Source organism: Pseudophaeobacter sp. 1A09344, assembly GCF_041008745.1.
Classification (GTDB): domain Bacteria; phylum Pseudomonadota; class Alphaproteobacteria; order Rhodobacterales; family Rhodobacteraceae; genus Phycobacter; species Phycobacter gallaeciensis_A.
The window spans coordinates 1-57141 of sequence record NZ_JAXGFS010000017.1; the positions used below are offsets into that span (position 1 = coordinate 1).

Consider the following 57141-nt stretch of genomic DNA (forward strand, 5'->3'; position numbering starts at 1 on the left):
GACTCTCCCCACGAGAGCCCTTCTACTTCACGACACTAAGGCCATAAAGTCATATGGAGTCAATACGACATATTGCAGATAAACACATATTGCGCGATAGTCTGCGCAACTTTTGCGGGAGAGCGACATGAAGCGACAGATGATGGCAGCTGCAATGGGAGTGATGGCGGTGTTCGGAGCCCCGGAGAAAGCGCGGGCCTATGACGTCGACTGCGCCATCATGCTCTGCATGGCGGGAGGCTTCCCCCCGAGCGCGGTCTGCGCGCGCGCCTATCGCACCATGATCCGCCGCATCACACCCTGGCCGAGCCTGCCGCCCTTCGGGGTCTGCACCTTTGCCCATGTGCCGGCCGAACTGGGCGGACCCGGCGGCGAGGGCGAGCTCGACACCAACTTGCCTGAATACGAATGGCTGAACCGGACCCATGTGATCTGGTTCACCGGTCAAGCCTATAGAGAAAGGGGAGGTGATCGGTATTGGGACTGGTCGCTTCGTTCCTGCGACCGAGAGAACCGCACCTGCCGGTACATCCAGCGGGTCTACCGATCCCACACGCCCTGGCCCGTGACATTCATCTCGGAAAGCGGGCAGGAGATTGCCTTTCCGAGCGGCGGAAGTTCCTCGTACTTCTATTTGCGCAGCATCATGGTCGAATACGGAGACTACGAGGGCACGGTGGGTCACTCGGAGTGGTTCTCCTACTGATCCTGGCTGCTTGGCAGCTTTAGTGAAATCGGCCGTACTGTGATACGCGTGTGGTCGTAACTGTTTGGATCCACAAACTGGCGGCGGCTCACGCTTCCATCATTCCAGCGGTAGTCGGTAAACACATGGGTTTCCGCCGTTCCGTTGATGATAAACCCTTCCTGAAAGGGCCAGGCTGTCTTTTTCTTAATCAATTGAATGCCCAGAAAATAATTCAATCCAAGAGAGTATTTACGCGAATAATTAGTGATCTAATATAGCAGATAGTGAGCGTATGGCGGTAATTTGCTTGCTAGTGGAGGGTCCAATATTTCACTTGAATGTTGGTAGCTTGGAAGGCATTAGTCACCCCAGCCGATGCGCTAGCGATCAGCGGCACCCGGTGGGGGGTGCCTGACAGGGCAGCTAACCTGCGTGCCGCCCGGCGAAAACCTTTCATACGCGCAACGATTTCACTTGGCAGGCGATGGGGTTCATTGGTTGAATATATTAGTAATCTAAGTAATCAAGGGCAATCGCGGGAGGAAACGTCATATGCGCATGGTGAATATGGATGCAAACCATGCTCTCTCTGGTAAGGAGCAGCTGTATTGTGGGGGCGCATGGGTTCCGCCAAGCGCAGGAAATTACGAGGAGACTTTTAACCCGGGCACAGGTCAGCTGATCGGATTAGTGGCTGCGGCGACCCGGGCCGAGGTGGACGTAGCGCCTGCGTGTTTGAAGGAATGGCGTGATGTTGCTCCTCTTGAGCGTGCCAGTATTCTGCAGGAAATCGCGGCTCTCTTGCACAAGCGCGGAGATGAGCTTGCGATGATGGACGCGGCCAATTGCGGCAACCCATATACCGAGGTGCGCGGCGACGCGGCCATCGCGGCGGCCCAGATGGAGTTTTTCGCCGGTCTTGTGACTGAAATGAAGGGCGACACGATCCCTTTGGGGCCGGATCGGGTGAATATGACCCTGCGCCAGCCGCTTAGTGTTGTGGCACGTATCCTGGCGTTCAATCATCCGTTCATGTTTTGTGGCGGTAAAGTGGCGGCGCCTTTGGCGGCAGGGAACGCTGTCATCATCAAGCCGCAGGTACAGGCGCCTTTGTCTGCATAGCGCCTGGCAGAGATTGTTTATGGCCTGATGCCCAAAGGCACATTCAACGTGTTGCCGGGTGATCTAGAGGCAGGTGCTGGCCTGGCCGAGCACCTTGGCGCTGCAAAGGTCACGCTTATTGGCTCTGTGTCGGCTGGCCGGGCTGTGATGCGAAGCGCCAGCGCTACGGGCAAACCTGTACTGCTGGAACTGGGTGGCAAGAACGCGCTGATTGCCTATCCCGACAGTGATCCGAAAAAGATTGCGGACGCGATTGTCGCTAGAATGAACTTTGGCTGGTGCGGCCAGTCCTGTGGCTCGATAAGTCGCGCATTCCTGTACGAGGATATCCACGACGAAGTCATTTCCTATCTGGCCGAGTCTGTTGAAAGATATAAGCCGGGCGTTCCGACGGATCCTGAAACCACGATAGGCACGATTGTCAGCCGTGCGCAGTTCGACCGGGTCATGGGTTTCATTGACTCTGCCAAAAGTGAGGGTGCGCGCGCCGTTACTGGCGGTTATGCGGTCACGGATAGTCCGCTGGCGAAAGGCAGCTTTATCGCGCCGACGATTTTTGCGGATGTAACGCCGCAGATGCGTATCGCCCGTGAAGAGATTTTCGGGCCAGTTCTTGCGGTTCGCAAATGGTCGGACGAAGATTCCATGCTGAACGAGGTCAATGCACTTGAGCTTGGGCTGCCCTGTGCAATTTGGACTCGGGATCTGGTGATGGCTCATCGTACGGCTGCACGCGTCGAGGCCGGGTTTGTTTGGGTTAACGAAGTCGGTCGGCATTTCCTTGGTGCCCCGTTCGGTGGGGTCAAGCAATCGGGTATCGGGCGCGAAGTAGGTATTGGCGAACTGATTTCCTTCACCCATGAAAAGAATGTGCATATCAATCTGTCGGGTCAGTGACCCGGTGCGTAGGTAATGTGCGAACGGGGTCTGGGATCCAAAAGCTTTTTCTGTATTGATTGCTTTGGCCGGGATGAGGCCATCCCTTCCTGCCCCTTTTGCAAACCGATAAGGATCTAAAAAATAATGAGCAATGTTGCGAACGTCCCCGATATCATCCTCGAACCCATGGTTCGGAACGCTATTATGGAGGACCTGGGTGCCGCAGGCGACGTGACAACCCGTTCCGTTCTGCCTGAAGGCACGCGCTACAAGGCGCAAATGCGTGCACGGCAGGACGCGGTTGTTTCTGGGATGCAGGTGGCCTCTCTCGCGTTTCGGCTGATTGATCCCAATCTTGTGGTCGAGACTGTCGTGGCGGATGGTACGGCCTGCAAAGCGGGCGATACGTTGATGCGTATAGAGGGATCGGCGGCGTCGATCCTTGCCGCAGAGCGTGTTGCCCTGAACTTTGCCGGACGGTTGTCTGGGACGGCAACCTTGACAGCGTCCTATGTTCAGGAGCTTGCGGGTACCAAGACACGTATCACCTGTACACGCAAAACCACACCGGGGCTGAAACTTGTCGAAAAGCTCGCCATTTTGCATGGCGGCGGCCACAATCATCGGTTTTCCCTGTCCGATGCGATCCTGATCAAGGACAACCATATCGCAGCGGCTGGTGGCATCAAACAGGTGCTGGAAGCCGTTCAACGAAATGTGGGTCACATGGTCGTGGTAGAGATCGAGATCGACGGTTTGCATCAGTTGGACGAGGTGCTTCAGACCGGGGGCGCAGATGTCATCATGTTCGACAATATGTCGACCGAAGACATGGCCGAAGCTGTAAAGCGCATTGACGGGCGGGCGAAGACCGAAGCCAGCGGGAATGTGACCCTTGGCCGTTTGCGCGAAATCGCATCGGCAAATGTGGATTATATTTCCTCCGGTGCTTTGACCCATTCGGCGGGAACCGTCGATTTCGGTTTGGATTTCTGATCCTCTGAGCCGCTCCAGACCGTCTGAAATGCAAAATGCCCGCCCTTTCGGCGGGCAATGGATACCTATTGCGTACGCCTTTCAAAATGGGGCGCTGTTGCATCAACACTTCATAAGGAAAGGTCAAGACACATGACAGACCACAGGCTGTATCAGGTTGAGCGCCCAGTATCGTCGGATAGTTTGGGGGTGTGGGGTAGCGATGTATTTGCGGATATATTGCGAGGTTTGGGGGTGAGTGAAGTATGTTGCACTGAACCCGGGGTCGAGCTTTCGGGGTTTGCACGACAGCCTTGTGAACCACCTTGGCAATGAAGATCCGCAGATGCTGTTGTGTCTGCACGAAGAGCATGCGGTTGCGATTGCGCATGGCTATGCGAAGGTGGCGGGGGAGCCATTGGCGGTGATCCTGCACAGCAACGTGGGTCTGATGCATGGTACGATGGCGATCTTCAACGTGTGCTGCGACCGTGTGCCGGTTCTGATTTATGGGGCGACGGGGCCGGTTGATGCGGCGCTGGAATCGATGTTGCGTGCGGATGTAATCGCGTGGAGCGAACCGAAAGGCCCGACCTATGTGAACTTCGACGTGTCGATCCAGGAAAAGCAGCACGAGAAGGCACCGGAGTTGCCAGATTTTGCGCGTTACCAGCCGTCGCCTCCGGCGGCACCCTCGGCCGAAGGAGTGGCGCGGGCGGCAGATCTGCCGAAGAACGCCAAGGCGCTGGGGCGAAGGTTCTGACGGATATCCGGAACGGGGCGTCCTTCCCGACGGATCACCCGCAGCATCGCGGCAAACCGGCCTTCTTCATTGACGATGCGGCGGGCGCGGTGCTGCGCGAGGCGGATGTGATCCTGAGCCTGGACTGGCTGGATGTCGCGGGCACGCTGAAACTGGCGGGCGATGTGAAGGCGCAGGTGATCCAGGCGTCGCTGGATTATCAGCTGCACAATGGCTGGGGGATGGAGCATCAAGCGCTGCCTGCGGTCCGGATGTTGCGATGCATGCGATTGCCGATGCTCTGGGTGTAGGGGCGGGCGAGATGCCCGGTGATTTACCGATCAAACCTGCGCTGAACGCCCCCGATGCAGAGGTTGAGCTTGATATCATGACGCAGGCCGGGGCGCTTGGCGAAGGTCTGGAAGGTGTCTGTGCCAGCTTTGTGTGTTTGCCGTTGGGCTGGGCGGGCGAGGCGTGGCACTTCCGTCACCCACTGGACTTCGAGGGTTCGGATCGTCTGCGGACCGAAGGCTGGGAGGTCGTTCGCGGCCCCCAGATCACCCTAGGTGTTCCGCTGCGGCTGACGGAGGAACAGCGGCAGGCGCTGCTGTCGGACGTTGCTATCATCGTGGTCAGTTCGCGGTCGGGGCTGAGCGACGCGGATCTGGACGCCTCGCCACGGCTGCGGGCGCTAGTACTTCCAACGATCGGGGTGGGTGCGGGAGATCTGGGAGGCCTGTGCCGCGCGCGGTCTGATCGTGACGAATGGTGTAACGCCCGAGAACTTTTTGGGGATGCCCGAAGCGATAGGGATGCTGATGCTGGTGCTGCTGTACCGGCTGCATGAATCCGAGCGCCTGCTGCGCGAGAATGCGGGCCGACCGCAACAGATATTTGCGCGGATGGTGCGAGGCCGGGCGATCGGATTGATCGATTCGGGGCGGATAGGACCGGGTGATCGAGCGACAGTTGGCGTTCGAGCCGGCACAGATCCGGCACAGATACTGGTGCACGATCCGTTCCTGATACCGGACACCGCACCTACGGGCGTGGGGCTGGTGAAACGCGCTGAGCTTCTGGCCATGTGTGATGTTGGTGAGCCTCCATGTGCCGTTGAACGCGCTGACACGAGGAATGATCTGCGAGGCCGAACTGCGCATGATGAAGCCGGATGCGGTGTTAATCAACACCTCGCGCGGGGTTTCATTGATGAGGATGCGCGGGTGCGGGTGATGACAGCAGGACACCTAGCCGGTGCTAGGCTAGGCGTGACGGAAACCGAACCGCTGCCCGCCCGCTGCGCGGCTTCGACCGGGTGATCCTCCCCCCGCATATCCCGGGACACACCATTGAGCTCTACACCGTCTTGCCCGACATCTTCGTCGAAAACGCAACACGCATCAAGCGCGCAGAAACCCCCAAATCGAAAAATATGGAGAGAAAAAATCGAAAAGTTGTAAGCAGGGTTTGCTGCAAGATTTACGTCGGTTTGCGCGCACCGCATGTCACTAGCTGTAAAAGTAGTGACATTGTTGAGGCTTGCATCTTCGTAAGATGACAGGGATAGTCTCGGACCTGTAGAAGCCCAGAACTGATTTTGGGCAATAGATGTTTGTGGTCTGAGCATACATGAACGAAAAATCTGATTCCGCGTTGAAAGACGACGGTTTGACCCAATATAACGAGCGCATTGCTCGCTTGGTACGTCTTGCGGCAAGAGGGTTTAACCGTGCGTTGCAGCTGCGGTTACAGACGCAAAATGTGACTTTCGGGCAGTGGATATTCCTTCGAATCCTTTGGCAGGAAGATGGTTTGTCGCAACGAGAGTTAAGCGAAAGAGCACATCTGACAGAGCCTACTGCGCATACTGCACTCAGCCGAATGGAAGAGCTTGGATATATTGAACGCCGCAATGTGGCTGGGAACCGTCGTCGTCAGCATGCTTTCCTCACGGAAAAAGGTTGGGAGTTGCGGGAGCTCCTGGAGCCTTTGGCACACGAAGTGAATAACGCCGCCATCAGAGGCCTGAGTGGTGCCGAAGAGAAAACATTGCGCAAGGCCCTTGCTGTAATGATTCGAAACCTCGAAGATGATGAGGAAAAAGCTGCTTTGAGCGGTGTCCGCGTCCCACCGACCAGAAGTAACCTTGGATCCTGAAGGTCTCTTTAGCTTCATCTGCGATAGCCGGGCCTTTTAGGCTCGGGTGATTCCGTTGGGCTACTTCCGCTGAGATGTATGGTTTTGGGGAAGCTCTGAGAGAGTTCGGAATAGTCTTGTGCTAGGCCTTGGGCGTGCTGCAACCTTATGTGAGTAGGGGTTTGGATGCTCTGCGAGAGCGTTCAAGCCATTCGCAGTTCTTAACCTAAATTTTTGGACGGTGTCTCGGTTTCGATCATGGTTGACGCAAAGTTCGGTTTTTAATAATGATCTATAAGATAGATATCTAAATTTAGAAATCTATGATAATATGACAGGGAGGAAACCATGAAAAAGCAAATCAAGGCTGCCGTTGCGGCGCTGAGCATCTCCGTTATCGGGACCGGCGTCATGGCGGACAGCGTCAACGTCACGTTGTCCGGGGGGAGTCCGTCAGGTCTTTGGTCGCTGCTGGGCGCAGGGATCGACCGGGCTGTGAAGGTTGACGATGCAAGCGGTGTCGTGACCTACCAGGCCACTGGTGGCGGTTTCGCAAATATCGGTCTGCTGGGTGCAAACCGGACCGATCTGGGTCTGGCCCATGATGCAGAAATCAAGCTGGCGCTAGCGGGTGATGAGCCGTTCAAGGCGCCCATCGAGAACCTTCAGGCAATCGGGTACATGTACAACTGGGCCCCGATGCATTTCTTCATCAAGAAGTCTCTTGCCGAAGAGTATAACATCGACAGCATCGACGACTTGGCGAAGTCGGGCGCTGCAATCCGTGTGGCGAACAACAACGCAGGTAACATCGTGGCCAATATTGCCACTTTCATGCTGGAAGAAGCAGGCTATGACGAAGGAACGATTGAAGCGAATGGCGGCGTTCTGGTGCGTGGCGGTTCGTCCCAGCAGGCAGACCTGATCAGCGATGGCCGTACGGATATGGTGATCAACGGTATCTTCGTTGGGCACTCGTCGTTCCGCAAGGTTGATGAAGGCAACGACGTTGTTCTGCTGAGCGTGCCTCAGGATATCATCGAAAAGACCAATGAGCGTTTTGGCACCGGGACCTACGTCATTCCCGCCGGAAACTATAAGAACCAGACTTCCGATGTTATCACGCTGGCACTTGGCGCGATGGTAATCACCTCTGATGCCTTGCCCGAAGAAACCGGTTACATGCTGGCCAAGAGCATTGCCTCGAACATTGATGAAATCCGCGGCGTTCATAACGCAATGAAACAGCTCTCAACTGAGTTGCTGGTTTCGCAGAGAACGCTGCCGTTCCACCCGGGCGCGAAGCGCGCCTACATGGAGCTGGGGCTTCTCAAGTAAGCCTTCGGAAAACAATGCCGGTGCGCTGACCAAAGCGCACCGGATTCGTTTGCAAGAGTGCCTCTGTCGTGCTCTGGCCGTGCTGATCACGGGCAGTAGGATGATTTTGCGCACTCAAAGCTGACCAAACCTCACAAACATGGAAATGGTGCCAGCATGAATTTCCCTTCTCTTACCGAAACTGGACGCCGTCGGAAGCTAGAGCCACCCATGCGGACCGTCGTCATGGTTCTGGCCGCGGCGTTCGCGGCATGGGTGATTCACTCTAATCTGTTCATTATCGCAGACCCGCTCATTCAGGGGATCCTGTTCGTATCCGGGATTTTCACGATTCTCTTCTTGGCGATTGGTGCAACCGCGAAAGCGCCAGATAGCATTCCATTTTATGACTGGATGTTGTCTGCGCTCAGCTTGGCCTGCGGGATTTACTTCTATGTAAGCTCTGGCGAGATTTCGGACCGTATCAGCCTGCTGGACCAGTTCACGACGGATCAGTTGTTCTTTGGGTCGTCACTGCTGTTCCTGACCATCGAAGCCACGCGCCGGACAACTGGCTTGGGGCTGACAGGCGTTGTGATGCTGTTCCTGATTTACAACCTTTTTGGCTATCTTCTGCCGCCGCCGTTCGGGCATCGCGTCAGCGAGTTCAGCTATCTGCTCGATATTCTGATCTTCACCACAGATGGGTTGTTCGGTGTCCCGCTTCAGGTTGTGGCAAGTTACGTCTTCCTGTTCGTGATGTTCGGGACTTTCCTTGCCAAGGCTGGGGGAGGGGACTTCTTTTTCAACCTGGCGGCTCTGGTCACCGGGGGCGCACGAGGCGGCCCTGCAAAGATCGCCATCATTTCGTCGGGTCTGTATGGAACCATGTCTGGTAGCCCAACCTCGGATGTTGTGGCCACGGGGTCCATCACGATCCCGGTGATGAAGCGCTTGGGCTATAAGGCCCGGTTTGCGGGTGCGGTTGAAGTTGCGGCGTCCACGGGGGGCAGTGCCATGCCGCCGATTATGGGTTCGGCTGCCTTCATCATGGCAGAGTATTCGGGTATCTCGTACAATGCGATCGTGCTTGCCGCGCTTATTCCTGCGTTGCTGTACTATATGGGCGTGTTTACCCAGGTGCACTTCCGCGCAGTGAAATACGATCTGCGGCCTTCTCAGGATGAAATCCCGACGACGAAGGAAACGTTCAGAACCGGCTGGGTTTTCTTGCTGCCCATTATCGGGATCATTGTGGCGCTGATACTTGGCTATTCGCCGACCTTCACCGCAGGTGTCGGTGTTCTGGTGACAATCCTTGCGTCGATGATCCTCAAGCAAACGCGGATGTCGTTGTGGGCAATGGTGGAAGGCCTTGGCACAACCACCCTGCAAATTTTGCCTGTCGCTGGGGCATGTGCTGCTGCTGGTCTGGTTATTGGTGGCCTGTCTATGACAGGATTGGGGATGAAATCGGCTAACGTGATCCTGACGGTCAGTAATGCGCAGCCGCTGTTGACGCTAGTGATTGCTGCTGTGGTGACCATTGTGCTGGGCTTGGGTATGCCGACTCCGAGTGCGTATATTCTGGCGGCTGTGCTTGTCGGCCCCGCTCTTTCCAAGCTGGGTTTCCCTCTGCTGCCGAGCCAGATGTTCCTGCTCTACTATGCAATCCTGTCTGCTCTGACGCCGCCAATCGCTGTGGCTGCAATCGCAGCGTCTGCGATTGCTGATGACGATCCATTCAAGATCGCATTCTCGGCTGTGCGGCTTGCAATTGTTGGCTTCCTTCTGCCGTTCGCTTTTGTCTGGAACCCCGGCATCGTTCTTGAGCTTGGTCCGTTGGCAAATACGCTTGCTGTTATTGGTGCCGTTGCTGGTGCTCTTGCAGTCTCGGCGTCAATGGAAGGCTTTATCAAAACCCAGCTCAGCTCGTTGGAGCGAGGTCTCCTGACGATTTTTGCAATTGGCGCGGTTAGCCCGTACTTCGCGGTCTCAATTGTGTGTACCTTGCTTATCATCGCTCTGGTTGGACGACAGGCCTTGTTGAAGGAAGAAGTCCCCGCAAGCGGGTAACGTCAGCCACGTGTAATGTGCTGAATGCGAATCCAAAGTGGCCGCCAGGTTTGGCGGCTACTTGCCGTTTTGACTGAGAGACGGAAAAGTTTCAGGCCGCGTCTTTGGTTCCAATCGCGGTCTGTTCGGATGACTGTCTGCGGGCTTTTTTGCCCAAGAGGTTATTGATCAAAATACACTTCGGTGATTCTGATCGATGCAGGGAGCTGCGCAAGCGGGGTGTACGAATCCCGAGGCCATAGAACAACCAGAGAGGAACCGGCAGAGCAGATCTGTATGAACACAAGGCCCGATCATGCGCGGAATAATACCAATTGCTCGCAAACCCATAAGTAGTTTTATTTACGTGGGTTTTTCTTACTTGTGAGGTGAAGGGAATATCGCTCTGACCATTGACAGACTAAACTTAGAGAGCTAAGAATAATGGCGTTTCCCAATAAAATTTCGCAAATTCTGATGCGGCGACCTGTGGAGGAGATTCAATGCTTACACCTGAAGAAAATGAACTGCTGACGCGCGTGACCGGTGATGCACCGATGGCACGTCTTATGCGTCAGCACTGGACCCCTGTATGCCTGATTGAAGAAGTGGAAGAGCCCGACGGCAAGCCGCTTCGTGTTGAGGTGCTCGGGGAAAGCTATGTAGCGTTCCGCGACACCAAAGGGCGTCTTGGCCTGCTTGATGAACTTTGCCCGCACCGCAAGGCATCGCTGGTCTATGGCCGGAACGAAGAATGCGGGCTGCGGTGTCTGTATCACGGGTGGAAAATGGATGTTGATGGCAATGTCGTTGCCATGTCTTCCGAACCCGAAGGTAGCCCCCTTATGGATAAGGTGAAGCATCGCTCTTATCCTGTGAAAGAATGGGGTGGTTTCGTTTGGGCCTGGCTGGGTGACAAAGAAGATATGCCTGAATTCCAGCCGCCGGCGTTTGCCCCGCGCGAGGATTCGGCGATCGCTATCCTTAAAATCCGCATTCCCGCAAACTGGGCGCAGATCCACGAAGGTCAGATCGACAGTGCCCACTCGTCCTCGCTGCACTCGTCGGACATGGTTCCGGCCCGCGTGGAAGGTGCTGCTGCCGATGAAAAATCCTGGTACCGTCCCTCGACGGACAAGTCTCCGCGTATGCAGACAGAGACAACCAGCTACGGGTTCCACTATGCTGCAATCCGTACGCCGATCAAAAACGCGGCGACCCATAACTATATCCGTGTGACCGAATTTGTTGCGCCCTACTATTCGTTGATCCCACCGAACAACAACTATCGTGTGGCGGCCGTTATCGTGCCGATCAATGATGAAGAGACCGCGTTCCACTTCATCGCTTGGGATGGCCCGAATGTGCCGTCGACCGAAGAATGGCGCAAGTTTACCCATGCTGTTCCAGGAGTGGATGTTGACGACAAGTGGCGCTGCCTGCGGACTGTCGAGAACGACTTCTTGCAAGACCGTGATGCCATGAAAGAAGGTAACTTCACTGGGATCAAAGGTATTCCGAACCAAGATATCGCCATGTGGGTGTCGATGGGCGCGCGCGTTCAGCGCCATACCGATGTGCTTGGTGCTTCGGACCTGGCTATCGTCGAGTTCCGTCGCTTGATGGCGGATGCCGCCAAGAAAGTGGCAGAGGGTGGCAAAGCAATCGGCACCGATTATGAAATCCCGCAAAGCATGATCAACTCTCATGAAGGCGTTTATCCGAAAGATGTGGATTGGCGCACCTTGCTGAATACTTCGGGCAAAACAGCCGCAGCTGAATAACCGGTCCGACGTTTGCAAACAGATCCGCCCGGGGCCGCATAGACCTTGGGCGGATTTTGATTCTGGCCCTGAGCATGGTTGGTGGCCATGTTGAAATTGGCAGGAGGCAGGAGGCCGGATGCGGCAAGAAGTAAACATCGAAGATTTTCGCACCCGAGCCAGGCGGAGTTTGCCCCGTGTGGTATTTGATTTTCTGGATGGTGGTGCCGAGAGCGAAATCACGCTGCACAGGAACCGTAGCGCATTTGATGATATCCGACTCAAGCCACGTATTCTCAAGGGTGGGGATGTCGATCTCTCTGTCACGCTGTTCGGTCAGAAGTATGCGGCGCCTTTCCAAATCGGACCAACCGGCCTGAACGGGCTTTATTGGCCAGAAGGGGACTTGCACCTTGCAGCCGCAGCAAAGCAGGCCGGGGTCGCATTTACGGTTTCGACAGCGTCAAACACGACTATGGAAGAAATCGCGTAGAAAAATAATTGGCCACTTTGGTTTCAGCTGTACCCATGGGGCAAAGAAGCATTTTCCAATGCATTGATCGAACGGGCGTCGGCTGCGGGCTACAGTGTTCTTGTAATCACTGTCGACTCGTTGGTGGGTGGCAAAAGAGAGAGGGATTTGCGGCATGGTTTCGCGCATGAAATCCGCATGAGCCCCTCTGTCGTATTGGACGGATTGTTGCATCCGAGATGGTTCAAATCCGTATGGCTGAGCCAACATAGGCCGCGACTGCAAAATCTGGCGGCCTTTTAGGGGGATGATGTCAGCGACAAGGCGCTTGCCGAATTTACGCGGGCGCAACGAAACCCGAATTTTTCCTGGGACGATGTAAGGCGTCTTCGGAAGCTGTGGCAGGAGCCACTTGTGATTAAGGGGATCATGTGTGCTGAGGATGCAATGGCCGCACAACGCGAAGGCGCTGATGGGGTGGTTGTTTCCAACCACGGTGGCAGGCAGCTTGATGGAGCTCCGGCGACGATTGAAATTCTTTCAGAGATTGTGTCCGTCTTGGACCAACATATGACAGTTTTGCTTGATGGTGGTGTTCGGCGCGGCAGTGATATCGTCAAGGCGCTTGCGTTGGGGGCGGACGCTGTGCTGCTGGGCAGGGCACCTCTTTACGGCCTGGCGGCGCGGGGGCGTGCGGGGGTTTCCAGCGCGCTTTCGATTCTCGAAGACGAGATGCGCAGGACCATGATTTTTACGGGATGTCATGGCGTTTCGGACCTGTCTGAAGCAGGGGTTGTCATGTCGGCCAAGGATATTGGCGGACGAGAAGACCGTTTAGGGCCAAATATGTGATTTCTAGACACAATTAGCGCGTGGCTGGGCGGTGCGTCCAGTTGACATCTTGAACTTAGCTATCTAATTATATTTCGGAAGCGAACGGACGGGAGGACCCCATGGAGCAGATCAAAATGCGCGTCGAAAAACGGCGCGATCTGACACCTACTATTGCAGAATTCACTTTGGCTCCGGTTGGCGGCGAGTCCCTGCCAGAGTTCAACCCAGGTGCACATATCACGATCGAGACACCATCGGGTGCTATGCGCCGATACTCTCTGGTAAATGATGGGAGCGACCCAAAAGAATATGTGGTCGCCATCAAGCGAGAGCCGCAGTCGCGCGGGGGGTCTGCCTCCATGCATGAGCAAGCTGTTGTCGGGACAGAGTTGAATATCGAGCACCCGGAAAACGATTTCCCGCTGACGGATGTGCAGAAATACCTCTTGATTGCCGGCGGTATCGGTATCACGCCAATCTATTCGATGGCGCGTTATCTGGATAAGAAAGGTAAGATGCTTCGGATCATTTACGTAAGCCGGAGCGCGGAAGAATCGGCCTATCTTGATGAGCTGATGAAAGATTTCGAAGGCCGGATCATCGTGCACCACGATGACGGCGATCCGAACGCTGTCTATGATTTCTGGGACGATCTGGTGACGCCGCGCGCGACCCATGTCTTCTGCTGCGGACCCAAACCGCTGATGGAAGAAATCAAAGCTTTCTCGGGTCACTGGCCCGAAGGCCGTGTCCACTTCGAGGATTTCAAGCCTGTTGATGTGGTTCGTCAGGATGACGTTGCTTTCGAAGTCGAGCTGAAGAAAAGCGGCCAAACGGTTACTGTTCCTGAGGATCGTTCTATCCTCGAAGCACTGCGTGATGCTGGCTTCGCAACAAGCAGTTCTTGCGAAAGTGGCACGTGCGGTACTTGTAAAACCCGCCTACTGGAAGGCGAGGCAGATCATCGTGATATGGTGCTGATGGAAGAAGAAAAAGGCAGCCAGATCATGATTTGCGTTTCGCGCGCCAAATCCGGGAGGCTGGTTCTTGACCTCTGATCCCGTTCGTCTTGGCGTGGCGGGGCTTGGGCGTGCTTTCATGCTCATGGTGCCTTCGTTTGATGCCGACACCCGTGTGAAGCTGACGGCTGCCGCCGCCCCAAGGGAGGAAAGCCGCGACGCATTCGAAAAAGAGTACGGTGGCACAGGGTATGCCACCGTCGAGGAATTGTGCGCAGACCCTGACGTTGAGGCCATTTACATTGCGACGCCGCACCAGATGCATGTGGATCATGTGTTAGCTGCGGCGCGCGCGGGCAAACATATCCTTGTCGAAAAGCCGTTGGCCGTTTCGATGGAGGATGCCGAAGTAATGGTGTCCGCAGCCAAGGAGGCTGGGGTGCATTTGATAGTTGGGCCGAGTCACAGTTTCGACCCGCCGGTTGAATTGGCCACGCAACTTATTTCCAGCGGAAAGTTCGGTCAGTTGCGCATGATCCAGGCCTTTAACTATACGGACTTCCTCTATCGTCCGCGTCGCCCGGAAGAGCTGCGAACCGAAGAGGGTGGGGGCGTGCTGTTCAGTCAGGCGATCCACCAGATTGATGTGGTTCGCAGGCTTGCCGGCGGCATGGCCGAAAAAATTTATGCCATGACGGGCGCATGGGATCCCAAGCGCCCGACCGAGGGCGCATTCACTGCACTGATGAATTTTGCCGGGGGGTGTGTCGCGAACATGACGTACTCGGGCTATGCGCATTTCGACAGTGATATCTGGATGAACAATGTCGGAGAGCTTGGACAGCGTAAATCAGAAGGGGCTTACGGTGGAGCAAGGCGTGCTTTGCTGGATCTCAACCCTGATGACGAGGTCCGGCTGAAAACTACACGAACATTCGGCAGCGGCACGACGATTGAGGCTGAACATAACGAACATTTCGGTCCGGTGATCGCGCTTTGTGACCGTGCCGATCTGCGACTGACCCCGGATGGGATAGAAGTGTTCGGTGACACCGAACGCGGCTTTATCGAAGCCAAATTCGGACCGGCACCACGCAGAACCGTTCTGGATGCGCTGGTGGATGCCGTGCGTCATAACAAGGCCCCCGACCAAACAGGGGAATGGGGGCTGGCAAGCCTGGAGGTTTGCCACGCGATCTTGCAATCCGCAGAGACCGGACAAGCGGTCGATCTTCAGCGGCAATGTAAAACAAATCACTAGGAGCCGACAGGATGAGCAATCTCAAACTTTCCCTTGCAATGGGTAACTATGACCGCACACGGGCAATCGTGGATGGGCGTGTTCAGATCGACGGAGTAGACCCGGTTCCGATGCTGTTGTCGCCGGAAGAAATGTTCTTTCGCGCGTTCCGCCACGAGGCTTTCGATATCAGCGAGATCTCGCTGTCGTCCTATTCGATTTCGGTTGCCCGAGGGAATCCGCATTATGTGGCAATCCCGGTCTTCCTGAGCCGTGCGTTCCGTCACACCTCTGTCTATATCCGCACGGACAAAGGGATTAACAAACCAGAAGACCTGAAGGGCAAACGTATCGGTATCGCCGAATATCAGCTTTCAGCTAACGTTTGGGTGCGTGGTATCCTGGAAGAGGAATATGGCGTTAAGCCCTCGGATATCATCTGGGTGCGCGGCGGCATGGACACACCCGGCCGGCCTGAAAAAATCAAGGTTCAGTTGCCCGATGACATTCGTATGGAGGAAGCCCCAGAAGGTAGCACGCTGAACAGCATGCTTGAAGCGGGTGAAATTGATGGCTTTATCGGGCCGCGCTGGCCGCGTTGCTTTGCTGAACGTCATCCGCATGTTGGGCGACTGTTCGTAGACAGCATTACAGCGGCGGAATATTACTTCGAGAAAACCAAAATCTTCCCGATCATGCACGTACTGGGCGTACGCCGGAGCCTGGCAGAAGAATACCCGTTCTTGCCCGCGGCATTGCTCAAGGCATTTACGCAGTCAAAACGGTTGGCCGAAGAGGCCCTTTCGGACACATCTGCCACCAAGGTGACGATGCCCTTCGTGGAGGACAATCTCAACCGTGTCCACGCGCTGATGGGGGATGACCCTTGGAGCTATGGCGTCAGTGGAAATGCGCATGTGCTCAACAAGTTTTTGGACTACCACGTAAGCCAGGGCTTGTCGCCGCGCCGTGTGGAGATCGAAGAGCTGTTCCATCCGTCGACCCTGGAAGCCTATAGCCTGTAAGAGGAATGCCGAGAATGGAAGATTATCAACCTGGCGACATTGTTGAGATCGAAACATCTGCTGGTTTGGCTTATGTGCAGCTTACGCATACGCATCCCAGCTATCCCCCGGTCGTGAAGTTCTTGAAAGGCCCATTCCAGAAACGGCCCGAAGCTGTAACCGTTCTGGCACGCGAGGCCTCGCCCATCGCGATGGTGCCTTTGAGTGGTGTTCTGAAAAAGCTCGGGCTGAAACACGCCCGGGTGGGTACGGTTGAAATTCCCCGTGCTGAAAGGGAGTTCCCAATTTTCAGAATGCCCATTCGGGATAAGAAGGGCGAGATCATTTACTGGTGGTTCTGGGATGGCAAGGGGCTGACATACACGACAGAGCTTATGCAGCAGCAGGAAAAGCTGCCCATGCGTGAAATCATGTCGGCAGAACGCTTCCTGGATCAGCTTGTCGCGGATGAATAGCGCCGCTCTTGTTGCCCGATTAGACCAATGACTGCTGGCTTTGGTGGTCTGATGGCCGCGTTTGGTGCGTTTTGTTATGCGCTTAGCTCGGTCGCAATTGCCAAAAGCTCTCAATCCGCCCAAGGGCGCGGGAATGATGTTCTGCTGTCAGTGTTGATGACAGGTTTCGTTTCCGGTGCCCTTTGGCTGGTTTGGGGGCCAGAGCTGCCTTCTGTTAGCCAGCCCGTACTGATCGGGGTGGCCTATTTTGTGCTGGCGGGTGTTCTGGGGAATGTGGTTGGCCGCCTGACGTTGTTTCGGTCGGTGGAGCTGGCTGGCGCGATCGAGACAGGCTTCATCCGGCGTCTGATTCCTGTTTTTGCAGCGATTTTCGCATTTCTCCTGCTTGGAGAGGTGATTACGACTTCTATTGTGATTGCGTTTATTCTGGTGACAGGTGGCGTGTTGATCATGATGACTCGCAAGTCCGCCAAGGCGGTATCGACCCTGGTCTCTACGGAACCTTCGCCACAGGACAGGACCAAGGGTCGGGTTTTGGCGCTTGGCTCTGCTGCGGGTTATGGTGGCTCCTTCGTAGCGCGCAAACTCGCGATGCAGACCTTGCCTGATCCGCTGGCCGGGGTGTTCATTGGTGCGTTGACGGGATTGGTATGGTTCGTTGGGTGGGGGCTTTTTCGATTGCGTGGCCGGGTAGGGCTTTCATGGAGGTTGCATAAGCCAAGCGGGTGGCAATTGCTGGCTGGTGGTGCGATGACAATCGGACAAGTCGCACTGTTTTTCTCGTTGATGTTCACCAGTGTGACCGTCGTTGCCATCATGTCATCTATCGAGATGTTCTTTGCAGCCTGGCTTGCTGGGCATATCTTCAAAACCGAAAGACGGCCTGGCCCCAGGTTCTACATTGCGGCTGCTCTGGCTGCGACGGGGGTCATCATCCTTGCGATTGCTCCGACGCTTGAGTGAACGCCGAGGGACGGTCAGCTATGTGAAAGGTTGCTGATCAGCTTGTCCATCGCCGCAAAGAAGACGGTAAGTTCGTCTTCGTCAAATCCCTGGGATGCTTGATTTGTTGCAAGGCGGGCCGCCTGCATTGATCCTCGCACACTGAAGTGGTCCGCCGTTATGTTTAGGAAAATGGAGGATCAGAATGGCTACGAAGAGACACAAGCCGGAAGAGAATGTCACGAAGCTGCGGCAGGTTGAAGTGCTTGTCGGGCAAGGCATGTCCCGGGTGGATGCGATCCGCAAGGTTCGCATTACAGAGCAGACTTATTATCGCTGGCGCAAGCAGTACGGGGGTATGGGAACCGACCGGCTCAGGGAACTGAAGCGCCTCCAGAAAGAGAACGAACGGTTGAGAAAACCCGTCTCGGATCTGACGTTGGACAAGCTGATCCTGGCGGAGGCGCCAAAGGAAAACTTCTGAGCCCCGCTCGCTGCCGTGCCTGCATCGATCACGTCCGCACCCGGTTCCATCTGTCAGAGAGACGCGCCTGCCGTGTCCTGGGGCAGCACCGATCCACACAGAGGAAAGTGCCGCATGGCCGTGCCGATGAGGAGCGTCTGGTCGCGGACATGATCGAACTGGCGCGGCAGTATGGCCGCTACGGCTATCGTCGGATCGCCGCTTTTCTGAGACATGCGGGCTGGGAGGCGAACGACAAGCGGGTCGAGCGCGTATGGCGGCGAGAGGGGCTGTAGGTGCCAATGAAGCAACCGAAGAAGGGACGGCTCTGGCTGAATGACGGATCCCGTGTCCGGCTGCGCCCTGAGTATCGCAACCACGTCTGGAGCTATGACTTTGTCCACTGCCGGACGCTCAACATCCTGGACGAGCATAGCCGGGAATGCCTAGCGATCAAGGTGAAGCGCAAGCTGAACTCGGATGACGTGATCGATGCCTTGAGCGACCTGTTCATCATGCGGGGTGTGCCGTCTTACATCCGGTCTGACAACGGCCCGGGGTTCGTGGCTCAGGCCGTTCAGGATTGGATCAGGGCCGCCGACGCCAAGACTGCCTACATCGCGCCCGGGTCACCTTGGGAGAACGGCTACTGCGAAAGCTTCAATGCCAGGTTCCGCGATGAACTGCTCACGGGAGAAGTCTTCTACGGCTTTCGGGAAGCGGAAATCCTGATCGAGCAATGGAGGAAACACTACAATACCAAACGACCACATAGTGCCTTGATATCGCCCACCCGCCCCGGAAACCATCGCTCTGATGGACCCGAGACCGGTCATGCACTAACAATCAAACCGGACCACGCAGGTGGGGCTGATCATGAACTGATCCCATGCTCTCGGCACACAACCGCCTTCGAAATGTCGCTCTCCTGCTTCTTCAGGATCGCGATGATCTGTTCTTCGTTGAACCGTGATCGCTTCATTCTTCCGTCTCCTTCGTTGGGACGGATTCTACCTCAAAACGGAGGAGGAAACGGGTCTCAGGTCAGACATTCCGTTCCTCGACGAGATTGAAGCGAACAAGAAAGGGTGATCAAGCATCCTGCACTCCTCATGAAGCGGAATGTAGGGCTTGTATCACCAGGGGACTGGGCAGCTTGCTTGCCCAGTCTTTTCTTTGTCGGGATGCAGGGCGTGTACTGTTCCTCATAAAATCATAGACTTCTAAGATTGTGATTGCTAGTTTGCCTATGAAGTTCGAATTGTGAGGATAAAATGAGCATCAAGAACATCCTTATTGCACATTCCGGTAGCGCAGGCTTCCCAAGCAGCGTTAAGCACGCGGCAAAAATCGCCGCAAAGCACGATGCATGGCTGACTTGTGTCTATGGGAACGCATCCTCGTATTTCGAGCATGTTCTTGGTTTGACAGAAGATCTTCTCGACAAGCTTGGCAGTGCAAGAAACGAGAAAATTGCAGCAGCACGTGATCTGTTCCAACAGGCGGCTGCCGAGGCAGGCCTTGCAGAGCGGTCCCGCTTTATTATGCCGAATGAGATTGGCAAAATGAACTTGCCAGAGCTGGCGCGAAATTTCGATTTTGTCGTTACCGGCTATCATTCCAACCTGCCAACAGATGAGTTTCGGGCCGTCAGCCCGGATATGATGTCATTGCAGAGCGGCCGACCCGTTCTTGTGGTTCCGAATGGATATTCTACGGATCAGCTTGCATCGCATGCACTTGTCGCATGGGACGGAAAGCGTTCTGCGGCCCGGGCGCTCAACGATGCAATGACGATCCTCGAGGAAAAGCGGCGTCGGGTGACAATACTAAGTGTTGGGTCTAGCTTTCCGAAAATGCCGGAGGGGGCGGATATCTTGACGCATCTGAAGCGTCATAATGTCGACGCAGAGCATGTTACCCGTCCAAAAAGCAAGGGCGGTATCGCCGAGGTTATTCAAGAGACGGCCAGAGAACTGGGCGCAAAGTTAATCGTGATGGGGGCGTACGAACATAGCAAGTTCTCTCAAGACCTTTTTGGTGGTGTCACGCATGAGGTAACGAGGACCAGTAAAGTTCCGGTTTTTATGTCTCACTAGTACCCTGGCGAGGTATTTTGAGGATTGGTGTCGCTTCCTGCCGGGAATAGTTGTCAAAACTTCGTGGCGGGGCATGGCAATATCAATCACCGCCAAAACGGGCTCGGCCTGTGCAATACTGTTACCGGCCATGGTCGGTCTGCCTTGCGGTGTAGTTTGTGCAAAACCACTGTAGGGACCTGAAACCCGGCTATGATCGCCTACTGCGCAATCTGTGGGCTCCGCAGGCAATCATAGCCTTCAATCAGCGCTGTTCCGAAGGTGTTACGGAACGGAGTTCACCAGCCGGGCCATCCTGAGATGGGCCGACCACAATGCCATTCCCTGCACTACATTGACCCCGGCAAGCCACGACAGAATGCGTTCATCAAGTCATTCAACGGCAGCCTGCGTGACGAACTTCTGAATGAGGAGATATTCGACATGACCTGCCCCCCGCGAAATCCCTCACCGTGATGTAGAGTCTGCGCCAACTCTGAAGGAGCAGACACATGCGAAAGAGCCGTTTCACCGAGGCGCAAATCATTGGGATGATCAAAGAGCAGGAGGCCGGAATGCCGACGGTCGAGGTATGCCGCAGGCATGGCCTGAGCACCGCTACGTTCTACAAACTGAAGGCCAAGTATGGCGGGATGGAAGTGTCCGAGGCTGCAAGGCTGAAAGCGCTTGAGGATGAGAACGCCAAGCTCAAACGCCTGCTGGCGGACACCATGCTGGATAATGTCGTGTTGAAAGATCTTTTGGGAAAGAACTGACGACATGGCATTGCCAAGTTGATCACGGGGTTCCGTCGGGATAGGCGGTCATCATGAAAACCGTGCCGACAATTCGACGCCTGAAGGGCTTTCGTTTTCCCCGCGAGATCATCTCCTATGCCGTCTGGGCTTACCATCGGTTTGCGCTGAGCACGGCAGATGTCGAGGATCTGCTGGCCGAACGCGGCGTGATGGTCAGCCGGGAAACCGTCCGGAACTGGGTGAACCGGTTTGGCCGCCATTTCGCCGATTGCATCAAGCGCGACAGGCCGGGCGCCAGTGACAAATGGCACTTGGATGAAGTCGTTGTTCCGATCAATGGCGTGAAGTTCTGGCTTTGGCGGGCAGTCGACGCGAATGGGAATGTGCTCGACATTCTCGTGCAAAAGCAACGTAATGCAAAGGCCGCCAGCCGGTTCTTGAAGCGGCTGATCGACCGGTTTGGCGCGCCGCGGGTCGTGATCACCGACAAGCTGCGCAGTTACATCAGGCCGATCCGCAACCTCGTGGCGAATGCTGATCATCGGGCGCACAAGGGCTTGAACAACCGGATCGAAGGATCCCATCGGCCAACCCGCAAGCGAGAGAAACTCATGGGGCGGTTCAAGTCACCCGGACAGGCTCAGAGATTTCTGGACGCACATGACCAGATCAACATGTTCTTCCGTCCCCGCCGCTATCGTCTTACCGCCACATCGTACCGCCACGCCCGATCCGATGCCTTTGATCTTTGGAACGGCTACGCACTCGAGATGACCGCATGACGGGCGCGGAGCAGGCCGCATTCAGCCGGGTGCAAATAAGTTGGCAATGCCGTCAGGCTGCATGAGCAGACCCATACCCCCGACCTACAAGACCAGGAACTGGCCAGCCTACAATGAAGCAGTCAAGCGCCGGGGCTCGCTGACGATCTGGTTTGACCCCGAGATGAGCTGGGATGCCGCGCCGACAGGCAGGCGTGGCCGCCAGCAGACCTACAGCGATGCCGCTATCCAGACGTGCCTCTCGATGAAAGTGCTGTTCGGCATGGCGCTCCGGCAGACGACCGGGTTCGTCGAGAGCCTGCTACGGCTGGTCGGCCTGAACTGGACGGTGCCCGACTTCAGCACGCTATCTCGCCGCCAGAAGACCTTGGCCGTGAACATCCCCTACCGCGGCTCCAAGGGGCCGTTGCACCTGCTGATCGACAGCACCGGGATCAAGGTCGAAGGTGAAGGCGAGTGGCACGCACGCAAGCATGGCGGCCCGAAACGGCGCGTCTGGCGCAAGCTCCACCTTGGGATCGATGAAGAAACGTTGGAGATCCGGGCCGTCGAAGTCACCGGGAGCCACATCGGTGATGCGCCCATCCTACCCACCTTCTCGACCAAATCCCGCAGGACCAGGAAATCGGTAGCGTTACGGCTGATGGCGCCTACGACACGCGCAAATGCCACGATGCGATTGCAGATCGCGGTGCCCATGCCGTCATCCCGCCCCGCAAGAACGCGAAGCCCTGGAAGACGATCACCGCCGGAGCCGTGGCGCGAAATGAGGCCCTGCGCGCGGCGAAATACCTGGGCCGCGCGCTCTGGCGACGATGGAGTGGATACCACCGCCGAAGCCGCGTCGAGACAAAGATGCATTGTATCAAGTTGCTGGGCCAGCGGCTCATGGCACGGGACTTCGATCGACAGGTCGCCGAACTCCAGGTCCGCATCGCCGTCCTGAACGGCTACACCGCGCTCGGAATACCCGTCACGGAAGCTGTGGGATAAGTCCGTCCGGGGAAAGGGGAACCTCGGCCTTAAGCCGATTTGTGCATCAGAGCCCTTGACACTAATAATTAGCTATCTATGTTTTTCCCGGCGATGGTTCCCCGGAAGAGGAGCCGGATTTCATCGCTGCATCAAACTGGAGGAAATTCATGTCACGGACAGCCAATTTGGTCGGCCCGCGTTCGCGGACCGGAATGGTGGTGCTTTGCCTCGCTCTGACCGCGGGCTTCGCCCCGCTCGCGTCGGCGCAGGAGCAGCCCGCCTTCAACGAACATGCGGGAACCCTGCCGGACGGGACGGCATGGCTGATCCGCGTGCCCGAGAACTGGAATGGTCGACTACTCAGGGATCTGGATTTCGCCAGCAACGTTTCGGTCGCGTCAGCGGTCCAGCGGTATGACGACCTGCTCGGTCGTGGCTATGCCTTCGCCGGGCTCGCCCGGCACCCGCTGCGCCTGTGGCAATACGATCCGCAGCGTGAAATCCTGAATCTACAAGCTGTTCAGGACATTTTCACGGACCTGGAGCGCGCTCCTGACATGGTGCTGCAATACGGCTGTTCTGGCGGAGGGCTCGACAGCCTCGCTTCGGCCGAGGATTACCCGGACAGGATCGACGGTGCCGCCGTGCTTGCCGCCCATACGCCGGTCTGGATCATGAGCAGTTTCCTGGATGGCTGGTTCGCCATGCAGACCCTGCTGGGCGAAAGCTATGAGGCCGCTGGGCACGGTCCGGCCAGCGATCTCGCCATCGTCGGCCTGCCCAATGCCGGAGCGGGTGGCGAGCGCAGCCTTGACGCGATCCGTGCGTCCTGGATGGCCGCCATCGAAACGGCGGGCGAAAGCCCGGAGGGCCGCGCGCGGCTGGCGCTTGCCTTCGCCATCGGACAGTGGTCGCCGTGGATGGTCGAGGGGACCGAACTACCCGACACCGCGGATGCCGGCGCCATGGCCGACATGATCGTGGCCTCGGCGCTGCGCATCGGCGGTAATGTTGGCGGGTCCTCGCGGCTTCTGTTCGAAAACGCCGCATCGGGGCAGCAACTTTCCGGGAACGAGGGGGTCGACTATGCCGCCTTCTACCAGAATGCCGCACCCGCGATGGCGCGGACGGTTGAGGCGCTCTACGAACAGGCCGGTTTGGACCTTCAGGCCGACATTGCCAGGATCGACGCCGCCCCCCGCATCGCGGCCTCGGATTATGCGCGCGATTTCTGGGCCGCAGACGGGCGCACGACGACCGGCGATCTGCAGGTTCCGGCGATCCGCATCCACATGCTGGGCGACTGGGCCATTCCCTACACGCTGATGGAAGGCTACGGCGCGCTGGTGCAGGAGCAGGGTACCGGCGATCTGTATCGGCAGTCGCTGGTCCAGGGCACGGGCCATTGCGAGTTCACGGCTGCCGAAAGCACGGCCATCGTCGAGACCCTGGTCGAACGGATCGAAACGGGCGCCTGGCCCGAGACATCGCCCGAGGCGCTGAACGCCGCAGCCGAGGCGCTGGAAACCGGGAGCGCCCCCCGGTTCATCGAACACGGTGATTGGCGCGTGGCAGCCTATAACCGGCCCTGGGTTCCGGCAGAATGAGCCGATGGGGAACTGGCGCTGCGCCGGTTCCCCCACAGGTCCGGTGGCGCAAGTCATTGGTGGACCGTCGCCAACGCGCAGTGGGCATCTCTGGCGAGGGCAAGTGTTCCCATGTCTGGACGACCCCTGCTGCGCAAGCTGGGAATTGACGCGCCTATGCCGAAAGCAGTCATGTCTACGGCCTTTGTGGTGCGGTCTAGCCGCTGGCCCAGATGAAGTCCGCGGATCGGGTCCCAATCAAAATTGCGCGCTTTCTGCGCCTTGACCCCCTGGGGTGTCCCGATCCCCGGTTCGACCGGTTTGTCATCTCTTCTCAGCTTCACGCATTCCGTCAGCGGTTCCGCGCTCAGGAGACAGGGGCCGCGTAGATCTCGTTGCGGCGCAGGAGCGCCCAAGCGATCCGGGCAGTCTTGTTGGCGAGCGCGACCGCAACGACTTTCGGTCGCTTGCGTGCTTTAAGCCCAAGCATCCAAGCCTTGCCGGCATCGCCCTGCCTTGCAAAGCGAAGCACCGCAGTCGCGCCGGAAACGAGCAGTCGCCGGATATATCCATCACCCTGCTTGCTGATCCCGGTCTGTCGATCCTTGCCACTGCTTGAGTTCGCCCGTGGCGTCAGGCCTAGCCAGGCCGCGAACTGTCGTGCCGAGCGGAACAGGCTCGGATCCGGAACATTTGCAGCAATTGCGCTGGCGGTGATCGGTCCGATACCGGGAATGGTCGCCAGTCGCCGGCTCGTCTCGTGCGTCCGGTGCCACTCGAGGATCCGTTTCTCCAGGGCCTCAGCCTGATCGGCAATCGCCTCCGCTTGGCAGATCAACGCATGGATGGCAGCCGCAGCATGGTCAGGCAACCGTTCCTGGTTCTCTCGGAAGTGGGTGTCGCCTTGCCCTTAAATCCGAGACACGGCGCGTTTTCCGGCCTTTCTTGCCCTTAAATTTGAGATGAGGTGGCTGAACCGCCGACGCGTAGTCGCATCCGCTGAGCAATCTGGTCGACGGTTGCAAGCAGTCGGGGCTCCTTATCGTAGGCGCGAAGCAGGGCAACTCGTGCGTAGACGTCGATGTCCATGCTGCACAACGCAGCCTTTACCAGTGGACGTGATTGGGCGGAGGCAATGGCGGCAAGGCAGAAGAGCCTTATGTTCGGGCGGGGGCTTTGAAGCGCGAAGAAAGGGTCTCCACATAAAGCTTTGAGTCCCATCGCGAAGGTGACCGCCCGCATGGCTCGGCGTAGTTGACGCGCGCTGCCCGACACCGCGACACGCTCCAGGATCCGTGCCCCCCGGCGGGCACGATCAACCAGCTTTTCGGAGACCGCTGCGCCATTTTGCCTGTCGGCCTTTGGAAGAAGCCGGGCACCACAAATCTGGCAGTCGAACGCCCAGGCCCTACGCCAGTGCCTGAGCTCAAGGCCGCCATCAGCGCAGCTTGTGCAAGCCTGGAACGGCACCTGTGCGGTCAACCGCATCTCTGCTTCCGGCATCGCCGCGAAAGTCATCGACGACACGAACGCTGGATCGAAGCGCGCCGCAACGGAAATCCTATCCGCGGCCAGCATGTCGAGATCAAAATCAAGGGCTGCAGCATATTTTGCGTCGATCCCGATATGGGCGAGCAGGTCTGCTACCTCGCAATGATTGGAAGCGGCCAGTCGCGATAACCAACCAGAAAGCAACTCGTCCGGCACTGGCGTCACCGATATCGGCAGCGGGATACACGTCACGCCCCAGATTTCTCGAGCCGTCGCTGAGCGTTTGCATGGCGCGACCAGACCGGTGTCCATTTTGCGATGGCATCATCAGTGACGCACTCGTCACCGCTGATGATCGCGTCGATGGACAGATCCTTGACCAAGGCAAAGATGCGGGACGTCACCCCGCCAGTTAATGCGAGGATCTGCTTGAGCGACCGCACTTGCAGATTGGATTTCTTCTCCAGCGGCATGGCCGCGATCAATGTCTGGATCATATCCGAAAACTCGGCATCATCGCGCCAATTCGGCAGGTGGTGTTCATCAAGCCGACGGGCCAGTTGGACATCGCCGCGAATGGCATCGACGGCTTCGCTGACACCGTAGCAGACCAAAGATGCCTCCAGCTCGTTGCTGAGATACCTCAAGACATTGAGGAACCGGCGCTGTTCCCTATGCGTGCCCGCAAGAAGGTTGTGGACTTCGTCGATCATGATCATCCGCAGCCCGAGGTCGCGCAAAAGGCCCACGACCCGAACTTCCAGCGAGGCAACACTCTGCGCCTTCAGGCTCAGCGTCGACGACGGGGCTCCGACGGCTGCGAGGATGTGCATATAGAACCGCCGCTCATCAGGAGCGGGTGGCGCCTGCAACAGAAGTAACGGGGTGTGGGTGACGCCCGACTCCGGATCATACTCCGGCGCATAGCGTCGCGACAGGTTGCGGGCGATCATTGTTTTGCCGATGCCGGACGCCCCATGCACCAGAAGGCCAGGCATGCGGGTCTGCCGCGACATCTCAATCAGACCATGCAGCCGGTCCAGCACTTGCTCCGCTCGGGGAAAGCCGATCCAGATGTCCGATTGAATGAGGGCGATGCGGCCGTCGTCTTCAGTTTCTGCCCTCAATTCACCAGCGCTCCACCTTGAACATGGGGCGCGATGGGCGTTGTTGCAGAAAGTCGGCCTGAGTTGTGAGTGCCCCTTTCCCATTCAGTTTCATGCCACGCGGACGACGTGGGCGGTGCCGAGCGCGTTGAAGCGATTGACAAGGGCGACCCGGATGTGGATTTCGGCGGTTTGGCGATCTGGATCCCGCGCGGCGATGCGCTCACCGAAGGCCTTCAGGCATCGCATCTTGGCCTCCACTCGGCTACGGGCGTGGTATCCGGTCCACCGCTTCCAGAATGCCCGACCGTAGTGACGCGTGGCGCGCAGGGTTTCGTTGCGCGCCTTGGCAGCCGGGCAGTCCTCTTTCCAAGCTCGACCGTTCCTTCGGGTCGGTATGATTGCCGTGCCACCGCGTGCGATGACGGCGCCGTGGCAGCGGCGGGTATCGTAGGCACCATCCGCGGTCACGGTGCCGATGTCCTCGTCCTCGGGGATCTGGCCCAACAGGTCCGGCAGGACTGGGCTGTCGCCTTCCCGGCTAGGGGTGAACTCGACGGCCCGGATATCCGAGGTGGCGATATCCATCGCCAGATGCACCTTGCGCCATTGGCGGCGGCCCTGAACGCCATGCTTGCGGGCCTGCCATTCGCCGTCGCCAAGAAACTTGATGCCGGTGCTGTCCACCAGAAGATTCAGCGGCCCTTCGGCACGGCGATAGGGGATCTGCACCTTGAGGGTCTTCTGTCTGCGGCACAGCGTCGAGTAGTCCGGAACGGGCCAGTCTAGCCCTGCCAGGCGCAGGAGGCTCGCGACCATTCCGGCTGTCTGCCTGAGCGGTAGCTTGAACAGAACCTTGAGCGACAGGCAAAACTGGATCGCGGCATTCGAAAAGACCGGCGGGCGCCCTGGGCGTCCCTCATGCGGCGCGTGCCAGGTCATCTCCTTGTCCAGCCAGATCAGCAGCGATCTGCGCTTCCTGAGCGCATCGTTGTAGCTGGACCAGTTCGTCGTGCGGTAGCGGGCGGGCTTGGGCTTGCTCATGCAGATCGTCTAACCGCATGGATTCCCGATGTGAATCCTTCACCGACTGAGTTCTGCAACAACGCCCAGTGCATCACCCAAAAAAAGGGAAACGACGCCAGACCGAGAAGCCTGACGCCGCGCTAGAAAAAAACCCCTGAACACGGTTCTTCTAGCGCAGTGTCCGAACCCCTGCAACCAGCAAAGTGTTTTTGCTGGCAAGAATGTTGTTTGCTCTCGACATGGCATCGTCTCTCTCAGGAGATACGACCATGGAACCAACGACTGGCCTGATCCTAAGGCGGATCACGCAGACAGACCTCTCTGTTTCGGCGCACAAACTGGCCACGCTCATCCTCGACGGAATTGCGTGGAAGGACGGGTATAACGGCCTGCCCCGCGGCACGGCTGCCTTCACCCTGTCCTCTCTGGCAGCGAAGATGGGCGTCTCGCGCCAGTACCTGAGCGTTCTGCTGAGTGAGCTTGAAACTTCTGAACTGAAGCTTGAGCGCGAGAAGTCGAACGGCAAGTTCGCCCCCTGGCTCTTCCGCTTCGCGGCCTTTGACGACGGCGAACAGACCCACGATCTCGTGTCAGACGGAGACGACACATCACTATCTAGAGAAGAATCTAACAAAACTATATTCACAGGACAGATCAACATTGACGGTTGCTCGAACGTGTTCCGAACATGCTGGGCCGAGCTGATCAAGGCCGCGAAGAGCGCCCTACCCTGCTGGAACGTCGATACGCAAGTGATCTGGGAACGCTTCCTTGCCTTCAACCGGGCCCGTGGGAACAGCAAGGTTCCGGCCGGTTTCCTGCTCGGCTTCATGCGCCGGTGGCGCACCTCGCTTGGAGAAGCGACGCGCCCACCGGCTCTCCCCGCACCACAGCCGGTTCAAGAGCCACGAGAGCGCGAGCTGCACGAACAGATCAAGGCTGCGCCAAGCTCGAACCGCCAGTTTCACGCGTCAGACCTGTGTCGCGTCATAGGGCAAGCGGCGTACGATGCGCGCATTGTCGCCGTGATCCGGCAGTTCGGTTGCCCGAGGTTCACTGCTACGCTTGCAGTCCACGGGCGTGCAGTCCTGGCGGGCGAAATCTCGCGGTGATGATGGATCGGGTGCCACAACTCTGGCCAGAACGTATTCAGTCAGGGCAGTTCTGGGATCAAAGCAGGTCGGCGAATTGCTCCAGGTCGGCAACCGTGGCGACCAACCCCTGCTGTGTCAGGATCGCGAGATACTCGTCGACGCTTTTGAGCGGATTCTTGAGGCGCGCGCGAACTTTCCGCAGCGCGGAACAGACCAGACCGGGCGCGAGAGACAGTTGGTTCCGGAAAAAGTCGTCAGGGTGTTGGGTCTCGATGCCAAAGGGCGCAAGTGCCGCTGGTGGGAAGTCCTTCAGGTTCTGCGTGACGATCGCGTCACAGCGCCCAACGATTGCCGCCGCCAGAACGTGCCGATCGTCAGGGTCCGGCAGTGTTAGGGCCGGCACCAATGCCTCGTAGCCGGTGACCAGACAGTCGCGTGTGGCCCTGTCCATCAAGTCGCGAGTTCGTTCCAGCGCGGCGCGCTCCCGATGAGGTTCATTGCGCAGAAGCGCATCAATCCACTCCCGATGGATATCGGCCGTCCACTTGGCCTTGAAAAGGTCTGTGACCGCCAACTGCATCAGTGCATCGCGCATCGGCGCGGGATAAAGGACGTTCGCATCGAACAGGACCGTGTACTGGCTCATTTCGAGCGGTAGCCCATGTCCTGCTCTTGAGCGTCGGCGGCCAGTTGATCGAGCGCAGCTTCACGCTCGGTATCGATCGCGGCCTTGTAGGACATCACGTCTTCCATGCGGACGCGGCGATGCTTGCCGACCTTCCGATGCGGTATGGCACCATCCTCGAGCAGCTTGATCAGGAACGGACGCGAGACGTTCAGAACCTCAGCGGCCTGTACGGTCGAGAGTTCGGCGTTCTCGGGGATGATGGTGACCCCCCGCCCCGCTGCCATCGCCTCGAGGATCTCCATGAGCAGCGATACGGCGCCCGCAGGAAGCTCGATCGGCTCCATCTGCTCGGAGTCCGTCACACGAAGTTTCAACGGCGCGCGCGCCTGGGCGAAGCGTGACAATGCCTGGCCAGAGACGCGCGCAATCGCTGCGTCTTGCGGCGTGGGCGGAAGATGTCGGTGTGCCAGCATGTTCATGGTGGTCTCCTCTCCGGTTTCTGTTCTCTACCACCATATATGAAATAAGTGCAACAAATGCATTAAGTGTTGGTGAGTTTCTGCGCGCCCTGCCGCGTGCTCGCGGTTATCGCTGCTGTCGAGTGAGCGGGTGAGACCCACGCTAACCTTCAGTTTGTCGCCTTCCACATCCTGAACCGCCCCTGTCCTGTCACCTCGCGGATCAGACCCCGCTCTTGCATCCATGCAAGGTTGCGCTGAACAGCGGCGCGACTGGCACTCGTCAGGGCCTGGGCCATTGGCGCAGAGACGAGCGGCCATTCGGTCAGCACTGCGCGCAAGGCCGGCGGCGTCCTGCCCGAGAGCAATGTCATTTCGGCTTCCGCCCGCGCCGACCATGCCTCGATATCGTCAAGGTGCCGCACCGCGGTCAGGCACGCGGCTTCCATCCCGTATAGCCAGCGTTCCAGACGTTCGAACGGTGAACCACCGGCTCGTAGTCCCCCTGCCCCGCCCATGGCCAGAGGCGTGAAGACTGCGCCTCTTCCATCGCTGGCCGCGATCCGCGCAGCTGCGACAGCCGCTTCCATACGGTCGTCGTGCTGCCCGAGCCCCGCGAGGCGCCAGAGGTGAAAGCCCGCGCAAGCGCGAGTGATCGGGTGCAGGTCCGTGGCCTGCCCCATCAGATCCAGCCAACCGCTCGCGCGATCCACGAACGGCTCGGTCTCATCACTGATGTTCTCGGGGTCGCGACGGTCGAGGAAGGCGGAAAGGTCCTGCTCCGGTCCCGGTCCACCCGTCAGTCGCCGAATCGCCCATCCGACTCGCGCCAGCGCCGCCGTGTCGTCCTGGACACCGGACAGGCGCAGCGAGATCCAGAGCGCCAGCCGGTCTTGGCTGATGCGGTCACCGGTGTGCCAGCTCAAATCTGCGGCCTCCATCAGCGCAAGCCGATGCCGCCATCCTTCCGGTCCGCGCTTCAACCGGTCGTCCAGCGCGCCGACGCGACCGGCCACACGGGCAAGACGCGCGGCCTGCCCGCCCTCTGCCTTCCGCCATTCGTCGAGGACCTCGGTTTCACGCGGTTCGGCCCGTGGTCCCGGCGGCAAATAGTCCGGCTCGTCGTCCATCGGACCGGGCAGAAACCACAGGTCGTCCTCAGACGCCTGTTCGACCTCCTCAGCATAAATGCCGAGCGCGTCGGATTCATCATACAATGCGGGGGTTCCAGGCCTCATATGCGCAAAATACAGCTATTTTGAGCTTTACCCAAGGGTTTTATCAGAGTGCGTTTGTACACCTTACATAGCACGCGCGCGCGATGGTCCGCGAGACCTCCCTGATCGCGCTCTGCGTATGGAAACCAAGGGCTTTCTGATGAACAGCGCCACAGAGCGCGCCCTGCATTCATTTACAAACGGTCGATTGCTGACGTGTTTCGCAATTGCAAAGAGCCAGAGAAAGGGAAGCCCGTGTGCCGGGCTTGAAAGGAAAGAGAGAGCCTCTTCCGGGTCCGGCGCGACAAGGATCCTGACCATGGCCAAGACCAAAACCACGACGCGTTCGAAACCCGCCACCTCAAAGAAAACCGAAACCGCCGGATCGGCTGCGCCTGACGGCGCCGCCGACATCCGGATGATCCCGCTCGACCAGCTGGAGCCGAGCCAACTCAACGTCCGCAAAGTCGCCGCGAGCGCTAGCGACGACGCCGAACTCCTCGCCAGCATCCGCGAGACAGGCATCAAACAGAACCTAGTGGTTCATGCGCTGTCAGAGACACGTTTTGCTGTTGACGCCGGTGGCCGTCGCCTCAAATCGCTGAAACAGCTGGCCGAGGACGGTGTGATCCCCGCAGACCACCCGGTGCCCTGCCTCGTCGAGGACGAACGCAACGCCATCCTCACCTCCGCCACAGAAAACCTTCAGCGCGCAGCCATGCATCCGGCGGACCAGTTCGAAGCTTTCGACAAGATGATTGGCGAAGGGCGCAGCGAGGACGAAATTGCGCTGAAATTCGGTGTCTCCGTCGACCTGGTACGCCGTCGGCTGAAACTCGCCCGTGTCGCGCCCGAAATCATCGAGCGATTTCGCGCGGGGGATCTGACCCTCGAATGCGTGATGGCGTTTACGCTGACCGACGACCACGATCGGCAACTGGCGGTCTGGAACGCGGTGAAGGGCGGCTATCACATCCACCCGCAAAGCATCAAACGCCAACTGACCGAGACCGCGCATTCTGCGAACTCGGCCTTGGGGCGTTTCGTCGGCATCGAAGCCTATGAGGCGGCGGGAGGCGTTCTGCTGCGCGACCTCTTCGACGATCGCGCCAGCGCCCATATGGAAAACCCTGAGCTCCTCGAGCGTCTCGCCATCGAGAAGCTGCAGGCCGCGGCCAAACCCTTTGAAGGGACATGGAAATGGGTCGAGGTGCATCTCTCTGTGGATTACGGGGCGTTTCGCAGTTTCGGGCGTGTCTATCCGCAGGATATCGAACCCGATCCCGATCTGCTCGCCGAGGAAGAGCATCTCATCGCCCGCGAAGAGGAATTGGCGGCGCAGAATGACGGCGAGGATTGGACCGACGCCGAGACCGAAGAATACTACGCCATCGAGCCGCGTTTGCGCGAGATCGAAGCCCTGCAGCGCGAGCGGCAACCTTTCGCGGACGCAGATCGCGCCATTGCGGGCGTGGTTCTGACCATCGGTCATGACGGTGCGCTACGTGTCGAGAAAGGCCTGGTGCGGCCAGAAGATATCCCTGCTGCGGCCATGCCGGACGAAGATAGTGCTGATGCGGGTGATGCCTCCTCCCCCGCCCGCCCACATGTGACGCCGCCGACGTCCTCCACGCCAGTGCCGACCTCTGACCCCGCGGCCACGTTGCGCAAGGCGGACGGCATTTCGGCGAGCCTGGCGGATGATCTGCGTGCCACGCGCCAGCACATCCTCAGGGCGCATCTGGCGGCTGATTTCGAGGTGGCCTTCGATGCGATGCTCTACGCGCTCTGCGAACAGGCTTTGGGGCGGTCCTACGGCAACGAGGCACTCGACATCTCGATCCGGCCCTTCCAGGCGCAAGACCGCGAAGTGCTGCACGCGGACACCGTCGCCCAAAAAATGCTCGAGGCGCTGGAACAAGACCTCGCCACGGACTGGATGAAGCTTCAGAAACCCGAGGACTTCCGGACGATGTCGGCGTTGCCCATTGCGGACAAGCAGGCGCTTTTCGCCTGGGCGACGGGTCTCGCGGTCAAACCCCAGCTTTCCTCCGACAATCGTCCTTCCCCGATCATCGAGGAGATCGGCGCGCGGCTCGATGTTGATGTGGCTGCCTGCTGGCGCCCGACTGCCCAAAACTACTGGGGTCGGGTCAACAAGGGGCATGCGGTGGCCACGGCGCGCAAGCTGATCGGTGACGACTACGCCGAGGATCGCAATCGCGAACGCAAGGGCGATATCGCGGCCGCGATGGAGCGGGCGTTCGCAGAAGCGGCGAGCGAGACGGAAGGTTTCGACGCCGCGACGGTTGCAAAGACGACGCGGTGGCTGCCCGACGGGATGGTGTTTGCCGGTGCGACGGAGGCTGGTGCCGACACGGCAGGCGCTGCGCCGGAGACCGAGGAGGGAGATCTGTCCGCCGAAGATTCTCTGAGCGACGCTGAGAGCAATGAACCGTCGTCCTTGCCCGCCTTCCTGAGCGAGGATGCGGCCTGACGCGGCGAAAACCGATCCGATCATGACCTAAGCCTTGGGCCGTCCTCGCGCAGAGGGCGGCCCTTTCCCGCTGACGGGTTTCACGCAGCCGGTGTCTGATCGGCTGGCCCGTCCCGGAGAATTCTCATGACCACCACACTCGATATCGATCCCGTCAAGGAAACCGAATTGATCGCCGGGCAAAATGATGCCTTTCGTCGCTCCATTCTCAGGACCACCCCCGTCGCCGATGCGCCGCAGGGCCAGTTTGTCATGACCCGTGGTGTTGCAGCACTAGGGCCGGACGCCCAGCTCGCTCTCACCCGCCGCGTCGCTTCGTTTGACGCGTTCAACGCTGACAGTGACCCCCATGGTTGGCACGAGATGGGGGTCATCGACTTCGACGGGACCACGACCTGGTTCAAGCTCGATTTGTACGACGTCGACTATCAATATGGCTCTCCCGAGCCATCCGATCCCGCGCAAACCCGCCGCGTCCTGACCCTGCTTCTGCCGTCAGAATACTGACGCCCCTCTTCTTCAACATCACCTCGGATCGCCCTTGCACAAAGGGCGGTCCTTTCGCGCTGGCGGGTTTCCATGGGGCGCGATGGTCGCGTTCCGCCCGCCGCAGGAGACCAGAGATGGCCAAGACACTCGACTATCAGATCACCCTCTATCCCGCGCACCGCGACGGCGCCTTCGTCGTCACACAGTTCCAGATGATGGCGAATTACCCGGAAAAGCGCATCCAGGCCGCGGGCATGGACGACCTGATCGACCAAGTGACGCAGTTCGCGATGGAGCATGGCGAGAGCTGCAGTGCCTCAGTGCGCTGCCTCGCCCCGCGCAAACCGCCGGGGTTCAAGCGCGCGACTGAGAATCTGTATTTCAACCTGGTTGACCGGACGGGTGACGAACGCGGCGACGCCGCGGCTTGAAGCCCCCCGCAGGAAACCTCCTGGGCGATCTGATGCAAAGGTCGCCCTCCCCTTCCCTCAATTCCAAAGGATCGAAGACATGACACAAGTGAATGATTTTTACGCGCAGATGCTGGAAGCCCAGCAACGCGCCGCCGAACAGAGGGTTGTGACCCGCGTGGCCCTTCTCTCCGAACTGCGTGCCGTCGGCGTGACGAAGATCGAGGTGCAATACGAAGGCTACGGCGATTCCGGCAATATCGAAGATGTCGTCGTGACGCCAGACACGATCTCTCTCTCAGAAGAGTTGCGCCGCCGGGTCGAAGATTTCGGCTGGGACTTCGCCTATGCGCTCAGCCCCGGGTTCGAGAACAACGAAGGTGGCTATGGCGAACTGACCTGGGTGCTCGCGACTGACAACATCGATGTCAGTCATTCGAACCGCTACATCGCGACCAATACCACCGAACATGAGGGGCTTTGATATGGCACATCCCCTCCACCACGCCGAAAGCTCGGCCCGAAAGTTCGGAGGTGTTCCAGATGATTACCAATATGTGCACGATTGGTTCGACTCATCTAAGGAACACCTCGCACTTTTCACCCACCGAGCACATCGGCACCACACGCTCGGGATCTTCGAAGCTGAGCGTTTGTTTGGGCGAAGCCTGACCAACAGCGCGGGCCGGGTCGTGCCGATCCGCTGGATCGGCGAACAACATGTGCGCGAAGACTGCCAAGGGCGCATCCCGTCGCTGGCCGACTGGCTTGGACGCATCCAACCGGAACCGTGGATGGCCAACGGCCGGATCGACAACGACCCGACGCAGATCGGCAGCGATCCGCGCGCGGTCTGGAGCCACGCGGTGGCAAATCACCAGACCATTCTCGGCTTCGAGGAATGGCTGCTGAAGGTCTCGGTCGAACACGTTCAGCACCGCCAGAACCGCGCCGCCGCCTGATCCGACGGGCGGCAACCTCACCAACCAACTCATCACAACCAGATCGACTCGCCTGCGCCCAATCGGCCTGGCGAGTCGATTTCGTTCCAAGAAAGGACATCGACATGCACGACCCTGTCTATGAGGAGGCCTATCACGGCCACACCATCAAGATTTTCCATGACCCCGATCCCGAAAGCCCACGGGAGTGGTCGAACCTCGGCACGCTGATCTGCTGGCATCGGAGATACCGGCTGGGCGAAAGCCACCATTTCGCAAGCCCCGAGTCGTTTCTGCGCGATCTCGCGGGTGTCTCGGATCAGTGTGATCTCTCAATGGACCAGTTGCGCGAGCGCGCCGAGCGCAAGGCGATCCTTCTGCCGGTGTTTCTCTATGACCATTCCGGCCTCGCGATGAACACCATCGGGTTCCACTGCCCGTGGGATTCCGGCCAGGCCGGTTACGTCTATGTGTTGCTTGAGGCGGTTCGGAAGGAGTTCGATGTGAAGCGCGTCACCAAGGCACTGCGGGAAAAGGCAGCCGACATCCTGCGCGCTGAAATCGTCAGCTACGACGCCTATCTTGGCGGGCGGGTCTATGGCTATGTCATCGAGCGTGACGGCGAGGAGCTCGACGCCTGCTGGGGCTTCTTCGGCGACTATGAGCTGGACTGCCTGTCCGAGGCACGAGCGTTTGTAGACCATCTCGTTTTACAGGCGAGATCCAGAGCCGTCGCCGCCGAAGAACTGGGCGCAAGCCCACCTCCGAGTTGAAATGCGTGAAGTACTCATATATGTTATTCATGCGTATTTCGGAGGTGAACATGGCAAGCACAAGCGTCACACTGGGCCCCCATTGGGACGAATTCATTGCCCTGATGTTGAAGGAAGGGCGCTACGGGTCAACCAGCGAGTTGATCCGCGCCTCCTTGCGCCTGATGGAAGAACAGGAAGGTCAGCGGGCGCGGCTTCGCGTTGCGTTGATGGAGGGCAAGCAATCCGGCGACGCTGGTCCGCTCGATATGGATGCGATCAAGCGCGAGGCGCGGAGCCGCTCCGGCGCTTCTGATGCGTGACATCCATCTCTCTGAAGCGGCTAAATCCGATCTCGTCGATATCTGGGTCGAGACAGACCGACAGTGGGGCGCGGCGCAGGCGGACCGCTATCTCGACGACATCGAGCGTGCCCTGAAGGGGCTGATCGCCAATCCTCAAATGGGGTCGGACTGCTCCGATCTCCTGCAGGGTGCGCGTAAACTGATCACGGGCCGGCACCTCGTGTTCTATGAGGTGGACCCGGACAGGATATTTGTGATCCGGATCCTGCATCAATCGATGGACGTGCCTCGCCATCTGCGGCCGTCCTGACGCAGGGCAAATTCGCACCAGGGCTTTGCCATGAAAGAGCGAGAGACAGGGCGGGAGGGGTGACCCCTCCCGGGTGCGAGAGTGCGCGCGGGGCCTGGGGCCAACCCTCAACTCCGGAGATTGCCGATGAACGCTCACCCCCATTCCGTCCCGCTTGCATGTCTTTCAGAGGCCCCTGCCCTGCCCGAGGCTGCAGGCGTTGCTCAAAACCTGATGCAGGCTGCAAATGCCCTCGTCCCTTTGTTCGAGGCTGGCAAACCCATTGACGCCGCCGCTGTTCGCGCCGTGATGGAGGAGGCCTTCGGTGCCAGCGACACGAGCGGCGCCTGGGTTTGGAAGGACGCCTACGAGGCCGTCGAGGTTGCGCAAATCCTGATGCTCGCGCGCTATGGCGCGCTGATGCAGCGCCAGGCGGCCTCGCCGCAGGCCTTCCTCACCATGATCGAGCGGCTGGCCAGTCTGGCGCCCTCGCACACACGGCGTTCTGAAGATAGCGTCCGCCTGCAACAATTTTCGACCCCCCTGCCCCTTGCGGCGATTGTCGCGCAGGCGGCGGGGTTTCGCGAGGGCGACCTGGTGCTCGAGCCATCCGCTGGCACCGGCATGCTGGCGATCTTCGCCCGGACTGCAGGCGCGCGGCTTGTTCTCAATGAGCTTGCGGAAACGCGCCGTGCCTTGCTGGAACAATTGTTTCCGGATGCTGTTGTCTCGGATCACGATGCCGCCTCGATCGACGACCGTCTCGACCGCGCAATCACGCCCTCGGTCATCGTGATGAACCCGCCGTTTTCGGCTGCGAACCATGTCGAAGGTCGGTTTCGGCAGGCGACCAGTCAGCATGTTCTGTCCGCGCTGGCACGTCTTGCTCCGGGTGGGCGGCTTGTCATCATCACGGGCGAGAGCTTTCGGCCCTCCACCAAGAGTTTCCAGCCGACGTTTCAACGCATAGGCCAGAGCGCAGACGTGGTGTTTTCCGCCGCGATCGACGGCAAGGTCTTCGCGCGGCATGGGACCACGATCGACACGCGGCTGACGGTAATCGACAAGCGCGCGGCGGGCGAACGCGAGACCGCACCTGTCGAAATCGAGGCCGTCTATCATCCCATCTGCGCAACCACGGGCGATCTTCTCTCCGCAGTGCTCACCCATTGTCCCGCGCGCCGCAACCCCCCGCCCTGCCCTACCAGCGCGGCATTGTCTGTGCCGAACCGCCAGTCCCGCACCAACCTGTACGCTCTGCGTAACGCCGCCCGCAAGGAAACCCGCGCCCGCGCCGAGGAGCGCGCCCGGCATCCCTTTGATGATGTCGTGACGGCCCCGCTCGACTACCTGCCGAAAGCCTGGAGCGTACCGGGCGTCGCGCTGCAGGACACGGTTTACGAGACCTATAATCTTCAGGCGATGCGGATCGGCGGCGCAGCGGAGCACCCGACAGCACTTGTCCAATCCGCAGCCATGGCGTCTGTCCCGCCGCCCGTGCCGACCTATCGCCCAGTCTTGCCGAAGTCCCTTGTCGCTGACGGCCTCCTCTCCGCTCCGCAGCTCGAAAGCGTGATCTACGCGGGCAATGCACACGAGGCGCACCTGAAAGGCTGGTTCAAGCGCGGGGAGATCGAGGGTCAGCTTATGGCCGCGGCGGAGGGTGACGAAGGTGCCTTCCGTCTGCGCAAGGGCTGGTTCCTGGGCGATGGCACCGGCTGCGGCAAGGGGCGGCAGGTGGCGGGCATCATTCTCGACAACTGGCTCAAAGGGCGCCGCCGGGCCGTTTGGGTCTCGAAGAGCGACAAGCTCATCGAAGATGCGCGGCGCGACTGGATGGCCCTCGGGGGGCGTGAAAGCGATATCGTGCCGCTCTCGAAATTCCGCCAAGGGAGCGACATCCGCCTGCCCGAAGGCATCCTCTTCGTCACCTACGCCACGCTGCGCTCCGCCGAGCGGGAAGGCAAAGCCTCCCGTCTCGACCAGGTGACGTCCTGGCTCGGCGCAGGGTTCGACGGGGTCATCGCTTTTGATGAAAGCCACGCCATGGCCAATGCTGCTGGCGAAAAGTCCGACCGCGGCGACAAGAAGGCCTCACAGCAGGGCCTCGCTGGCCTCGCACTGCAAAACGCTGTGCCTGATGCACGCGTCCTCTATGTCTCGGCCACCGGGGCCACGGTCGTCGGCAATCTCGCCTATGCCTCCCGCCTCGGGCTCTGGGGCACTGGCGATTTCCCCTTCGTGACACGTGCAGAGTTTGTCGCCGCGATGGAGGCCGGGGGTATTGCCGCCATGGAGATGATCTCGCGCGACCTGAAGGCGCTCGGGCTATATCTGGCACGCTCGCTCTCCTACGCCGGGGTCGAATACGAGATGCTGGTGCACGACCTGACGCCCCCTCAGATCGCGATCTACGACAGCTATGCCGATGCCTACCAGATCATCCACACCAATCTTGAGGCCGCGCTTCAGGCGTCTGGCATCTCCTCCGAGACCGGCACGCTGAACGCCCAGGCAAAATCCGCCGCGCGTTCGGCCTTCGAGAGCAACAAACAGCGCTTCTTCAACCATCTCATCACCGCCATGAAATGCCCCTCGCTTATCCGCGCGATCGAGGCGGATCTGGCGGCGGGGCATTCTGCAGTGATTCAGGTCGTCTCGACCAGCGAAGCGGTGATGGAACGCCGTCTCGAGGAGATTCCGGCCTCGGACTGGGACGATCTGCAGGTCGATTTTACACCGCGTGAAAACATCATGGACTACCTGATGCACAGCTTCCCGACGCAGCTTTTCGAGCCCTACACCGACGAGAACGGCGATCTGCGGTCGCGCCCCGCCCTCGATGCTGACGGCAATCCCATCATCTGCCGCGAAGCGGAGCGGCGGCGGGACGATCTGATCGAGCACTTGGGTGCCCTCGCCCCGGTGCAGGGCGCGCTCGACCAGATCCTCTGGCATTTTGGCGGCGATGCGGTGGCCGAGGTCACGGGGCGCAAGCGGCGCATCGTGAAAACGCGCGAAGGGCGGCTCAAGGTCGAGAACCGCCCCGCCTCCTCCAACCTCGGCGAGACTCAGGCCTTTATGGATGACGCCAAACGCATCCTGATCTTCTCAGATGCAGGTGGCACCGGGCGCAGCTATCACGCCGACCTTGGGGCAAAGAACCAGCGCCTCCGGGTGCATTACCTGCTCGAGCCCGGTTGGAAGGCCGACAATGCCATCCAGGGGCTCGGGCGCACCAATCGCACCAATCAGGTGCAGCCGCCGCTGTTCCGGCCGGTGGCCACCAATGTGAAAGGCGAGAAGCGGTTCCTCTCCACCATCGCGCGCCGCCTCGACACGCTCGGGGCGATCACCAAGGGGCAACGCGAGACCGGCGGTCAGAACATGTTTCGCGCCGAGGACAACCTCGAAAGCCCTTACGCACGCGCGGCGCGGCGCCAGTTCTTCTACAAGCTGCGCGCGGGCAAGATTGACGCCTGCTCCTACGCCAAATTCCAGGAGATGACCGGGCTGACGCTCGATGACGCGGACGGCACGATGAAGGAAACCCTGCCGCCGATCCAGCAGTTCCTGAACCGCTGCCTTGCTCTGAGGATTGACGTGCAAGACGCAATTTTCGAGGCCTTCGGCGGGTTCCTCTCGGCGATCATCGAAGACGCGCGGCAGGCGGGCACGCTGGATGTCGGCCTCGAGACCCTGCGCGCGGAGAAGTTCGAGATCGTCGATCGCAAGGTCATCTTCGAGCATGAGGCGACGGGGGCGACGGCCACTGCGCTGACCGTGGAGCGCACAGACCGCAACGATCCTCTCGCCCTGCCCCGGGTCAAATCGATCTGCGCAAACACAGAGGGCGCGACGCTCTGCTGGAACACGACCTCCAAACGCGCGGCGCTGATGGTGAAGGCGCCCGCCTTCATGGACGAAGACGGTGTGCCGATCCTGCGGGTGAAACTGCTGCGGCCCATGGGAACCGAGATCCTCGCGGCCAGCGAATTTTCGACCTCGCATTGGGAGGAGATTGATGACTCGATGTTCGAACATCTCTGGCAGACCGAAGTCGCCGCCGTGCCGGAGTTCACCACCTCGAAGATCACGCTGATCTGCGGGCTGCTCCTGCCGATCTGGGATCGGCTGCCCGCTGACAACATGCGCATCTATCGCCTGCAGACCGAGGATGGGGAACGCGCCATCGGCCGTCTGGTCAGCCAGGATCAGCTTCTCAATGTCTACGCGCGCCTCGGTCTCGATTGTCAGATCGAGATGGCACCGCAGGAGGTGTTCGGCGCGGTGATGGACGCAAAGACGACCCTCAGCTTGCTCGGCGGTTACCAGTTGCGCCGGTCGCTCGTGATGGGGCAGCCGAGATGTGAGCTGATCGGCGCGTCCGGTGCGGCCCTGCCCGGTTTGAAGGCTTTGGGCTGCTTCACCGAGGTGATCCAGTGGAAGACGCGGGTGTTCATCCCGGTGGACGGCATTGACGTGCTGGCGCGCGTGCTCGGCGAGCATCCGGTTGGCGCAAACGCTGCGAATGCCGCCGCATGAACGCGCGGCGCAGCATCGCAGACCTCTCGGCCGATCTGGCAGATCGGGCCGAGAGCTTCTGCCGCCAGTATTTCCCCGAGGGGCGCAAGCAGGGCAACTATTGGCAGGTTGGCGATACCTCGGGGGCCAAAGGTCAAAGCCTCGCCATCCGGCTGCAAGCTCAAGGTGGGCGCAAGGCCGGATCCTGGGCCGACTTTGCGACGGGGCAATATGGCGATCTGATAGACCTGCTGCAGGAACGGCTTGGTTCGGTCACGCTCAAGGAAACGCTGAGGGAGGCGCAGTCCTTTCTCGGCGAGGCCCCCTGCGCTGCCGTACCTCGTGAAACCCGAAAGGCTGAGCGCCCGGATGCAGCCTCCAGCAAACGCATCGCGCGGGCGCGGAAGCTCTTTGCCGCAGGCAAGCCGGTCCTCGGCACTCTGGCGGCCACCTATTTGCAGGGGCGCGGGATCTCGCGCTTCGGTCCAGCGCTCCGCTATCACCCGCAGGTCTTCCTGCGCCACGGCGAGGACGGGCCTGATCCGCCGCACAGAGCCCCTGCCCTGCTGGCGAAGATCACGGACAATCGGGGCCAGATCACTGGCTGCGCGCGCACCTATCTCGACCCCTCCACCGGCGGTCTGGCCGCGATCGAGAACCCGAAGCGGATCCTTGGGCAGCTTCATGGCCATGCCATCCGCTTCTGGTCTGGCACCGGGCGCACTGATCTCATCGTCGGCGAAGGTCTCGAGAACACCCTTTCGGTTGGCACGGCTCTGCTTGAGTTCGACCTCGCGTCTTGTCTCACCGCCACCCATCTCGGCCTCTTCATCCCGCCGCCGGGGATCAAGCGTATCTGGATCGCGCGGGACAATGATGAAGCAGGACGCAATGCATCAAAGAGATTGCGTAACCAACTGGAATCGCGAGGAATTGCCTGTGGTGATCTCGTGCCGGCAATGGGCGATTTCAACGACGATCTGCGGGCACTTGGCAAGGATGCGCTGCGCCGGTCCCTTTTAGAGGCCATGAAAGCGCAAGGTCTGGAGATTGGGGGCGGATGACCGCCTGCCTACCCATTGATGTCCGACAGGGCAAAGGTTCCGCCGGTTCGATCTGATCCCGTTTGGACAAGGGGAGCGATGGACCAGCGGGTCGGGGCTGAGTGCCCCTCGCCCGGGCAGCAATGCGCCCGCTACCCGGAAAATTCCCCTCCCCTTTCAGGGCATTCCTCGCGGGACCAATTTTCCGGTCCGGGTCACATTCTCCGCTTCGCTCCGATCCTGACGGATGCGGCCCGGTCGCCGCCGGTCCTGACATCGCCCCATCCAAATCGGGTCAGATCAAACAGAGGAACCAGACAATGCCCCATCAGACAGACATCCAAGAGGAGACCGGCGTGACCTCCGCCATCCTCGACCACCTCGCACTTCACGGCGCAACACCGGGACCCGGCGAGACCGATCATCGCCCCCTGCCCCAACCCGACGAGGTCGAACTCGCCATGGCGACCCTCTTTGAGACCACCATCGGCCTCCTCACCGGCAGCCAGTTGGAGGACAATATTGAAGAGATGCTCTGGTCCCTCACCTCGATCTTCCATCGCCGGCTGACCCATATCCAGAAGCTTCTCGACGACAACGAATTCGAGGTCCGGGAAAGCCTCGCGATCCAGGACGGCTCTGAGGTCGCCTCGGTCGAGCTGGAACGCCTCCAGATGATCGGGCTGAAGCTCTGGGACCATCGCGACGCTTTCGAGCAGATGCGCGATCTGGCCGTGGACCATTTCTCGGCCGCCACCGGTTCGCCCTGGCTGCCCCGCACCGGATCCAAGGTCTCGCATCGGGGTCTGATCTCCGCCGTGGTGGACAGTCGGGCCTATCTCTCGGCCAAGCGCCGCAAGGAGACCGAGGTGCACTGCCCCGAAGGCACACGGATCGCTTTTTCGGGCGGCGACTATCAGGCCTACGACCTGATCTGGTCCGTCCTCGATGCCACCCTTGCGAAATACCCCGACATGGTGCTCTTGCACGGTGGCACGCCCAAAGGCGCCGAGATGATCGCGGCCCGCTGGGCAGATACCCGAGGTGTCACCCAGGTGGTCTTCAGGCCCGACTGGAAGAGCCACGGGAAGGCCGCCCCCTTCAAGCGCAATGACAAGATGCTGGAGACCATGCCCCAAGGGCTGATCGCCACCCCAGGTTCGGGTATCACAGAGAACATCGTCGACAAGGCCCGCAAGCTCGGGATCCGCATCAAGAGGATCGGGGCTTAGGCCCCGGTTCTACAATGACATCAGTCAGAGCGCCCAGTGCGGTTCGCACTTTGAGTTCGCGGAGGTGCGCAGTATTGCAGGATTTGGTCTGTCAGACTGCTGAGTGTGTGGATGAGTATTTCTAGTTTGTCGCTGTCGCGGGACTTCCAAAAGCCTCGTGACGCTCACGTCGTCCCGGGATCAGCGGGATGTTCGCCGAAAGGCGCCCCATTTCGGCCAGGAAACTGACCAATCCGACGATCGTCTTGAACTCGCGCAATTTGAAGACGCTGCGGCTCGTGACAAGCATCTTCGCGTCCTGGCCGTCCTTCGTCACCGCGTGCACGATCCACGCGCCATACCAACTGTTATGGCGCTTCTCGGCAGTCTGGTTGCAGATCACCTCGATGAGGTAGCCATCTGAGAGCAGATCGCGCAGGCCATCCTCGGTGACCACATTCTGTGTTGCGCCGTCCAACTGCTTATCCTCTTCACTCATCCCGACACGTGTCGGGATTGGAGCGGGCTCGGGCGTTTGCCTGATCTTCCGAGTCGCACACGTCGTTTGCTCAGTTTTGCGCTGCCATACGGGACATCTTCGAAGTTCGCAACGCGGCCGGGATTGAAGCTGTCGGGAAAAGATGTGCGCGTCCTCGCCTGGGCATTTCAACTTCTCCAGCCTGTGAGATCACTTTCTGCTCTAGGCCATTGGTAACTCGACCGAGGACCTCAAGACGGGCCGGTGTTGCGTTGCGACGGGTCGTGGTATGTATCGAAAGATCAGGTGTGACTGTGAAAGGATCGTTTCGGCGTTCTTAGTTGTCGGCAGTTCACCCACCTTCCTTCGCGGCCACCGCACTTCTCCCAATGTCTGAGTTGCATGACATGCTGGTCGCAGCTGTCGTCCCGTCCACAAAGGTTGTCGCCGATCTTTTTCCCCTGACCCTGCGGGTCTTTCCTCGCGCAGCAAAAAGACCGGCGCCTGCCCCTCTCCAGCTCACGCTTCGCCTTCGGTGTGGCCGGGCCTTGGCCAGCTGCAAAGTGACCATCATTGCAACGCAAACAAGGAGAAGAGCAATGACCACGAACTGCATCAAATTCACCAGCGCCGACATCGAAACCGCCAAGGGCGTCGGCTCCATCTCGACCCTGACCTTCGACCTCGACATCACGGTCGAACCCGTCGCGAGCGCGAACCCGATGGCCCCCACGCACCGCGTCCTCGGCCGTTCCCCGCGCGGCAAGCTGGTCGAGTGCGGCGGTATCTGGAAAAAGCAGAGCAAGGAGACCGGCGCCGACTACTACACGCTGACCATCCGCGACCACGGCTTCAACGCCAACCTCGGCAAGGCCGCGAACCAGGACGATCTGTCCCTGCAGGCCATCATCCCCTGGGGTCCCAAAGACGCCGCCTAAGCCAACAGCCAGGCCGCTCCGGCGGTCTGGCTGCACCAGGCTTCGAGGTTTTTGCACGCGTGCAAAATCACCTCGCGGCTCAGGTTGCTGTCCGTATTTTCAATCGGTGTAGCCCATATTGTGCGCCGAAAATCCTGTAGGCGTACAATATCTGTACATTTCCTCAAAAACCGTGCTATTTACAACTCGGAGCGATTCCGTGAGAGAGTCGAAATGAGAGCGGTGTAATGGGCGGCAGTATAGAACAGTTCCTTCAAGAGCTCGAGCGGGGCCTTGGCCGGACCATGGTCTCGGTCAACAAGGAGTTGACGATGCGTGAGCGCATCAAGCGCTCTTGGTCGATGCGTCAATGCGCTCGCTTCCTGAACATTAGCCATCAGCATCTAACGAAGTTCGCTAAGGACAATGAGGATTTTCCTGCCGGCAAACATGTAGGGCGCGAACGTGTTTTTACACTGACGGAGCTGATGCACATCCGGGCTTTGATGGCTGCATCAGCAAAGCGGCCTGAGCATTTTCTTGCTTGGCGCAAACCCGACGATCCTTTGCCCGTCATTTCATTCGCAAGTCAGAAAGGTGGTACGGCAAAGTCGCTTAGTGCTGCGCACTTCGCTCAGTACCTGAGTCTGCACTACGGCATGCGAGTCGGCGTCATGGACGCAGACCCCCAGAGCACGATCACGCTCTATTTTGTCGGCGGCGAAGAAATGCCAACTTTGCCAGATGACGAAACTCCGACGATGGTTGACTTCGCGGGGCTGTTTCAGACCGACGAGTCCATCCCTTACACTGACTATGATGCGGAGACGCTTGACGGGTTCTTCAAGAAAACCTCTTGGCCGGGCGTGCGGCTAGTACCTGCGCATGGCGAAACCTCCGAAGGTGAAATTCAGATCGCGAGGTTGTTGCGAGCGGGCACCCCGGAAAAGCGGTTCTACAGGTTCCTAAGAGACTCCATAGATCGTTGGAAAGAGGGGCATCCACCGGTCACCCGTCCGAATGAACTGGTGACCAACGGTAGGGTCGACCAAGCGAAGCTTGAAAGTGCCCTCAACGAGACCTTGGACTGCATCATCATCGACTATCAGCCTGCGCTGACACTGTTCCAGCTGAACAATGTGATGGCGTCTACTTCGTTGATTATCCCGCAGACGATGAAGGGGTTCGACATTGCGACCTTGTCCACCTTTGTGACTGGTCTCCTCACCATGCTGCGCCACATTTTCGCGACGGATCGGATCGATATGGGCGGTGCGGCACATATGCTGTTGCCCACGATCGTGCAGAGAACAAATGAGCAAGATCTCACACAGGTCGGCAACCTGCTCGAAAACTGCCCAGATGAGGTGCTGCCCGTATTCTATCTTCGCTCCGATGCTATTTCGAACGCGTCGGACGTTTATCAGTCCGTCTACGAGTATGACCCAGATACGCCAGGCAAGCGAAAAGGCATCAACAGGTTCATCGAGAATGCTGACGCAGTGAATGACGCCATCGTCTCACGCCTCTGGCCTGGTCTTGAGCGTGGCTATGCCGAAGATTGGATGCAGAACTTCTACAATTTCGAGGAGGAAGCCGAATGAAGCGAACATTGAGCAGCTCGGTCCTCAAGAAAAAGTCCGCGCGCCCAGATGAGAATGTGTCTGCGGCTCCTGGATCTGGTGCAAGCGAACAGGTCCACGAAGACGAAGCGAAACTGGTTGGTGGGGTTAAGCCAAGACTGGGCGGCTCTGGCAGTGCTTGGAAGGCCGGAGCGCTTTCAGACGCCAGCCAGATGCTTCACGTTGAGCGCGCACAGGTCGTGGAGCGCATTCTCGCGGGTCGACATGAGTTGCAGATTGATCCGTCTCAGATCGTGGACGTGATTGGATCGGACCGGCGTGAAGATTGGCGCGACCAAGAGGCATTCGAGAAGCTCAAAGAGAGTATCGAGAAGAATGGTCAAGATACGCCCATTCATGTTCGGCCAGCGGATCCTGATTGGCGACCGGATGAACGTGAGCCCGAGAACGTAGAAGGCGTGACATTCCAGTTGATCGTGGGTCGGCGACGCCATGCGATCCTTGAAGCTTTGGGATTGCCTGTCCGCGCCATTCTGGTTCCACAATCCCATCGGGGTTCCCGTGAAGAGCAGTTCGAGATGCTATTCATGCGCTTCCGGGAAAATGAGGAACGTGAAAACCTGAGCGCATTCGAGCGTCTGGTTTCGATAGGCGAAATGTTCGAGCGGCTACAAGATGCCAAACCGGACGAGAAGATAACTGCAACCGAGTTCGCCAAGCGTGTGGGTGTCCATAACAGCGCGGTATCACGTGGTCGCGCTGTCTATGCGGCTAGAGGTGAGATTTTGCACACGTGCAAAGATGTCTACGATCTCAGCCACCGTGACCTCGAAAAGGTTCTTGGCGACCTGACTAAAAAGCCGTCCAAGCCTGCAAAAAAGAAATCGCAGAGCCCAAAGAAACTCACGGTACAGCGAAAGATCGGTTCGCGGAAATTGAGTGTTACAGGGCAGGGCGGGAAGCTCTCTGTCGCTGCCACGGGGCTAACATTGGACGAGGACATTCTCAGAGGTTTGAGTGATGTCATCGCTGAGTACTTGGAGAAACACGGATCGAAGTAAGAGGCAGGAGCCGCGGAGACGGTCGTCTTCGATCCAAACGAGGTAAGAAACAGGAGCGGATATGCTTTGAGATAACGGCAAAAGAAAAGCCCCCAAGCTGAGGGCCTGAGAGCTTATCAAGATTAGTTTGGTCGCTATCAAGATAGTTCTCCGGCGAATCACTGTCAACAGCAACGCTCCTGAGCGAACGGGATTCTTTTGCCCTCCATCAAGCAGAGGAGGCGAGAACTATCCATGAAACATACAGGTTGGCGCAAGCCGACACCGGGTCTTGGCATTGCAGAGCAGCTTGCCCAAGCCGGTGAACAGGTGGCTGTACCCAAAACGCGGGCCTTCGTGGCCGTGAAGCGGGTGGGGGCCTACATTGGCCTCAAGGCCGGAGACTTGATGCTCCTCGACACGCTGGGGGCCTTCACCCAGGCCCAGGACTGGGAAGAGGGCCAGCGCCCGATCGTCTGGGCGTCGAACGCCTATCTGATGGAGCAGACGGGGTTTTCGCTCTCTGCACTCAAGCGCCATGCACGGCGGCTGGCCGAGATCGGCGTGATATCCTTCCAGGATAGCCCGAACGGCAAGCGATGGGGCCGTAGGGACGCCGAAGGGCGCATTGTCGAGGCCTACGGCTTCGATCTGTCGCCTCTGTCGGCGCGTGTCGAGGAGTTCGAGGAGCTCCATGCCGATTTGCAGGCCGAGCGCGAGCTCTGCCAACGCCTGAAGCGTCAGATCACTGTGGCACGCCGCATGATCCGCGCGCGGATCGAGGCGGCCGTCAGCAGCGCGCTGCGCGGGCCTTGGACGCAGTTCACGGGGCTCTTCGAGGAGCTTCTGGACCGGCTTCCGCGCCGCCATGAATCGTCCGAGCAGCTTGCACGGCTGCTGGGCTGGTTCAAGGAGCTACAGGAGCGCGTCGAGGTGGCCTACCTCAAGGCAACTGAGGCCGTGCTGCCTGTGGAAAACATGCCTGAAACCAAGGAGCAAGTTCCCGAGAAGACTCAAGAAATGAACCCCAGGGAGGTCATTTCTGACCCTCATATACTAATTACAAACCAACTTGATCCTGTAACTCGTAATTCCTCAGAAAATGAGGAAGTCGCGGCCGTAGTGCCCAATGCTCAGCCCGAAGATCAGGTTGATAGGGAGCTGGAAGAGTGGGTGGCCGAGGTGCGCAAGAAGCGCGCTGCGCTGGATCTGCCCACAGTGATGCAGGCCTGTCCTGAATTCGCGTCCTGGGCGCGCAATTTGGGCGGGTTCCTGAAGGATTGGGGTGATCTGCACCGGGTTGCAGGGCAGCTCAGGCCGATGATCGGGGTGTCCGAGCATGCGTGGAACGTGGCGCAAGACCGGCTGGGCAAACAGGTGGCGACAGCGGCGCTGGCGCTTGTCTTCGAGAAGCATTGCGCAGGCGAAGTGTCCTCGCCTGGCGGCTATCTGCGCGGCATGGTCGAGAAAGCCGGGGCAGGGGAGCTGCATCTCGAGCGCAGCTTCTATGGCAGGCTCAGTGGACAGGCGGCATGATGGGGCAGCGGGTCAGAGTCCGGCGGCCTTGGTCAAGTTCACGCGGAACCGGTCGCGCCGGCGCTGGTAGCGGCGGGTCATCTCGGCCGAGGCGTGCCCGAGCTGCTTTTGCACGTAGCGTTCGTCGACTTCCGCTGAACTGGCGAGACCGGCGCGCAGTGAGTGGCCAGAAAACAGCGCCAGGCGGTCCTTTTCGGGCAGTTCGGAGCGGATGCCGGCGTCTAGGACCGTGCGCTTGATCAGGCGTGCGACATGCTTGTCGTTCAATCTGGTTTCGGATGCTCTTTTGCCGTCGCGCGAAGTGCCGACGAAGACCGGGCCGAAGTCGATCTTTGCGAAATGCAGCCATTGCTCGAGGGCGTGGACGGGGCAGGTCTGGTCCTTCGAGCCGCGCCCGATTTCTACCTCGCGCCAGCCGGTCTTGGCGTTGAGGGTAAGCAGGACTCCTTCTTCCATGATTTCGATCCAGCCGCCGGAATCCGGTGTGTCGTCTTTGTGCACGTCGAGGCTGACGATTTCCGAGCGGCGCAAGCCTCCGGCGTAGCCCAAAAGAAGGATCGCCCGATCCCGCAGCCCGCGCAGGTCGAAAGGAAGGGTGGCGACCATCGCGAGGATGTCCTTAGCCAGGATCGCTTCCTTCTGCACCGGCGGGCGCGCGTGCTTGCGCTTGATCCCGGCCAGCACCGTGGCGATGTGACGGTTCTTGCGATCGAGGGAAAAGCCGCGCTGTGCGACGTTCCAGACGAGACCGGACAGGCGGCGGTCGATGGTTGAGACGGAGAGGGCAGGGGAGGGGCCCGAACCGGAGGCCAGGTCCGCGAGATACAGCCCGATCATTTCAGGGGAGGGGGGCAATGGCTCGGCGCCCTTCATCCGGCACCAGCGCGCGAAATGTTTCCAGTCCTTCGCATAGGACTTCAGGGTGTTGTCCGATGCCGCGGCGCGGGCATAGCCGCGGGCGGTATCGACCAGCCGATCGAGAGTGCCGGAACCGGCCACAAAGGAGGGCAGTCTGACGGCCTCATCCCCGGGGCGATCTCTCTCGTCGCCTTCGTCGATCGAGGACCCGTTCGCCGCCTCTGAGCGCGGTTTCTCGTGGTTTTCTGTCATGCCGCCGAGCATATTCTTTTATGTCCGATAATGCAAACTTATTGGACATAAATAGCATCGGCAAAGAGAGGCGGTTTATGTGCTATTTTCTGGCAAAAAGCGCCGTCGTGATGTAGGCTTCGGGCATGACTTTTGCCCGGCTAGATCACATCAGCGACCTCGACACGTTACCCCGGATGCCTGCCTGGGTCACCTCCACGCGTGCTGAAACCCTTGAAGATGTTGCGTTTTTGTTGGGCGCGACGCTGAACCACCTGCATCTTGTGTTGGGACACACGGAGGTGCCCCACGCCTTGTTGCGGGACCGCTTGGCACTGCGCGCAGCGGAGGCTTGTGTCGCGTTCTCTGGCCGCCCGGAGCGGGCAGCGGAGTTGCGCGACGCTGTACACCTTTTGCGCCCCGGAGACCTTCCGGGGCCAGCAGGGGAAACATACCTGTCGTGGCGGCGCGCGGTGGAGCGGCCGGTGTCGATCAGGGTACTGTCTTGGGCCATAGGCGGGTTGGGTACAGGACAAATCGCGGACTGGCTGGATGCAGGGCAGGGCGCGCCGGTGGCCCGAGCCGCCAGGGTGTTGGAAACTGTTTTGACGGACAGGTCGCGCGCGGAGACGTCAGCACTGATCCTCGCCGATGCCGCTTTGGCACAGGCGCTTGGCTGGGAGACGCTGCTGCCTCTCATGGTGATCGGTTTGAAACGCGCCGATTTACGCAAGCGCAGGGACGATTTGCGCGTGGCCTGTTATCGCGCGGTGACGGCTTCGGCTATGGAAGTCGTAAGTGTGGCGGTCGACCTGTCCCGGCGCGCGGCACACTTGAACACAGTCGCGCCAAAGCTGCGCGCCAAGGGGGCGGGAAAAGCGGTTGAGATGTTCCTGACCCACGATGCCGTGGCGCCTTCATCTTTGCCCTTGCCGGATCGCGCCGCGCGGCGGCTCTGCGACCGGCTGGTCGATCTTGGCGCGATCCGTGAACTGACCGGTCGCGACACCTTCCGGCTTTATGGGGTGTAGGGATGGCCAAGGATCGCCCCGCAGCCCAACTTGATCGCGAGTTGCCCGACTTGCCGCCTGAGCTGCGCTGGCGGGAATGGATGCGCCGGATCGAGGCGGTGCTCTTTGCCTCAGCTTCGCCGGTACCGCGCGACGATCTGGCGCGCGTGGTGGGGCAGGGGGCGTCGGTCGACCTGCTGGTTGAGGACCTCGCCGCCGATCTGGAGGGGCGGGCCTTCGAGATCGCCCAGGTCGCTGGCGGCTGGATGTTCTGCACGCGCGCCACCTACGCCCCCGCGATCCGCGCGGCGGCAGATGTCGGCGACCAACTGCTGGACTTGAGTGAATTCGACGTCGCGGTGCTGGCGGCCATCGCCTACCATCAGCCGATTACGCGCGACGGGCTCAAAGACATCTTCGGCAAGGAGATCAGCCGCGACCTGATCGGGCGGCTGCATGCGCGTGGCCTGATCGGGACCGGGCCAAGGTCGCCTCGGCGTGGGGCGCCTTATACATTTGTGACGACCGAGCAGTTCCTTGTCGCGTTCGGGTTGGAGAGCCTGCGCGATCTTCCCGATCGGGAGCAGCTGGTGGATGCCGGTGTAATGGGTGTTCCAGATCAGGTAGTGTGTTCCCAGCAAGCCTAAAGTTGAACAACGTGTGCGAGATGAGCCATCCAGCGGCTTTTGCTCTGACCACCAGCAATTCTATCTTGCTTTTATGGCCGCTTCCATCTCTCGGCTTCGATTTGGGTGCGACTTAATTTTCGGACTGTCCGCGCACCATTGTACCTGCCCTTGACGAACCCAAAAGTGGCAATGGCACTGGTTAGTTTGCCGGATCGATGGCTCCACAGTCGGCCGACCGAGCCAGTCAAGCCGCACCGACCAACGCGGGCGCCGACTTCTACTCAGCGACAGCTGGATCTTCTGGCCGCAGCCGCCCGGGCACTGGAAGCAAGCCCATTTTTCGATGCTGCCGTCTCGGACGACAACCAATGCATCTGCCGTTAGGGCAGTGGTCTCGGGATGCGTGGCCTGCACCCGGCCGACTAGGTCGACGCGGGGGATAAACCGGCACCAGATCAGAAAGCGTCGTGCAATGTTACCAAACATCTTCTCAACCCACCCTATCCATGAAAGGGTCGACATCACCCCGGCCCCAGTAACCCTGATCGACACACAGGATGCACCCGGGATTTTGCTTTGCCCCCTGCAATCGATCAATCCCGAGATCAAAACGCCGAATGCGCTGCGCCGCCCAGCCGCCATCGTCTCGATAACCGGTCAAACCCTGCAGCAGCTCGTTGACGGCCATAGTCGCTGTTTCCGTCGTGAACGTGACGACCGCTGGTGCTGGATTGCCGCCGCCGCGCACATAAGCTTCACGTTTCTGACGCTCATACTCCGCCGGCGCGGCACGACGCAGTTCTTCCTCCGCCGCCCGATGTGGGTGTGCGATACCGCGGCACAGCAGGCAAGGTGTGCCAGGGCGCAAGACCGTCGCCCGGCCAATCATGTTCCCAACTTGACCGTCTTCACCACGCGGTGTGAGTGCGAGTCCCAGATCAATGACCGGGCGCAGGTAAAAATATGCGAACCTACTTAGAAACAGTCGGCCTGCGTGATCATCAGTGCACCCAAAGATGATGTCGCAGGAGAGCAAGGCATCGCGTGCCTCATCTGCATCCGCCCAGTGCGGGATCACAACCGGGCGGACACCAAGACCAAGACCCGCCAGTTCTCGCGCGACGACTTCGACCTTAAGCCGCATGCCATCGGCATCGTCCCGTCGAGCTCCATGCAAGCGGTTCAGATTGCTCACTTCAACAATGTCTTCGTCGAAAAGGGCAATCTGGCCGACGCCGAGCCGGGCCAACAGCATCGCAACCGCACTACCCGTGCCGCCACAGCCCACGACACCGATTTTCAGCCGGGCCAGCAGAAGATTCAGTGAAGGTCCGAAGGCAAGCGCTTGCCGCTCGAAGGCTTCTCCGGAAAACCCGCTCAGCCCATTCAGAACACGAAGCCGTGCACCAACGGCTATGACAGCATCGCTGTCGATCGGCTGGGTGTCGTCGATCCACAGACGTGCTGCGTAATCACAGATATCACCATCAATCAGCAGCAGGCTTGCTAACATGACGCCGGCACCATTCCGGTTCCGCGCCAGTCGATACAGTTCCCGTTCGTTTTTTTCGTCCTGTGTGGAGAATTCGGGATACCCGCCCGGGTGGCTATGGGCGATGCCGACGATCAGGCCTTCTGCTTTTGCCACACGACACAGGTCAAGAAACGATTTCGTTGACCAAGTGACATGCTTGTCGCTGGCCGAAATCAGATCCTCGTCCGGAACTGGGATCACGCGGTAGGACGTCAGTCGCAAACGGGATTGGCGATCCCAAGGGTCCATCGCGACACGGCTCACTCCATAAAGCACGTAGGCTGCGGCTTCATGGCCATCGGGGCGGTGCAGGAGCGCCCGAAGCTCGGCTTCGTGACGTTCCTGCAAGGTGAAATCGAGGCGGCTCATGCCGCAATCTCCAGCGCCGTCTCAACCCTCTTAAGCATGGTCCAGATACCATCGGTGCCGGGACGCCAGTCGCTGTTGTGCCGCGACCAACGCTGCCAGCGCTGCCCATTGAAGATCAGCGGCTGGTCGGCTTGACGCGGGTAGCGGCTCGAAAGGGCCAGTGTCAGCCAGGGCTGCGCATAGAACATGTCCGGCGCAGCATCCGGATAGCCCCGCGGCAGCAGGATCAGGATGTCGGCCTGTGCCACCTGATATTTGCCGTCCGGTAGGCAATAGCCTCGCAGGATTACACCGGTCTGCGCTCCTTCGCGGTATTCGACGAAAGTCAGGCCGCGTCCTTCGAGGTATCGGCGATCACGCATAGGCAGGATGGGGGCTTCCGCGCCTTCGGTCGAGGTAGTCGCCCCGGTGAAGAACCTCTCCAGACCTTTTCCGTCCAACCTGACGAGCTCGTTGTCGTCGATCGGACGGTCCTCAGCGCCACGGATTTCCATCCAGACACCGTAGTCCGGTTTGTCGGCGGCACCTGCCAGCTGCTTCAGGACCCGGCCGCTGATTACGCAGGCGCCCCATTCCTTCACCTGACCATCCAGTTCGATGCGGTAGGATTCCGCACTCTTGAACACGATGAAGCGCTCAACCCCTGCCGTGCGCAGATCGACCGTCTCATCGAGCGTCAACTCTTTCAAATCGCCATTGCGAAGCAACTGGAACACCAAGTGCTCCTCCGCGGGACGCGCCGAGACGAGGTCCAGAAGTTGCCTCCCGGTCGGCACCGGATCGTCGATCCGGTATCCGTCAAAGGTGAGGTCTCCATTGCCGACCTGCACCCGGTACGGCCCCTGGGGGCGTGGGTTCCGTCCAGCAGCGACGCAAGCCGCCACGTCTTCAAGTTCAATCGTTTCCAGCGCCATGGCCAGTCTCCTTTTCTGTGCTCGCCGATCCAGACCGGCCTCATTTGGTGGATATAGTAGCCAAAGAATGACCAGTCAATGGCTAACTGTAGGCTATTTTTAAGTTGACAATTGCTTCAAGTATGGCTATGTCTCACGTGTCTTGGAGGATAAGGAAATGAGCAAGCGAACGATGACGCTCAATCTCACAGATGCGGAGATGGGCGTTTTGGAAGGCCTTTGCGCCAAAAAGGATCTCAGCAAGATCGGCGTGATAAGGCAGGCCCTGCGTCTGTATCAGATGGTCGATGTCCGGCTCGAGCGCGGCGACAAGCTGTTCTTCGAAGACGACAAGACCAAGGATAAGTCGGAAGTCATGATGCTATGACCGCCTACCAGGTCCATTTGTTCGATGCCGCCGCTGGTGCGATGGTCGAGGCCGATCTGCATGACGAGATTGCCGAGAAACAGCTGATCGACTGGCAGTTCCAGTGGCGTCCGGCCGTCCAGGCCTACATGAAGCGTCTGGTGGACAACGGTATCGGTCCCGCCGACACCGCTTGGCCCCAAAGTTGGCACTGGGACTGGCGCGGCAAGATGAATGAGGTTCGTGGGCTGCTCGGCCATACTGGGTATAGTGTCGTCTGCCGCGATGTGACCCAAGGCATGATGCGGCTAGATCTCGCCTCCCGCCGTGCTCGCTTGGACTCTCAGGCCGGACAGGATCTGGTCTATGTCGACTATCTCGAAGTCGCGCCCTGGAACTGGCGCGAACCTTATGCCGACGCGCCGATTTATCGACTGGTCGGCCCTGTGCTGATGCACGCCGCCATTTCCCGCAGTGTCGACGAAGGCTTCAAAGGCCGCGTCGGCCTGCATTCCCTGCCGCAAGCAATCCCGTTCTATGAGCGCTGCGGCTTCACTAACCTCGGCACCCGGCCCGACGAGTATGAGGGCAAGTTGCCGTATTTCGAGTCCACACCGGGCGCCGCCGAGGCATACCTAAAAGGAGAGCTAAAATGACTTACGGTATCTCCGCAGAATGGTCCAAAAAAATGCTCGCATTCGACGAGCATGTTACCCCTGGAGCTGGAGCTCTTGCCACGCGCCCACATGTTGACCCTGATGCGGTATCTCTGCGTGTTGAAGAAACCCGACTGGTATTCGGCCACTTTATCAATGTCGCGCGCAGACAGCGGCGCCTGACAATCGAAAAGCTCGCCGACGACGCGGACATCGAGGTCGGCGAGCTGCTGAGTATCGAACAGGACCCTCATTACGAACCCGATCTCCGGACCGTATGGGGGTTGTCGAACGCGCTTGATCTGCCGCAGCCAAAGCTGATGGAACTGGCTGGCCTTGCGGTCCCAAAAGAAGGCCATTGGCTGGAAGAAGTCACACGATACGCCGCCAGGTCCGCTCCGATCAAGGATGTGACACCAGACGAACAAGCCTTTCATGACGCTGTTGTTGCAGCGCTGACGATGAAAGCGACGTAACAGAGCGAGACGGGTCCCATGGCCAAAAACTACATTCTTCGCCGGCGGACTCAGGAACGTATCGACGAACGCGTTGAGCGGCTGCTGAACAGACTGGGCAATCCAGAGCCGCCGCTCAAACTTGAGCATGTCCGGGATGCACTCGACCTTGATCGGGCATACTTCCAAAAAGACGATCCATCGCTGATGGACGATGTCATCAGCATGTTGCGCGTCGCCGGGAAGCAGGTCTTGCGGCGACCAACTCTCTTCATAGATGCCGTCAAGAAATTCGATCTGCGCGCCTTCTACCTTCCGGATGAGAAACGGATCCTAATGGACAAGGATCTGCACAAGCTGAAATTCCGTTGGATTGAAGCACATGAAGTAGGTCACAGCCTCTTGCCCTGGCACGAAGGGGCCATGCTCGGCGACGACAAGCAAACGCTCCGGCCCAACTGCCATGAACAGATGGAAGCCGAGGCGAACTTCGCTGCTGCGCGTCTTCTATTCTTGCGCGATAGGTTCGCCATCGAAGCACGGGACTATGCGCCAAGTTTGGAGGCGGTGAAGGCACTCCAGCCCCGCTTTGACAACACACTCACCACGACGTTCTGGCGTTGTGTCGAAATCTGGGGCGCCTCGACGCCTATCATCGGTCTGGTCACCGGACACCCGCATCCAATCAAACGCGAAGCGGACTTCGACCCTAAAGAACCCTGTTCACACTTTGTGCAGTCGCCTGCGTTTGCAAGCGGCTTCAAAGGTTGCGATGAGATTGACGTCTTCAATATGGTTGTGGATTATTGTTCGGCGGCCAGGGGTGGTCGACTGGGGGGTGCCGATATCGTACTCCAT

The 57141-nt window shown here is 59.3% G+C and carries 52 protein-coding genes and 7 pseudogenes (1 of these 59 only partly in view); 46 read left to right on the plus strand and 13 right to left on the minus strand.

What is annotated here, in order from left to right; translation table 11 throughout:
• Positions 1 to 127: 127 nt before the first annotated feature.
• The 18 genes and pseudogenes from SM765_RS20875 to SM765_RS20960 all read left to right on the plus strand — a co-directional run bounded on the left by SM765_RS20875 (position 128) and on the right by SM765_RS20960 (position 18910).
• Positions 128 to 706 carry a hypothetical protein gene (locus tag SM765_RS20875; RefSeq protein WP_040885919.1) on the plus strand — a complete coding sequence of 193 codons (579 nt, stop codon included), beginning with the start codon at positions 128 to 130 and terminating at the stop codon, positions 704 to 706.
• A 549-nt stretch (positions 707 to 1255) separates the two neighbouring features.
• Positions 1256 to 2707: pseudogene (locus tag SM765_RS20880) on the plus strand (aldehyde dehydrogenase family protein).
• A gap of 126 nt (positions 2708 to 2833) precedes the next feature.
• On the plus strand, positions 2834 to 3685 hold the full coding sequence (gene nadC, locus SM765_RS20885) for a carboxylating nicotinate-nucleotide diphosphorylase (RefSeq protein ID WP_008335572.1): 852 nt from the start codon (positions 2834 to 2836) through the stop codon (positions 3683 to 3685).
• Between the two features lie 238 nt (positions 3686 to 3923).
• A complete protein-coding gene (locus tag SM765_RS20890; protein WP_170848853.1) occupies positions 3924 to 4427 on the plus strand; it encodes a thiamine pyrophosphate-binding protein in 504 nt (167 codons plus the stop codon).
• Between the two features lie 107 nt (positions 4428 to 4534).
• Positions 4535 to 4717: a hypothetical protein gene (locus SM765_RS20895; RefSeq protein WP_200813254.1), complete on the plus strand. Its 183-nt coding sequence runs from the start codon at positions 4535 to 4537 to the stop codon at positions 4715 to 4717.
• Positions 4687 to 5253, plus strand: a complete 567-nt coding sequence (locus SM765_RS20900) for a hypothetical protein (protein ID WP_234994837.1) — start codon at positions 4687 to 4689, stop codon at positions 5251 to 5253. Before SM765_RS20895 ends, SM765_RS20900 begins: the two co-directional genes overlap by 31 nt.
• Complete coding sequence (locus SM765_RS20905; RefSeq protein ID WP_243614727.1) at positions 5219 to 5725, plus strand: NAD(P)-dependent oxidoreductase; 507 nt, start codon at positions 5219 to 5221, stop codon at positions 5723 to 5725. Before SM765_RS20900 ends, SM765_RS20905 begins: the two co-directional genes overlap by 35 nt.
• Positions 5726 to 6035: 310 nt before the next feature.
• Entirely contained in the window at positions 6036 to 6563 is a 528-nt protein-coding gene (locus SM765_RS20910; RefSeq protein WP_232237206.1) for a MarR family winged helix-turn-helix transcriptional regulator, read from the plus strand.
• Positions 6564 to 6890: 327 nt separating this feature from the next.
• The gene (locus tag SM765_RS20915; protein ID WP_008335546.1) at positions 6891 to 7880 is read left to right on the plus strand and encodes a TAXI family TRAP transporter solute-binding subunit; all 990 of its coding nucleotides are present in this window, start codon (positions 6891 to 6893) and stop codon (positions 7878 to 7880) included.
• A 210-nt stretch (positions 7881 to 8090) separates the two neighbouring features.
• Positions 8091 to 9935 carry a TRAP transporter permease gene (locus SM765_RS20920; protein ID WP_008335545.1) on the plus strand — a complete coding sequence of 615 codons (1845 nt, stop codon included), beginning with the start codon at positions 8091 to 8093 and terminating at the stop codon, positions 9933 to 9935.
• 482 nt (positions 9936 to 10417) lie between these two features.
• Positions 10418 to 11698 carry a Rieske 2Fe-2S domain-containing protein gene (locus SM765_RS20925; protein WP_008335543.1) on the plus strand — a complete coding sequence of 427 codons (1281 nt, stop codon included), beginning with the start codon at positions 10418 to 10420 and terminating at the stop codon, positions 11696 to 11698.
• 118 nt (positions 11699 to 11816) lie between these two features.
• Positions 11817 to 13001, plus strand: a pseudogene (locus tag SM765_RS20930) (alpha-hydroxy acid oxidase).
• A 101-nt stretch (positions 13002 to 13102) separates the two neighbouring features.
• On the plus strand, positions 13103 to 14041 hold the full coding sequence (locus tag SM765_RS20935) for a PDR/VanB family oxidoreductase (protein WP_027246169.1): 939 nt from the start codon (positions 13103 to 13105) through the stop codon (positions 14039 to 14041).
• A complete protein-coding gene (locus tag SM765_RS20940) occupies positions 14031 to 15203 on the plus strand; it encodes a Gfo/Idh/MocA family protein (protein WP_027246168.1) in 1173 nt (390 codons plus the stop codon). Before SM765_RS20935 ends, SM765_RS20940 begins: the two co-directional genes overlap by 11 nt.
• Before the next feature lie 11 nt (positions 15204 to 15214).
• A complete protein-coding gene (locus tag SM765_RS20945) occupies positions 15215 to 16207 on the plus strand; it encodes an ABC transporter substrate-binding protein (RefSeq protein ID WP_368981840.1) in 993 nt (330 codons plus the stop codon).
• A gap of 14 nt (positions 16208 to 16221) precedes the next feature.
• Positions 16222 to 16662: a hypothetical protein gene (locus tag SM765_RS20950; RefSeq protein WP_008335528.1), complete on the plus strand. Its 441-nt coding sequence runs from the start codon at positions 16222 to 16224 to the stop codon at positions 16660 to 16662.
• A 27-nt stretch (positions 16663 to 16689) separates the two neighbouring features.
• Positions 16690 to 17625 carry a DMT family transporter gene (locus tag SM765_RS20955; protein ID WP_027246166.1) on the plus strand — a complete coding sequence of 312 codons (936 nt, stop codon included), beginning with the start codon at positions 16690 to 16692 and terminating at the stop codon, positions 17623 to 17625.
• 184 nt (positions 17626 to 17809) lie between these two features.
• A pseudogene (locus SM765_RS20960) lies at positions 17810 to 18910 on the plus strand (IS3 family transposase).
• Between the two features lie 34 nt (positions 18911 to 18944).
• Here SM765_RS20960 and SM765_RS20965 read toward each other — a convergent pair.
• Positions 18945 to 19049, minus strand: a pseudogene (locus tag SM765_RS20965) (transposase); the annotation flags it as partial.
• A 292-nt stretch (positions 19050 to 19341) separates the two neighbouring features.
• On the opposite strand from SM765_RS20965, the gene SM765_RS20970 reads away from it, so the two are divergent.
• The 6 genes and pseudogenes from SM765_RS20970 to SM765_RS20995 all read left to right on the plus strand — a co-directional run bounded on the left by SM765_RS20970 (position 19342) and on the right by SM765_RS20995 (position 24267).
• A complete protein-coding gene (locus SM765_RS20970) occupies positions 19342 to 20166 on the plus strand; it encodes a universal stress protein (RefSeq protein WP_234994835.1) in 825 nt (274 codons plus the stop codon).
• A gap of 300 nt (positions 20167 to 20466) precedes the next feature.
• Entirely contained in the window at positions 20467 to 20622 is a 156-nt protein-coding gene (locus tag SM765_RS20975) for an integrase core domain-containing protein (protein WP_081288639.1), read from the plus strand.
• Positions 20623 to 20657: 35 nt separating this feature from the next.
• Positions 20658 to 20915 (plus strand): annotated as a pseudogene (locus SM765_RS20980) (transposase); the annotation flags it as partial.
• Between the two features lie 59 nt (positions 20916 to 20974).
• A complete protein-coding gene (locus SM765_RS20985; RefSeq protein ID WP_008335478.1) occupies positions 20975 to 21685 on the plus strand; it encodes an IS6 family transposase in 711 nt (236 codons plus the stop codon).
• Positions 21686 to 21746: 61 nt separating this feature from the next.
• Positions 21747 to 22678 (plus strand): annotated as a pseudogene (locus SM765_RS20990) (IS5 family transposase).
• 149 nt (positions 22679 to 22827) lie between these two features.
• Positions 22828 to 24267 carry a hypothetical protein gene (locus SM765_RS20995; RefSeq protein ID WP_239368551.1) on the plus strand — a complete coding sequence of 480 codons (1440 nt, stop codon included), beginning with the start codon at positions 22828 to 22830 and terminating at the stop codon, positions 24265 to 24267.
• A 346-nt stretch (positions 24268 to 24613) separates the two neighbouring features.
• Here the strand turns inward: SM765_RS20995 and SM765_RS21000 are convergent.
• The 4 genes and pseudogenes from SM765_RS21000 to SM765_RS21015 all read right to left on the minus strand — a co-directional run.
• A pseudogene (locus SM765_RS21000) lies at positions 24614 to 25138 on the minus strand (IS110 family RNA-guided transposase); the annotation flags it as partial.
• 59 nt (positions 25139 to 25197) lie between these two features.
• Positions 25198 to 26049: a TniQ family protein gene (locus tag SM765_RS21005; RefSeq protein WP_081731462.1), complete on the minus strand. Its 852-nt coding sequence runs from the start codon at positions 26047 to 26049 to the stop codon at positions 25198 to 25200.
• Positions 25986 to 26864, minus strand: a complete 879-nt coding sequence (locus tag SM765_RS21010) for a TniB family NTP-binding protein (RefSeq protein ID WP_007803215.1) — start codon at positions 26862 to 26864, stop codon at positions 25986 to 25988. The genes SM765_RS21005 and SM765_RS21010 overlap by 64 nt, the downstream gene beginning before the upstream one ends.
• 90 nt (positions 26865 to 26954) lie before the next feature.
• On the minus strand, positions 26955 to 27887 hold the full coding sequence (locus tag SM765_RS21015; RefSeq protein ID WP_368981841.1) for an IS5-like element ISRhba5 family transposase: 933 nt from the start codon (positions 27885 to 27887) through the stop codon (positions 26955 to 26957).
• A gap of 251 nt (positions 27888 to 28138) precedes the next feature.
• Here SM765_RS21015 and SM765_RS21020 point away from each other — a divergent pair, with 251 nt between their 5' ends.
• The gene (locus SM765_RS21020; RefSeq protein WP_007803218.1) at positions 28139 to 28981 is read left to right on the plus strand and encodes a hypothetical protein; all 843 of its coding nucleotides are present in this window, start codon (positions 28139 to 28141) and stop codon (positions 28979 to 28981) included.
• 58 nt (positions 28982 to 29039) lie between these two features.
• On the opposite strand, the gene SM765_RS21025 is transcribed toward SM765_RS21020, so the two are convergent.
• The 3 genes from SM765_RS21025 to SM765_RS21035 form a co-directional block, all read right to left on the minus strand.
• Positions 29040 to 29609 (minus strand): PIN domain-containing protein, encoded by a 570-nt coding sequence (locus SM765_RS21025; RefSeq protein WP_007803220.1) that lies wholly within the window; start codon positions 29607 to 29609, stop codon positions 29040 to 29042.
• A complete protein-coding gene (locus SM765_RS21030; RefSeq protein ID WP_007803221.1) occupies positions 29606 to 30070 on the minus strand; it encodes an excisionase family DNA-binding protein in 465 nt (154 codons plus the stop codon). The genes SM765_RS21025 and SM765_RS21030 overlap by 4 nt, the downstream gene beginning before the upstream one ends.
• Positions 30071 to 30219: 149 nt before the next feature.
• Positions 30220 to 31287, minus strand: a complete 1068-nt coding sequence (locus tag SM765_RS21035; RefSeq protein ID WP_007803223.1) for a helix-turn-helix domain-containing protein — start codon at positions 31285 to 31287, stop codon at positions 30220 to 30222.
• 298 nt (positions 31288 to 31585) lie between these two features.
• Between SM765_RS21035 and SM765_RS21040 the strand changes: the two genes are divergently transcribed.
• The 11 genes from SM765_RS21040 (at position 31586) to SM765_RS21090 (ending at position 43748) form a co-directional block, all read left to right on the plus strand.
• Positions 31586 to 33763, plus strand: a complete 2178-nt coding sequence (locus tag SM765_RS21040; protein WP_093455102.1) for a ParB/RepB/Spo0J family partition protein — start codon at positions 31586 to 31588, stop codon at positions 33761 to 33763.
• Positions 33764 to 33889: 126 nt separating this feature from the next.
• On the plus strand, positions 33890 to 34270 hold the full coding sequence (locus SM765_RS21045; RefSeq protein WP_093455101.1) for a DUF3768 domain-containing protein: 381 nt from the start codon (positions 33890 to 33892) through the stop codon (positions 34268 to 34270).
• Positions 34271 to 34386: 116 nt separating this feature from the next.
• Positions 34387 to 34683: a hypothetical protein gene (locus SM765_RS21050; protein WP_093455100.1), complete on the plus strand. Its 297-nt coding sequence runs from the start codon at positions 34387 to 34389 to the stop codon at positions 34681 to 34683.
• A gap of 79 nt (positions 34684 to 34762) precedes the next feature.
• Positions 34763 to 35146 (plus strand): DUF6878 family protein, encoded by a 384-nt coding sequence (locus SM765_RS21055; RefSeq protein WP_103911894.1) that lies wholly within the window; start codon positions 34763 to 34765, stop codon positions 35144 to 35146.
• Position 35147: 1 nt separating this feature from the next.
• Entirely contained in the window at positions 35148 to 35624 is a 477-nt protein-coding gene (locus SM765_RS21060) for a DUF6915 family protein (RefSeq protein ID WP_093455098.1), read from the plus strand.
• A gap of 104 nt (positions 35625 to 35728) precedes the next feature.
• Positions 35729 to 36376, plus strand: a complete 648-nt coding sequence (locus tag SM765_RS21065; RefSeq protein ID WP_093455097.1) for a hypothetical protein — start codon at positions 35729 to 35731, stop codon at positions 36374 to 36376.
• A gap of 50 nt (positions 36377 to 36426) precedes the next feature.
• Complete coding sequence (locus tag SM765_RS21070) at positions 36427 to 36678, plus strand: type II toxin-antitoxin system ParD family antitoxin (protein WP_036784147.1); 252 nt, start codon at positions 36427 to 36429, stop codon at positions 36676 to 36678.
• Positions 36671 to 36970 carry a type II toxin-antitoxin system RelE/ParE family toxin gene (locus SM765_RS21075; RefSeq protein ID WP_103911893.1) on the plus strand — a complete coding sequence of 100 codons (300 nt, stop codon included), beginning with the start codon at positions 36671 to 36673 and terminating at the stop codon, positions 36968 to 36970. Before SM765_RS21070 ends, SM765_RS21075 begins: the two co-directional genes overlap by 8 nt.
• Positions 36971 to 37096: 126 nt before the next feature.
• Positions 37097 to 41494, plus strand: a complete 4398-nt coding sequence (locus SM765_RS21080; RefSeq protein WP_093455095.1) for a strawberry notch-like NTP hydrolase domain-containing protein — start codon at positions 37097 to 37099, stop codon at positions 41492 to 41494.
• Complete coding sequence (locus SM765_RS21085) at positions 41491 to 42537, plus strand: DUF7146 domain-containing protein (RefSeq protein WP_093455094.1); 1047 nt, start codon at positions 41491 to 41493, stop codon at positions 42535 to 42537. The genes SM765_RS21080 and SM765_RS21085 overlap by 4 nt, the downstream gene beginning before the upstream one ends.
• A gap of 299 nt (positions 42538 to 42836) precedes the next feature.
• On the plus strand, positions 42837 to 43748 hold the full coding sequence (locus SM765_RS21090) for a DUF2493 domain-containing protein (protein ID WP_093455093.1): 912 nt from the start codon (positions 42837 to 42839) through the stop codon (positions 43746 to 43748).
• Positions 43749 to 43869: 121 nt separating this feature from the next.
• On the opposite strand, the gene SM765_RS21095 is transcribed toward SM765_RS21090, so the two are convergent.
• Positions 43870 to 44205 carry a hypothetical protein gene (locus tag SM765_RS21095; protein ID WP_234994833.1) on the minus strand — a complete coding sequence of 112 codons (336 nt, stop codon included), beginning with the start codon at positions 44203 to 44205 and terminating at the stop codon, positions 43870 to 43872.
• 599 nt (positions 44206 to 44804) lie between these two features.
• Between SM765_RS21095 and SM765_RS21100 the strand changes: the two genes are divergently transcribed.
• The 4 genes from SM765_RS21100 to repC all read left to right on the plus strand — a co-directional run bounded on the left by SM765_RS21100 (position 44805) and on the right by repC (position 49281).
• The gene (locus SM765_RS21100) at positions 44805 to 45143 is read left to right on the plus strand and encodes a DUF736 domain-containing protein (protein ID WP_368981842.1); all 339 of its coding nucleotides are present in this window, start codon (positions 44805 to 44807) and stop codon (positions 45141 to 45143) included.
• Positions 45144 to 45370: 227 nt separating this feature from the next.
• A complete protein-coding gene (locus tag SM765_RS21105; RefSeq protein ID WP_368981653.1) occupies positions 45371 to 46726 on the plus strand; it encodes a ParA family protein in 1356 nt (451 codons plus the stop codon).
• Complete coding sequence (locus tag SM765_RS21110; RefSeq protein WP_292305188.1) at positions 46723 to 47766, plus strand: ParB N-terminal domain-containing protein; 1044 nt, start codon at positions 46723 to 46725, stop codon at positions 47764 to 47766. Before SM765_RS21105 ends, SM765_RS21110 begins: the two co-directional genes overlap by 4 nt.
• A 234-nt stretch (positions 47767 to 48000) precedes the next feature.
• The gene (gene repC / locus SM765_RS21115; protein WP_368981652.1) at positions 48001 to 49281 is read left to right on the plus strand and encodes a plasmid replication protein RepC; all 1281 of its coding nucleotides are present in this window, start codon (positions 48001 to 48003) and stop codon (positions 49279 to 49281) included.
• A gap of 12 nt (positions 49282 to 49293) precedes the next feature.
• Here the strand turns inward: repC and SM765_RS21120 are convergent, their stop codons facing one another.
• Entirely contained in the window at positions 49294 to 50403 is a 1110-nt protein-coding gene (locus SM765_RS21120; protein WP_368981651.1) for a tyrosine-type recombinase/integrase, read from the minus strand.
• A gap of 113 nt (positions 50404 to 50516) precedes the next feature.
• Between SM765_RS21120 and SM765_RS21125 the strand changes: the two genes are divergently transcribed.
• Together SM765_RS21125 and scpB are read left to right on the plus strand one after the other, a co-directional pair.
• Positions 50517 to 51401, plus strand: a complete 885-nt coding sequence (locus SM765_RS21125) for a DUF1403 family protein (RefSeq protein ID WP_368981650.1) — start codon at positions 50517 to 50519, stop codon at positions 51399 to 51401.
• A gap of 2 nt (positions 51402 to 51403) precedes the next feature.
• A complete protein-coding gene (scpB, locus tag SM765_RS21130; protein ID WP_368981648.1) occupies positions 51404 to 52027 on the plus strand; it encodes an SMC-Scp complex subunit ScpB in 624 nt (207 codons plus the stop codon).
• 60 nt (positions 52028 to 52087) lie between these two features.
• Here the strand turns inward: scpB and SM765_RS21135 are convergent, their stop codons facing one another.
• From SM765_RS21135 to SM765_RS21145, 3 genes are read right to left on the minus strand one after another with little or no spacing between them, the layout of a single operon-like run.
• Positions 52088 to 52531: a ubiquitination-like system serine protease family protein gene (locus tag SM765_RS21135; RefSeq protein ID WP_368981843.1), complete on the minus strand. Its 444-nt coding sequence runs from the start codon at positions 52529 to 52531 to the stop codon at positions 52088 to 52090.
• Complete coding sequence (locus tag SM765_RS21140) at positions 52500 to 53912, minus strand: ThiF family adenylyltransferase (protein WP_368981647.1); 1413 nt, start codon at positions 53910 to 53912, stop codon at positions 52500 to 52502. The genes SM765_RS21135 and SM765_RS21140 overlap by 32 nt, the downstream gene beginning before the upstream one ends.
• Entirely contained in the window at positions 53909 to 54826 is a 918-nt protein-coding gene (locus SM765_RS21145; RefSeq protein WP_009574261.1) for a multiubiquitin domain-containing protein, read from the minus strand. Before SM765_RS21145 ends, SM765_RS21140 begins: the two co-directional genes overlap by 4 nt.
• A 157-nt stretch (positions 54827 to 54983) precedes the next feature.
• On the opposite strand from SM765_RS21145, the gene SM765_RS21150 reads away from it, so the two are divergent.
• The 4 genes in view from SM765_RS21150 to SM765_RS21165 are tightly spaced (at most 18 nt apart) and all read left to right on the plus strand, a layout consistent with a single transcriptional unit that may run on beyond the window.
• A complete protein-coding gene (locus SM765_RS21150) occupies positions 54984 to 55193 on the plus strand; it encodes a hypothetical protein (RefSeq protein WP_009574260.1) in 210 nt (69 codons plus the stop codon).
• Positions 55190 to 55828 carry a GNAT family N-acetyltransferase gene (locus SM765_RS21155; protein WP_368981646.1) on the plus strand — a complete coding sequence of 213 codons (639 nt, stop codon included), beginning with the start codon at positions 55190 to 55192 and terminating at the stop codon, positions 55826 to 55828. The genes SM765_RS21150 and SM765_RS21155 overlap by 4 nt, the downstream gene beginning before the upstream one ends.
• Entirely contained in the window at positions 55825 to 56304 is a 480-nt protein-coding gene (locus tag SM765_RS21160; RefSeq protein ID WP_009574258.1) for a helix-turn-helix domain-containing protein, read from the plus strand. The genes SM765_RS21155 and SM765_RS21160 overlap by 4 nt, the downstream gene beginning before the upstream one ends.
• Before the next feature lie 18 nt (positions 56305 to 56322).
• On the plus strand, positions 56323 to 57141 hold the 5' portion of the coding sequence (locus SM765_RS21165) for an ImmA/IrrE family metallo-endopeptidase (protein ID WP_009574257.1). 108 nt of this gene lie beyond the right edge of the window; only the first 819 of its 927 coding nucleotides appear in the window; its start codon is at positions 56323 to 56325; its stop codon lies beyond the right edge, outside the window.

Bases quoted from the DNA above. Each gene is read 5' to 3' on its own strand.
- SM765_RS21080 (WP_093455095.1), top strand. From the start codon at position 37,097: ATGAACGCTCACCCCCATTCCGTCCCGCTTGCATGTCTTTCAGAGGCC.
- SM765_RS21140 (WP_368981647.1), bottom strand. From the start codon at position 53,912: ATGAGCCGCCTCGATTTCACCTTGCAGGAACGTCACGAAGCCGAGCTT.
- SM765_RS21075 (WP_103911893.1), top strand. From the start codon at position 36,671: ATGCGTGACATCCATCTCTCTGAAGCGGCTAAATCCGATCTCGTCGAT.
- SM765_RS21065 (WP_093455097.1), top strand. From the start codon at position 35,729: ATGCACGACCCTGTCTATGAGGAGGCCTATCACGGCCACACCATCAAG.
- SM765_RS21100 (WP_368981842.1), top strand. From the start codon at position 44,805: ATGACCACGAACTGCATCAAATTCACCAGCGCCGACATCGAAACCGCC.
- SM765_RS21020 (WP_007803218.1), top strand. From the start codon at position 28,139: ATGGAACCAACGACTGGCCTGATCCTAAGGCGGATCACGCAGACAGAC.
- SM765_RS21150 (WP_009574260.1), top strand. From the start codon at position 54,984: ATGAGCAAGCGAACGATGACGCTCAATCTCACAGATGCGGAGATGGGC.
- SM765_RS21050 (WP_093455100.1), top strand. From the start codon at position 34,387: ATGGCCAAGACACTCGACTATCAGATCACCCTCTATCCCGCGCACCGC.
- SM765_RS20875 (WP_040885919.1), top strand. From the start codon at position 128: ATGAAGCGACAGATGATGGCAGCTGCAATGGGAGTGATGGCGGTGTTC.
- SM765_RS20995 (WP_239368551.1), top strand. From the start codon at position 22,828: ATGTCACGGACAGCCAATTTGGTCGGCCCGCGTTCGCGGACCGGAATG.
- SM765_RS20920 (WP_008335545.1), top strand. From the start codon at position 8,091: ATGCGGACCGTCGTCATGGTTCTGGCCGCGGCGTTCGCGGCATGGGTG.
- SM765_RS21015 (WP_368981841.1), bottom strand. From the start codon at position 27,887: ATGAGCAAGCCCAAGCCCGCCCGCTACCGCACGACGAACTGGTCCAGC.
- SM765_RS21070 (WP_036784147.1), top strand. From the start codon at position 36,427: ATGGCAAGCACAAGCGTCACACTGGGCCCCCATTGGGACGAATTCATT.
- scpB (WP_368981648.1), top strand. From the start codon at position 51,404: ATGGCCAAGGATCGCCCCGCAGCCCAACTTGATCGCGAGTTGCCCGAC.
- SM765_RS20925 (WP_008335543.1), top strand. From the start codon at position 10,418: ATGCTTACACCTGAAGAAAATGAACTGCTGACGCGCGTGACCGGTGAT.
- SM765_RS21145 (WP_009574261.1), bottom strand. From the start codon at position 54,826: ATGGCGCTGGAAACGATTGAACTTGAAGACGTGGCGGCTTGCGTCGCT.
- SM765_RS21125 (WP_368981650.1), top strand. From the start codon at position 50,517: ATGACTTTTGCCCGGCTAGATCACATCAGCGACCTCGACACGTTACCC.
- SM765_RS21105 (WP_368981653.1), top strand. From the start codon at position 45,371: ATGGGCGGCAGTATAGAACAGTTCCTTCAAGAGCTCGAGCGGGGCCTT.
- SM765_RS21060 (WP_093455098.1), top strand. From the start codon at position 35,148: ATGGCACATCCCCTCCACCACGCCGAAAGCTCGGCCCGAAAGTTCGGA.
- SM765_RS21005 (WP_081731462.1), bottom strand. From the start codon at position 26,049: ATGGACACCGGTCTGGTCGCGCCATGCAAACGCTCAGCGACGGCTCGA.
- SM765_RS20975 (WP_081288639.1), top strand. From the start codon at position 20,467: ATGGGCCGACCACAATGCCATTCCCTGCACTACATTGACCCCGGCAAG.
- SM765_RS21055 (WP_103911894.1), top strand. From the start codon at position 34,763: ATGACACAAGTGAATGATTTTTACGCGCAGATGCTGGAAGCCCAGCAA.
- SM765_RS21035 (WP_007803223.1), bottom strand. From the start codon at position 31,287: ATGAGGCCTGGAACCCCCGCATTGTATGATGAATCCGACGCGCTCGGC.
- SM765_RS20945 (WP_368981840.1), top strand. From the start codon at position 15,215: ATGAGCAATCTCAAACTTTCCCTTGCAATGGGTAACTATGACCGCACA.
- SM765_RS21025 (WP_007803220.1), bottom strand. From the start codon at position 29,609: ATGAGCCAGTACACGGTCCTGTTCGATGCGAACGTCCTTTATCCCGCG.
- SM765_RS20950 (WP_008335528.1), top strand. From the start codon at position 16,222: ATGGAAGATTATCAACCTGGCGACATTGTTGAGATCGAAACATCTGCT.
- SM765_RS21085 (WP_093455094.1), top strand. From the start codon at position 41,491: ATGAACGCGCGGCGCAGCATCGCAGACCTCTCGGCCGATCTGGCAGAT.
- SM765_RS21120 (WP_368981651.1), bottom strand. From the start codon at position 50,403: ATGCTCGGCGGCATGACAGAAAACCACGAGAAACCGCGCTCAGAGGCG.
- SM765_RS20985 (WP_008335478.1), top strand. From the start codon at position 20,975: ATGAAAACCGTGCCGACAATTCGACGCCTGAAGGGCTTTCGTTTTCCC.
- SM765_RS21040 (WP_093455102.1), top strand. From the start codon at position 31,586: ATGGCCAAGACCAAAACCACGACGCGTTCGAAACCCGCCACCTCAAAG.
- SM765_RS21090 (WP_093455093.1), top strand. From the start codon at position 42,837: ATGCCCCATCAGACAGACATCCAAGAGGAGACCGGCGTGACCTCCGCC.
- SM765_RS21030 (WP_007803221.1), bottom strand. From the start codon at position 30,070: ATGAACATGCTGGCACACCGACATCTTCCGCCCACGCCGCAAGACGCA.
- SM765_RS20970 (WP_234994835.1), top strand. From the start codon at position 19,342: ATGAGCATCAAGAACATCCTTATTGCACATTCCGGTAGCGCAGGCTTC.
- nadC (WP_008335572.1), top strand. From the start codon at position 2,834: ATGAGCAATGTTGCGAACGTCCCCGATATCATCCTCGAACCCATGGTT.
- SM765_RS21135 (WP_368981843.1), bottom strand. From the start codon at position 52,531: ATGTCGACCCTTTCATGGATAGGGTGGGTTGAGAAGATGTTTGGTAAC.
- SM765_RS20935 (WP_027246169.1), top strand. From the start codon at position 13,103: ATGGAGCAGATCAAAATGCGCGTCGAAAAACGGCGCGATCTGACACCT.
- SM765_RS21155 (WP_368981646.1), top strand. From the start codon at position 55,190: ATGACCGCCTACCAGGTCCATTTGTTCGATGCCGCCGCTGGTGCGATG.
- SM765_RS20915 (WP_008335546.1), top strand. From the start codon at position 6,891: ATGAAAAAGCAAATCAAGGCTGCCGTTGCGGCGCTGAGCATCTCCGTT.
- SM765_RS20955 (WP_027246166.1), top strand. From the start codon at position 16,690: ATGACTGCTGGCTTTGGTGGTCTGATGGCCGCGTTTGGTGCGTTTTGT.
- repC (WP_368981652.1), top strand. From the start codon at position 48,001: ATGAAACATACAGGTTGGCGCAAGCCGACACCGGGTCTTGGCATTGCA.
- SM765_RS20900 (WP_234994837.1), top strand. From the start codon at position 4,687: ATGCATGCGATTGCCGATGCTCTGGGTGTAGGGGCGGGCGAGATGCCC.
- SM765_RS21045 (WP_093455101.1), top strand. From the start codon at position 33,890: ATGACCACCACACTCGATATCGATCCCGTCAAGGAAACCGAATTGATC.
- SM765_RS21110 (WP_292305188.1), top strand. From the start codon at position 46,723: ATGAAGCGAACATTGAGCAGCTCGGTCCTCAAGAAAAAGTCCGCGCGC.
- SM765_RS20905 (WP_243614727.1), top strand. From the start codon at position 5,219: ATGCTGATGCTGGTGCTGCTGTACCGGCTGCATGAATCCGAGCGCCTG.
- SM765_RS20910 (WP_232237206.1), top strand. From the start codon at position 6,036: ATGAACGAAAAATCTGATTCCGCGTTGAAAGACGACGGTTTGACCCAA.
- SM765_RS21160 (WP_009574258.1), top strand. From the start codon at position 55,825: ATGACTTACGGTATCTCCGCAGAATGGTCCAAAAAAATGCTCGCATTC.